This is a genomic window from Hydrogenophaga sp. LT287 (genome assembly GCF_055702805.1).
In genome coordinates this window covers 112,975-168,501 of sequence record NZ_JBVPZC010000006.1, presented here as the reverse complement: position 1 = coordinate 168,501, position 55,527 = coordinate 112,975, and the positions used below count along the sequence as shown (strand labels likewise).

Here is a 55,527-nt window from a genome sequence, read left to right as displayed (position 1 = left end):
CCCAACATCCTGGCGCGCTGCGCCGAGCTGGGCATCGACATCACGAAAGAACCGATTCCGGTGGTGCCCGCGGCCCATTACACCTGCGGCGGCGTGCTCACCGATCTGGCCGGGCACACCGACATCCAGGGCCTGTACGCGGTGGGCGAAACCACCTTCACCGGCCTGCACGGCGCCAACCGGCTGGCCAGCAATTCGCTGGTGGAGTGCATGGTGTTTGCCCAAGGCGCCGTAGCCGCCATCCGCAACACCGCCCCGGCGCAAAGCCCCGCCATGCCGCAATGGGACGAAAGCCGCGTGACCGACGCCGACGAGCGGGTGGTGATTTCCCACAACTGGGACGAACTGCGCCGCTTCATGTGGGATTACGTCGGCATTGTGCGCACCAACAAACGCCTGGAGCGCGCGGCGCACCGCATCACGCTGCTGCAACGCGAAATCCACGAGTTTTATTCCCAGTTCCACGTCACCCGCGACCTGCTGGAACTGCGCAACCTGGTGCAAGTGGCCGACCTGATCGTGATGAGCGCCATGCTGCGCCGGGAAAGCCGCGGCCTGCACTTCAGCCGCGACTACCCCGACCTGCTGCCAGAAGCCAAGCCCACGATCCTGACGCCACCGGCTAGATAGGGATCCCCCCGCGCCGCGCTGCGCGCGTCACCCCCCAGGGGGCCATGCGAGTGGCCCGGCGGCCGGATCCACCGCATCCTGTGGTGGGGCACGCGCTGCGGGAAGGGCTTTGGCTGCTTATGCTGCGCCGATGTGGGGCACCAGCGCGCCTGCGTCCTGACCACCCCGCAAGGCGGCGGTGAAAGCCAGCATGCGGTCAATGGGCTGACGGGCGCGGGGAATCAGCGCCGGGTCCACGTGGATCTGGTTCAGGCCTTTTTCCAGCACCTGGGCCACGCCGGCCAGGCCGTTCATGGCCATCCAGGGGCAATGCGCGCAGCTTTTGCAGGTGGCACTGTTGCCGGCGGTGGGCGCTTCAATGAACACCTTGCCGGGGTTTTGCATGCGCAGCATGTGCATCATGCCGTTGTCGGTGGCCACAATGAATTCCGGCGCATCCATCTCTCGTGCCGCCTGCAAAATGCCCGAAGTCGAACCCACCGCATCGGCCAGAGCAATCACGTCCGCCGGGCTTTCCGGGTGCACCAGCACCTTGGCCAGGGGGTGCTGCTTTTTAAGCGCTTCCAGCTCAAAGGCCTTGAACTCGTCGTGAACAATGCACGAGCCGGTCCACATCACCATGTCGGCCCCGGTTTCGCGCTGGATGTAGCCGCCCAGGTGTTTGTCGGGCGCCCACAAAATCTTGTGGCCCTTGTCTTTAAGCGCGCGCACGATGTCCAGCGCGCAGCTGCTGGTGACCAGCCAATCCGAGCGCGCCTTCACCGCCGCGCTGGTGTTGGCGTACACCACCACCGTGCGGTCGGGGTGCGCGTCACAAAACGCATTGAACGCATCAATCGGGCAGCCCAGGTCGAGCGAGCAGTTGGCGTCCAGGTCGGGCATGAGGACGGTTTTTTCCGGGCTCAAAATTTTGGCGGTCTCGCCCATGAAGCGCACACCCGACACCACCAGCGTCTGCGCCGCGTGGTCGCGGCCAAAGCGGGCCATCTCCAGCGAGTCGCTCACGATGCCACCGGTTTCAATCGCCAGATCTTGCAGGTCGGGGTGCACGTAATAGTGCGACACCATCACCGCGTTGCGCTCTTTGAGCAGGCGGCGAATGCGCTCTTTCAGCTCGGCGCGCTGCTTGGGGCCAGGCTCCACTGGCACGCGCGCCCAGGCGTGTTTGGTCGGGCAGGCGGGTTGTTCGTATTCAACGTCGATGAGGGTCGTGTCGGTCATGTCAGTGATTCCAGTCAGCGCCACAGGTGCAGCGCAAAAAATGCCAGAGCACAGCGGAACTGGCTTTGCCAGGCCGCCATTGCCGCCCCCTTGAGGGGGTCGCAAGCAGCGCGGCAGGGGCGGGTCAATCCATGCGCATGGAGAAGTCGACAGCCTTCACGTCTTTCGTCAAGGCGCCAATGGAAATGCGGTCAACACCGGTTTCTGCAAGGGCGCGCACGGTCTGCAAGTTCACGCCACCCGAAATCTCCAGCACGGCACGGCCCGCATTGCTGAGCACAGCGGCCTGCAAGGTCGGTATGTCCATGTTGTCCAGCAGCACCATGGTGGCGCCACAGGCCAGCGCCTCGTTGAGCTGGGGCAATGTTTCCACTTCAATTTCAACAAAACGCGCCTGGGGTGCGGTGTCCTTTACCCGCTGCAACACCGCCGCCACGCCACCGGCGGCGGCAATGTGGTTTTCCTTGATCAGCACGGCGTCGTACAAACCAATGCGGTGGTTCACACCGCCACCGGTGGTGACCGCGTATTTTTGCGCCAGCCGCAGGCCTGGCAGCGTTTTGCGGGTGTCCACAATCTGTGCCCGGGTGCCGGCCACCGCTGCCACGTAGGTGGCGGTTTTCGTGGCCACGGCCGACAGCAGCTGCAGAAAATTCAGCGCGGTGCGCTCGGCCGTCAGCAGCGGCTGCGCCAGGCCTTCAATCTCCAGCACCACCTGGTCGCCACGGCAGCGCTGGCCCTCGGTCACATGCCAGGTGAGCTGCGCTTGCGGGTCCAGTGCACGCACCGCAGCCTCCACCCAGGGGGAGCCACAGATCACGGCGTCTTCGCGCGCCAGGATGCGCGCCCGGGTGCGGCGGGAGGGATCGACCAGGGACGCGGTCAGGTCGCCGGAGCCCACATCTTCAGCCAGTGCGCGCGCCACATCGGCGCTGGCCAATGCAGCCAGATCGGTCGGGGTGAATTCAGACAGGTGTTTCATGGGACGCAAGCATAACGGGATCGAATATAGTGCCCCCATTCTCAACGCCATGCCACCAACCCGAGGGACATCGACATGAGCACACCCCAATCTGCAGCCCCCACAGCCACGCCCTATGGCACCTTGCCAGCCGCTTCGCCACTGCCGCAACGCAAGCCGGTGAGTCTGCCCAGGCTGATGGAAATGCGCGAACGTGGTGAAAAAATCACCATGCTCACGTCCTACGACGCCACCTTTGCCGCCGTGGCCGATGCCGCCGGCGTGGAGTGCATCCTGGTGGGCGACTCGCTCGGCATGGTGTGCCAGGGGTTGTCGAGCACCGTGGGCGTGACGCTGGAGACCATGCGCTACCACACCGAAAGCGTGGTGCGTGGCCTGCAGCGCGTGCAGGCCACCGCCTGGGTTATTGCCGACCTGCCCTTTGGCAGCTACCACGAGAGCAAAGAACAGGCGCTGCGCAGTGCCGCCGAGCTGATGCGCGCTGGTGCCCACATGGTCAAACTGGAAGGCGGCGGCTGGACCGCCCCGACCGTGCACTTTCTGGTGGAACGCGGCATTCCGGTGTGCGCCCACCTGGGCCTCACACCCCAAACAGTGCATGCGCTGGGCGGCTACCGGGTGCAAGGACGCGGCGACGCGGCCGCGCTCACGCTCAGGCGCCACGCGTTTGAGCTGCAAGACGCCGGCGCCACCATGCTGGTGCTGGAAATGGTGCCGGCCGTGGTGGCAGCTGAAATCACCACCGAGCTCACGACCTGCCACACCATCGGGATCGGCGCAGGCAAAGGCACAGCAGGCCAGGTGCTGGTGATGCACGACATGCTGGGCATCAACCTGGGCAAAAACCCCAAGTTCGTGCGCAACTTCATGGACGGCGCGAGCAGCGTGCGCGAAGCCATGGCCGCCTATGTGGCCGCTGTCAAAAACGGCAGCTTCCCGGACGACCAGCTCCACGCCTGGTGAACAGGACCACCCCTGCCGCGCTGCGCGCGACCCCCTCAAGTGGGCAACACCTGCCGTCTGGCGAAGCCAGCCCGGCGGTGTTTTTTGGCAATATCCCCTCCGTCTGACATGCAACTCGTCCACACCATCAAAGACCTGCGCGCGGCGCTGAAACCGTTCGACTCTCCCGTTTTTGTGCCCACCATGGGCAACTTGCACGATGGTCATCTGGCGCTGGTGCGCACCGGCAAGCCGCTGGGTGACGTGACCGTGTCGAGCATTTTCGTGAACCGCCTGCAGTTCGCACCACACGAGGATTTCGATACCTATCCGCGCACGCTGCAGGCCGATTGCGACCGGCTGGAACAAGCCGGTTGCGACGTGGTGTTTGCGCCTTCCGAAAAAGAGCTTTACCCGGAGCCACAGGGCTTCAAGATCCATCCACCCGCCGAGTTGGCCGACATCCTGGAGGGGCACTTCCGTCCTGGGTTTTTCATCGGTGTCAGCACGGTGGTGATGAAGCTGTTTCAGTGCGTGTTTTCAGAAGCCAAGGGACCGCGCCACGCGCTGTTTGGGAAGAAGGATTACCAACAGCAAATGGTGATCCGGCGCATGGTGCAGCAGTTCGCCCTGCCCGTCACCATCGTGGCCGGGGAGACCCAGCGCGCACCCGACGGGCTGGCACTGAGTTCGCGCAATGGGTACCTGAGCGACGCCGAACGCGCCGAGGCGGTGCAGCTGTCCATGGCCCTGCGCAGCCTGGCACGCGACGCGCTCGCCGCCGCCGAAGGCCTGCCGCGTCAACAAGAAGCACTGGAAGCGCGCGCCATGCAAGCGCTGGCCTCACGGGGCTGGCAGCCCGACTACATGACGGTGCGCCGCCGCACCGATTTGCAGCCTCCTGCGGCCGCTGATGCCACGGCCGCGCAGAGCCTCGTGGTTCTGGGTGCAGCCCGCCTGGGGCAAACGCGGTTGATCGACAACTTCGAGGTGTAGATATATTCCCCCCGCGCCGCCTGCGGCGTCACCCCCCCCAGGGGGGCGATGCTGGTGGCCCGGCTGAGCCGGTTCCGCGGCATCCTGGGTGGGGGGCACTGCGCGCCGGCGGCGGTTCTGCCGTGCGGGCTCCTGGGTCGTTTCAAAGACTGTGGGTGCCTGCGGCGTTGGCTACACCGTTTCGTCTTTGGGGTCGCGCCCCATCAGGGCGGCCACGGCCTGCGCGGGTTTCAATTGGCCGTCCAGCAGGGCCACCACAGCTTCGCTGATCGGCATGTCCACGCCGAGCATGCGGGCGCGCTGCACCACGGTGCGGGCGCTGTAAACGCCCTCGGCCACGTGACCCAGTGAGTCCACGGCCTGTTGCAGGCTCAAGTCCTGCGCCAGCAACTGGCCCACTTTGCGGTTGCGTGACAAGTCGCCGGTGGCGGTCAGCACCAGATCGCCCAGGCCCGACAGGCCCATGAACGTGTCCACCCGTGCGCCGAGCGCCAAGCCCAGGCGGGTCATTTCGGACAGTCCCCGGGTGATCAGCGCGGCCCGAGCATTCAGGCCCAGGTTCAACCCGTCGCACAGCCCGGTGGCAATGGCCAGCACGTTTTTCACCGCACCGCCCACTTCCACGCCCACGATGTCTTCGTTGGCGTAAACACGCAGCGCTGGGCTGTGAAACGCCGCCACCAGCGCAGCGCGCACGCTGGCGTGCTCGCTGGCCGCCACCAGGGCGGTGGGCTGGCCGCGGGCCACCTCTTGGGCAAAGCTGGGGCCACTGAGCACACCCGCTTGCAGCTGTGGCGCGACCTCGGCCCGAATTTCGTGCCCCATAAGCCCCATGGCAGGCTCGCCACGGGGTGCCTCGAAGCCCTTGCACAGCCAAGCCACCGGGGCCGGCTGCTCGCGCAAGCACTCCAGCATGCCGCGCAGCCCCGCCATGGGGGTGGCCACGATCACCAGATCAGCACCGTGGGTCGGCGCGTCTGGGCCACCCAGCGGTGCGTGTGAAACCTGTAAGCCTTCAGGCAACGCAAACCCGGGCAGGTAGCGCCGGTTTTCTCGCTGGGCCTGCATGTCTGCCGCCTGTGCAGCGTCGCGGGCCCACAGCGTGACGCGGTGCGCCTGCCCCGAAGGCCCCGCCGCGCTGATGGCCAGCGCCGTGCCCCAGGCACCAGCGCCGAGCACGGCGATGTTCAGGGGTGCTGTTGCGCCCACAGCCTGCACGCTTATTGCGTGACGATACGGGGGGCGTCTTCAGCGGCCTGCGCCTGCTGCTGCTCGTACATGGCCTGAAAGTTGATCTCGGCCAGGTGCACGGGCGGGAAGCCGCCACGCTGGATCAGGTCGGCCACGTTGCTGCGCAGGTAGGGGTAGACGATTTGCGGGCAAGCGATGCCCATGATCGGACCCATCTGCTCTTGGGGCAGGTTGCGAATTTCAAAAATGCCAGCCTGCTTGGCTTCGACCAGGAACACGGTTTTGTCCTTGATCTTGGTCTGCACGGTGGCGGTGACACAGACCTCGTACACGCCGTCGGCCACCGGGTTGGCTTCCACGCCCAGCTGAATGTCCACCGAAGGCTGCTCTTGCTCCAGCAAGATGGCGGGCGAATTGGGCTGCTCCAGGGAAGCCTCTTTCAAGTAGACGCGCTGGATCTGGAAAATGGGTTCTTGGGTGTCGGCCATGTGAAGTCTCTAATAGTCTGGAAAAACGAAACCCGCCGGGGAAATGCGTTCCCGCAGCGGGCACCGGTGGTGATTATGTCAGCCCCGTCGCACAGGACTCAACGGCCTCAGCCGCTCAGGCTTGCAGCATGGGCACCAGGCCGCCCTTTGCATCGAGCGCATGCAGATCGTCGCAGCCGCCCACATGGGTTTCACCAATGAAGATTTGCGGCACGCTGGTGCGCCCGGTCAGGCCTTTCATGTGCGCGCGCAGCTCGGGTTGCCCGTCAACAAAGACTTCTTCAAGCTGGGTCACGCCACGGGCTTGCAGCAAGGCCTTGGCGCGGCTGCAATAGGGGCAATACGCGCTGGTGTACATCTTGACGGTGGTCATGCGGAATCCTGAAAAAAGGTTGCGGGGAAATCGGCCGGAATGATCAGGCTTTTTCAACCGGCAAGCTGGCCGTGCGCCAGCCACCCATGCCACCCGCCAGGGAATGGCTGTTCTCGTAGCCCAGCTTCTTGGCAATGGCCACAGCGCGCTTGGAACGCATGCCCGACGCGCACACCAAAATAACCGGCGTGGCTTTGTTCTTCACCGCACCGGTCAGCTTGGCTTCCAGGTCGGCCAGAGGAATGTTCTTGGCACCCACCACATGCCCGGCCGCAAATTCATCGGCGCCACACACATCGATCACGGCGGCCTTCTCGCGGTTCATCAACTGCACCGCCTGAGCGGGGTTGAGCGAATCTGCTCCGCCCCCGGCGGTCAGTGCCGGGAACATCAACATGGCACCCGCGCTGAACGCTACGGCAATCAAAATCCAGTTTTCAATAAAAAAACTCACGGGGACACCTTTCAGTTAAGCCCGCGATTTTAGAATGTCTGGCTGGACTGTGTGGGCCACGTTGCGCCGCAGTTCAACTCGGACCCGCTCTGCGCAGTGCTGTCACCCTGGTTTTGCGCGCATCAACGCCCTCATCTACCCATGTACAAACTCGTCCTGATCCGCCACGGTGAATCCACCTGGAACCTTGAAAACCGCTTCACCGGCTGGACCGATGTGGACCTGACGCCGACCGGCGTGTCCCAAGCGATGTCGGCCGGCAAACTGCTCAAGGCCGAAGGCTACGACTTCGATATTGCCTACACCAGCGTCCTCAAGCGGGCCATTCACACCCTCTGGTACACCCTGGACGAGATGGACCGCACCTGGCTGCCCGTGGTGAAGAGCTGGCGCCTGAACGAGCGCCACTACGGCGCCCTGCAGGGCCTGAACAAGGCCGACATGGCCAAACAATATGGCGACGAGCAGGTGCTGATCTGGCGCCGCAGCTACGACACGCCACCGCCCGCACTGGAGCCGACCGACCCGCGCTGCGAGCGCAGCGACCGCCGCTACGCCCTGCTGCAACCCGACCAGGTGCCCCTGACCGAATGCCTGAAAGACACAGTGGCCCGCGTCATGCCGTTCTGGAACGAGGCGCTGGCACCCGCCATCAAGGCCGGCAAACGCGTGGTGGTGGCCGCCCACGGCAACAGCATCCGTGCCATGGTGAAGTACCTCGAAGGCATCAGCGACGCAGACATTGTGGGCATCAACATCCCCAACGGCATTCCGCTGGTGTACGAACTGGACGCCGATCTGAAGCTCATCAAGCGTTACTACCTGGGGGACGCCGAAGCCGCAGCGGCCGCGGCGGCTGCCGTCGCGGCACAAGGCAAGGGCTGAAGGCCACCCGCTGAGGCACCAAAGGCTTTACGGAACCGAAATACCCGGGCTTGCTCCAAGGTGTATATTGCTTTGCAGCAGGCGCCTCCGGCACCGCTCAGGTTTGTTTTGAGGTATTTCCATGGGTAAATTTGTGGGTCAAAAGCTGAAAATTGCGGGCTGGGTTGCCATTGGCGCGGTGGCTGGCGCGCTCACCACCGTACAACTGCAGGCGGTGGCTCGGGGCACGCTGGCGCCCTTGCCACTCGAAGAGCTGCAACAGCTCGCTGCGGTGTTTGGCATGGTCAAGACCGACTACGTGGAGCCGGTGGATGAGAAAAAACTCATCTCCGAAGCCATCTCTGGCATGGTGGCCAGCCTCGATCCGCACTCCCAGTATTTCGACAAAAAGTCGTTCAAGGAATTCCGCGAAGGCACCAGCGGCCGGTTCGTGGGCGTGGGCATTGAAATCACCATGGAAGACGGTCTGGTCAAGGTGGTTTCGCCCATCGAAGACTCACCTGCTTTCCGCGCCGGACTCAAAACCGGCGACCTGATCACCAAGATCGATGACACGGCCGTGAAGGGCCTGTCGATCAACGACGCGGTCAAGCTCATGCGGGGCGAGCCGCGCACCAAGGTGCTGCTCACCATTTTCCGCAAGGACGAAAACCGCAGTTTTCCGGTGACGATCACGCGCGAAGAAATCAAAACCCAGAGCGTCAAGTCCAAGGTGGTCGAGCCCGGCTACGCCTGGGTTCGGGTGTCGCAGTTCCAGGAACGGACCATTGAAGACTTTGCCCGCAAAGTGGAAGAGATCTACAAGGCCGACCCCAAGCTCAAGGGCTTGGTGCTGGACCTGCGCAACGACCCGGGCGGTTTGCTGGACGCAGCGGTTGCGCTGTCAGCAGCGTTTCTGCCTGAAAACGTCACGGTGGTGTCGACCAACGGCCAGCTCGAAGACAGCAAATTTGTCTACAAGGCGATTCCGCAGCACTACCTGCGCCGCGGTGGCCCGGACCCGATCAAGCGGCTGACCGACGCCACCCAGGGCGCACTGAAAAAAGTACCGCTGGTGGTGCTGGTGAACGAAGGCTCTGCATCGGCCAGCGAAATCGTGGCGGGCGCCTTGCAAGACCACAAACGCGCCACCATTCTGGGCAGCCAGACGTTCGGCAAGGGCTCGGTGCAAACCGTGCGTCCCCTCGGGCCAGAAACCGGCCTGAAGCTGACCACCGCGCGCTACTACACGCCCTCGGGCAACTCCATTCAGGCCAAGGGGATCGTGCCCGACGTGATGGTGGACGAAACCCTCGAAGGCAATGTGTTTGCCGCCCTGCGTACCCGCGAGGCCGACCTGCAAAAGCACCTGGGCAACGGCAAAGACGCCGAACCGCCCATGACCGATGCGCGCCGCGCTGAGGAACAGCAGCGCGAAGAAGCGCGTGAGCAAGCCCGCAAACGCCTGGAAGAAGAAGCCAAGAAGAACCCGGGCCAACGCCTGGTGCCGGAATTTGGCAGCGAAAAAGACTTCCAGCTGCAACAAGCGCTCAACCAGCTCAAAGGCCAGCCGGTGGTGGTGAGCAAGACGCTGACGGTGCGCAGCGCCGAAGAGAAAAAAGACAACTGACCCTGCGGCGGCCCTGCCGCAGCGACTGCCCTTGAACGACGCCCAGCTCCTGCGCTATTCGCGCCACATCTTGCTCAACGAACTCGGCGTTGAAGGGCAAGAGCAGTTGCTGGCGTCGCACGCGCTGGTGATCGGTGCCGGCGGCCTGGGCTCGCCGGTGGCCTTGTACCTGGGCAGCGCGGGTGTTGGCCGCATCACGGTGGTCGACCACGATGTGGTGGACGAAACCAACCTGCAGCGCCAGATTGCACACAACCTGGCCCGGGTGGGCATGGCCAAGGCGCTGTCGGTGCAGCAGGCCGTCGCCGCGATCAACCCCGACGTGGTTGTTGCGCCCGTGGTGCAACGGGCTGACGAGACCCTGCTGAACACACTGGTGGCGCAAGCCGACGTGGTGCTCGACTGCACCGACAATTTCACCACCCGCCACGCCATCAACCGCGCCTGCGTGGAGCACGGCAAACCGCTGGTGTCGGGCGCCGCCATCCGCATGGACGGCCAGCTCAGTGTGTTTGACCCGCGCGTGCCAGGCAACCCCTGCTATGCCTGCGTATTTCCCGAAGACAGCGGCGTGGAAGAAACCCGCTGCGCCACCATGGGCGTGTTTGCGCCACTGGTGGGCATTGTGGGCACCATGCAGGCCGCTGAAGCGCTGAAGCTGCTGACGGGGCAGGGCTCGCGCTTGACCGGGCGCCTGCTGATGCTGGACGGCCGCGACCTGGCCTTTAACGAAATCGCCCTGCCCCAAAACCCGCAGTGTGCGGTGTGCGGCCAGCCGCACGCCTGAAGCCGCAAGCCGCGTGCCTCAAGGCAGAGAACACGGCCCGTGCCGGCGCCGAAATTCACGCGGTGTTTCAGCACCGTCCACACCAAACACCCCTTTGCGTTCGGCACGCGCCTGCGCTTCTTCGGCCGCGTAAGGCCCGAGGCTGCGCCGCCAGCGGGAAGACCAGGCGTGGCCGCCACGCACCAGCACGGCGGCCATGTCATCGCCACCGGCAGTGACTTGCGCCAAGCCGCGGCCGTAGGTGTCAAACGCGCGTACGCGAACCGTCACCACCTGGTCGAGCACGCGCACGGCCAGTGCATCGCGGGCGGCTGGGCCACCGCTCTGGCAAATCTCTGGGGCATCCACGCCGTCCAGCCGCAACTTGCGGTAGCGGCCACCGGCCAGCGGCTTGACCCACAGCGTATCGCCATCAAACACCCGGGTGACGCGGCCGGTAAAGGTGAAAGGCAATGGCTGCCTGGCCTGACTGGGGGCGGCGCCGGCAGCTGCATCCGACCGGGCCCAACCAGTGGCTGGGCCAGCCAGCGCAGCGGCCACCAGCAGGGCAAGCGAACCACGTGGCGCACACCAAAGGCTCGTGTATTTGTAAAACGTCATGCAGGTAGTCTGCCAGCTTCAAGGCCAGACAAAAGGCAGCGGCGCACGGCACGGGCCGTTTGTCACACCGATCACACAGCCATGTAGCGCCCCGGACGGTGGTTGATGGCCAGTGTCATGTTGAGCACCAACGCACCCAGCACCGACCAGAGGATTTGCGACCAGTCGACCACCGCCATGGCGGCCAACACAATGGCGCAGTCAAAGGCCATTTGAACGTGGCCAGCGCGCCAGCCAAAACGCTCTTGCAGGTACAGCACCAGGACGTTGAAACCACCCAGACTGGCGCGGTGGCGAAACAGCATCAACATGCCAGCCCCCATGAGCAGGCCTCCCGTGACCGCGGCAAAACCGGTAGACAACGCAGCAAAGGTGATGCCCTGCGGCACCCATTGCACAAAGACTGCCAGCAGCGCCACGGCGGCAAAGGTTTTGAGCGTGAACACCCAACCCATGCGCTGAAAAGCCAGGCCGTAAAACGGCAGGTTGATGGCAAAAAACACGAGGCTGAAGTTCCAGCCGGTGGCGTAGTGCAGCAAAAATGCCAGGCCCGCCGTGCCGCCGGTGATCAGCCCAGTGTGGCGAAACATGACCACCCCCAACGCCACAAACAACGTGCCGGTGAGCAAGGCCTGAATGTCTTCATGCGGCTTGTGGCGGCTCGGTGGCAAGGTGGTTTGACTGGTGGGGGTTACGGGACGAAAACGAGACAACCAAGTGGACACGGGCAGGCACCAAAATTAAAAAAGCCCGCGCAACGCGGCCACAGCGCTGCAGTGTCTCCGATGGCTGCAGCCGCGGGTTTGATACAGGTCAGGCCCTGCGTGCGCCCACGCGCCACCCGATCAACCTTTTTTAGAACCGGCCAGCAACAAGGCCCCGCCCACCACGATGGCGCCCACGCCCACCCACATGGGCACGTTCACCGTTTCCTTTTCTTTCACGGACAGTTCCACCGGACCGAGCTTGATCACCTCGGTGTCTTTGGTGTAGCTGAAGCTGCCGTACAGCAACCCCGCTATGCCGGCTGCAATGCACAGGATGCCGGCCAATTTGATTGCGTTCATGAAGTTTTCCATTCCATCACTGGACGTGCAACCCGGGTCCGAAAAGACACAGGCGCCAGACCGTGGCCCATGATGCACCAAAGTGGCGACTCAGGCTGTAACGATCCAGCCTTCCAGGGGATCGAATGGCGGGAGTCCCCAGCACGGGTGCCCGGCACTGTGCTGGGTCTGGGCCCAGGCTGCCTGCAGCAGGCAAAGCACCGCGTCCAGGCTGTCGCCGCTGGCGTCGTCGGCCAGTGCGTCGCGCTGCGCATGGCTGAGCTTGAGGCGCAGCTGGGCGCCCTGCAACAGCGGCACCAAGCCGCTTTCCAGCGCGTTGATGAGTGTCTTGCGGGCAATCAGGCGGTCAGGCGTCTGCCGCGTCTTGTCGTCGCTCTTGTACGAGGTGTTGCCCAACACGCTGCGCGCGAGTAGGCCGGGGTAGGCTTCCAGGGCCATGCGGTTCGGATCGCCGGGGTGCAAACCCGGCAGGGTGACACCCGCATCGATCAAGCGCGGCACACCCGCATGCAGCATGAAAGCCACCGGCGGGTTGACCCATTTCATGCTCGGACTGGAGCCTGCGGGGACGTCGGTAGCGCGGTGGGCAAACTTGCCGCCTACCGGGCGCGCGTCGCAGAACGCGGCGAACGCATCGCGGATGGTGGAGCGGTCCAGGCTGGCGTAGTGCGCCATGCAGTCGCGCCAGCCGGTCGGCCAGCCCAGCGTGGTCACCAGTTCACGCGGCAAGCCAAAGGGTAGATCAAAACCACCCACCCATATCTGCGGGCGGCTGAGCCGTTCACCCCAGGCGTCCAGCGTCTCGAACCGCTCCATGTTGCCCAAGAGGACGCGGCCACGGTCCAGGGTGCCGACGGCCAGGGTGATGGGCTTGCGGCGGCTGGGTGCACTGGTGAAATCGCACCCCAGCAGGGCGGTGGTCACGCCGAACGGTAGGCCAGGAGCCCGGTGGAAAGCAGCAAACCCACGGCGCTCAAGCGCGACCGATGATGCTGGCCGTGGCCATCAACTCTTCGAGCAGCGCCAGTGAGACCTTGCCCGACACGGCGTAGGGATCGAACTCGGGACGCTCGGAGTACTTCAGCACGATCGAGGTGTTGAGCTTGGACAGGTTGACCTGGCCCATGGTCCAGCCACCAAAGCGGCGCTCGGAGATTTCTTCGTAGTGCAGCAGCACCGCGTCGGTGTGGCGCTTGTCGGCCACGATGTGGTTGTAAAGGGTGTTGACCGCCGTGCGCCCGCCTTCAATGGCTTGCAGAAACACGCCGCCGCCGTAGCACAGCACACCGGTGATGCCGTTGCCAATGTTGTGCGAACGGGAGGCTTCGAGGATGGACTCGATCAGACGGGCGCTGTCTTTATCGACGGCGCGGCTGACGTAAAGCAGGCGTACAAGCATGGGAACCTTCAGATAAAACGGGGTGGCAACGCTGGGCTGGGTTCAGCGTGGAATCAACGAGAGGAATTCGCGCCGGAGGTTGGGGTCTTTGAGAAACACGCCGCGCATGACCGAGTTGATCATCTTGCTGTCCATGTCTTTCACACCACGCCAGGCCATGCAGTAATGGCTGGCTTCCATCACCAGGGCCAGGCCGTCGGGCTGGGTTTTTTCCTGGATCAAATCGGCCAGTTGCACCACGGCCTCTTCCTGGATCTGCGGTCGGCCCATGATCCATTCGGCCAGACGCGCGTACTTGGACAGACCAATCACATTGGTGTGCTCGTTGGGCATGATGCCAATCCAGATCTTGCCGATGACCGGGCAGAAGTGGTGGCTGCAGGCACTGCGCACGGTGATCGGGCCAACGATCATGAGTTCGTTGAGGTGCTCGGCGTTGGGAAATTCGGTGACCGCAGGGCCCTTCACGTAGCGGCCGTTGAACACCTCTTTGATGTACATCTTGGCCACGCGGCGCGCGGTGTCACCGGTGTTGTGGTCGTTATCGAGGTCAATGACCAGGCTCTCCAACACGCCTTGCATCTTGCCGGCCACCTCGTCGAGCAGCTTGTCCAGCTCGCCCGGCTGAATGAACTCAGCGATGTTGTCGTTGGAGTGAAAGCGCTGCCGTGCGGCTTTGACGCGCTCTCGAATTTTGACCGACACAGGCACACCCTGGTCGTCATCGGCGGGGAGGGCTGGGGTCATGTCAGGTTCTGTTTTCACGAGCATGCGACATGCTAACACCGGCACCTTGAGCCCACTGCCCGCCCTGAATAACTGGGAATCTCTTGGGGTTTTGACCCGTCCCAGATCAACCCCACCCCGAGCGCTTGGCGCATCTGCCGAGGTCAGTAACGGTGGCCCGTGATGAACAACACGGCACGCATGATGCCGAAAGCGATGCGGTCGAGCACACGTTGATGGTAGGGACGCTGGCTCAGGCTCGTGGCATGCAATTGCTGTCCACTGCGGATGACGTGGTCGTCCAGGCAATCGTGCAGCAAAGCGGCAAAGCGCCTGTCGGTGGTCATCACGTTGGCCTCTCGCGCCAAGAGCATCGACAAAGGATCCAGGTTGGTCGAACCCACCGTCGCCCAGCGCTGGTCAAACACGGCCACTTTCGCATGCAAGGCACTGGGCGCGTACTCGTGGATTTCAATACCCGCATTCAACAAGGTCTGGTACACCGGGCGCGCCGCGCGGTACTGAAAAAAATGCTCGTACTTGCCCTGCAACAACAAGCGCACGCGCACACCGCGCCCCACAGCGAGCATGAGAGCCCGCCGCAGCTTGCGCCCGGGAATGAAGTAGGCGTTGGCAATGACAATGTCGCGTCGCGCCTCGCCAATGGCCTTCAGGTAGGCACGTTCTATATCGTGCCGGTGGGTCACGTTGTCGCGCAGCAGCAAAGCGGCGCGGGCACCATCGACGCCCAGCGAGGCGGGCGCTGTCTCGCTGGACTCAACAGCCGCAGCACCAGGAAAGTCCAAGCCAGTTCGGGACTCGATCTTCGCCAGCAGACGCGAAAAATCGCCCACCGGGCGGGTGGCACGCAACGCCTGCCAAGCCGCGCGAAATTCCCGCTGCCGGGCCTTGCGCACCGCCTGCAGGCGCCACCACAACTGCTCCATGGTTTCCACCATGTCGTCCACCAGCGGGCCAGCCACCTGCAACGAAAAATCGAGTCTGGGTGCCAGCAAACGGCCCAGCGCCACATCGTCTTGATCGTCAATGATGTTGATGCCGCCACAAAACCCAACCGTGCCGTCCACCACACACAGCTTGCGGTGCAACCGCCGCCAGCGGCTGGGCAACAGCAAGCCCAGGCGCCCCAGCGGCGCGTAAACCCGCCAGCGCACGCCGGCTTTGGCAAAGCGCTGCACCCATTCGGTGGGCATGCGGGGCGTGCCCACACCGTCGATCACCAGCCGCACCGCCACGCCACGCAATGCGGCCCGCTCCAAGGCCTCGGCCACGCTCAGCGCCGAGCCCGCAAATTCAAAAATATAGGTTTCCAGGTGCACCACCGAGCGCGCGGCATCCATGGCCTCCACCAAGGCAGGGAACAGCGCCGAGCCGTTTTGCAGCAAAACCAGCTGGTGACCCCCTTTCATGCCCCCAGCACCCCGGCGCCCAGGCGCATCGGCGTCCAGCGGCAGGCCCGTGCTCACAGCTCCAGCTCGGCAATGAGCGGCAAGTGATCGGACATGCGTGTCCAGGCCCGCCCGTGAGGCACATGGGCCGACACCGGCTTGAGCCCCCGCACAAAAATACGGTCCAGATGCAGCAGCGGCAAGCGCGACGGGTAGGTCGGCAAGCGAATGCCGTCAAACGTGCGCAGGTCCAGGTCGGCCATGGGTTTGAGCAGCTGGGCGCCCCAGTCGTTGAAATCTCCCGCCACGATCAGCGGGGCATCAGACGGCAACTCGGCAGCAATGTAATGCCCCAGGCGCTGCACCTGGCGCTCACGGCTGGCATGAATCAACCCCAGGTGCACCACCACCACATGCACAGCGACCCCGTCCACCAGCAACTGCACATGCAACAGCCCGCGTTGCTCAAAACGGTGGTCGGACACATCCGAATGTTTGCTCTCCAGCACCGGCCAGCGCGAGAGCAGCGCGTTGCCGTGTTCGCCGTGGCGCGTCACGGCATTGGTTCGGTACACAGCCTCGTAACCGTCCGGCGTCAGGTAGTTTGCCTGGTCCAGATCGGGCCAGCGGGTGAAGTGCTTTTCCAGCTTGCGGTTGTGGCTGCGCACCTCTTGCAGACACACGATGTCGGCATCAAACTGCTCCACCGCGTGCGCCAGGTTGTGAATTTCCAGCCGGCGCCCCGGACCCAGGCCCTGCACGCCTTTGTGGATGTTGTAAGTTGCGACTCGAACGATGCTCATGCCCAAATCATGCCACCAATGGACTCGGGTTTGCTGCCCAGGGTGACTGATGCCAGCAGGTGCGAATTCAGCGGCTACGCCGGTGCGGGAGCTGCAAAATAGCCTCGGCATTGGACGGTGAAAAACAGCGCTCGGCCGCCTCGGCCCAAGGCAACCAGACTTGTGCCTGGTGCTCGCGGGGACTCAAGACCACAGACAGCGGCTGCGGGATGCACAGACCAAAAAGTCGCTCGGTGTTGCGGGTCACGCCGGGTGCGTAGCGGTGCCGCCACTGCGGGTAAATTTCGTACACATTTTCCAGGCCCCAGTCGGTCAGTACGTGGCCGGGTGCCTGGGCGTCCAGCCCGGTTTCCTCGGCCACCTCGCGAGAGGCCGCCACTGCAAACGGTTCGTCTTCCTGGTCGAGAGATCCGGTCACCGACTGCCAGAAACCCGGTGCATCGGCACGCTCGATCAGCAGCACCTCCAGCGCCGGGGTGTGGATCACCACCAGCACCGACTGCGGAATTTTGTACGGGCGCGCCGAAGTCAAGAAAGCCTCACAGCCAGCGCCGTCCTGCTCGCTGCCACAGTCGCCAAGCCGACCAAGCGCCCCAGCTCAGGCGAAACAGCCGCGTCGGCTTTCGGACCACCCAGACCACGCCCACCGTCAGCACCGGCAAGAGCACGGCCGTCGGACGGGATCGCACCCAGACCCACGCATCCTGTGCATGGTCGGCCAAGGTGAACGCTGGCGCGAGCGCGCGCAGGTTGGTGTCCAGCTGGCCGCGCAGCTGCTGGGAACGCAACACCAGGGCTTGCCGTCGCTGCGCGAGCGCTTGTTGGGATTGCGCCATGGACTCAGGAGCGCAGCTGCTCGCGGTCCTGCCGCAGCTCGGCCAGGCTGCTGGCGAACAGGGCCGAGCCGCGGCGCGCGCGCTGCCATGCCATCCAGGTGGCGATGCCACCCAGAGTGAGAAAGAGCGTAGCAAACACCGCCAGCGCCAACAGGCGCTGCGTGTCCCACAACGCTACCGTGATGAAGATGGCCAAAAAGCCCAGGCCCATGGCCAGCAGAAGCACCGCCGCCAAGCCCCACAGCAACAGCCCGACCACGCGCACCACCTCTTCCTGCGCTTCGACACTGAGCAACTCCAGGCGCACCTGCAACAGTGTCAACACCGTGCCGGCGAACCCCTTGAGCGAGGCGCTCAGGCGGGTGGGCGGTGGCCTGTCCATACCGATCAGCGTCGACCGATCAGCAACCCGATCACCAAGCCCACGCCCACCGCGGCGCCGATGGCAGGCCAGGGGTGCTCGTGTACGTAGTCGTCGGTGGCGCGAGCCACTTCTTTGGTTTTGACCTTGACCTTGTCTTCCAGGTCGCCCAGCTTGTGCCGCGCGTCCATGAGATTGCCGCGAATGCGTTCGCGCATCTCCACCAACTTGCCTTCGGTCTGACCCGCAGTGGCCGTCAGCAGCTCCTCGGCATCCGCAATCACGCGTTGCAAGTCGCGCACCAGTTTTTCCTTGTTGACCTGGGTATCGCTGGCGAAATCGTTCATGGCATTCCTCCTGGTAATGGGTTGTCAAAGCGTCTCAAACAAGACCGTCAACAGACTGTGATTGTGCTGCGATAGTTCCCAGCGAACCAGCGCTGGGCCCGCGCGCTCATGAATGACCGTACAAACTCAGGCTGTCTTGGCCAAGTCCGTGTTGCGCAGGCGGATGTGCAGCTCGCGCAGCTGTTTTTCATCAACCAGGCTTGGCGCTTGCGTCAGCAGACACTGGGCGCGCTGGGTCTTGGGGAAGGCGATCACGTCGCGGATCGAGTCGGCGCCGGTCATCAGCGTGACGATACGGTCCAGGCCGAAGGCCAGACCACCGTGGGGCGGCGCGCCGTATTGCAACGCGTCGAGCAGGAAGCCAAACTTGACTTGCGCTTCTTCGGGTGTGATCTTGAGCGCGTCAAACACCTTCTGCTGCACCGCCGCGGTGTGGATACGCACCGAGCCGCCACCGATTTCCCAGCCGTTCAGCACCATGTCGTAGCCTTTGGCAATGCACTTCTCGGGTGCGGTGACCATCCAGTCTTCGTGGCCGTCTTTGGGCGCGGTAAAGGGGTGGTGCACGGCGGTCCAGCGGTCGGCTTCTTCGTCGTGTTCAAACATGGGGAAGTCCACCACCCACATCGGTGCCCAGCGGGCTTCGAACAGGCCGTTTTTCTTGCCCAGCTCGCTGTGGCCGATCTTGATGCGCAGCGCGCCGATGGCGTCGTTCACCACCTTGGCCTTGTCGGCGCCGAAGAAGATGATGTCGCCGTCTTGCGCGCCGGTGCGCTTCAAAATCTCGGTCACGGCCGCGTCGTGCAGGTTTTTCACAATCGGGCTCTGCAGGCCGTCGCGGCCTTTGGCCACTTCGTTGACCTTGATCCAAGCCAGGCCCTTGGCGCCGTAGATTTTGACGAAGTCGGTGTAGGCGTCGATTTCGCTGCGGCTGATTTCCGCGCCGCCGCGCACGCACAAGGCCACCACTCGGCCGTTCTTCATCGTGGCCGGCGCGCTGAACACTTTGAAATCCACGTCGGCCATCACGTCGGTCAGCTCGGTGAATTCGAGTTTGACGCGCAAGTCGGGCTTGTCGGAGCCGAAGCGGTGCATGGCTTCGCTGTAGGCCATCACCGGGAACTCGCCCAGGTCCACACCCAGGGTGTTCTGGAACACGGTTTTGATCATGCCCTGGAACATGTCACGGATGTCTTCCTCGGTCAGGAACGAGGTTTCAATATCGATCTGCGTGAACTCTGGCTGGCGATCGGCGCGCAGGTCTTCGTCGCGGAAGCACTTGGTGATCTGGTAGTAGCGGTCAAAGCCGGCCACCATGAGCAGCTGCTTGAACAGCTGGGGCGACTGCGGCAGCGCGAAGAAGTGGCCGTCGTGCACGCGGCTGGGCACGAGGTAGTCGCGAGCGCCTTCCGGTGTGCTCTTGGTCAGCATCGGGGTTTCGATGTCGATGAAGCCGTTGGCATCGAGAAACTTGCGCACTTCCATGGCCACGCGGTAGCGCAGCATCAGGTTGTTTTGCATGTACGAGCGGCGCAGGTCCAGCACGCGGTGCGTGAGGCGGGTGGTTTCGCTCAGGTTGTCGTCGTCGAGCTGAAACGGCGGCGTCACCGACGGGTTGAGCACCTTGAGTTCGTGGCACAGCAGCTCGATCTTGCCGCTCTTGAGGTTGTCGTTGGTGGTGCCGTCAGGGCGCGCGCGCACCAGGCCGGTGATCTGCACGCAGTATTCGTTGCGCACGTCTTCGGCCACCTTGAACATGTCGGCGCGGTCGGGGTCGCACACCACTTGTACGTAGCCTTCGCGGTCGCGCAGGTCGACAAAAATGACGCCGCCGTGGTCGCGTCGGCGGTTGACCCACCCGCACAGGGTCACGGTCTGGCCCAGCAGGGCTTCGGTCACAAGACCGCAATAGTGGGTACGCATAGCCATGGCAATTTTTCTTTCAACAGTGTCGCCACCGAGGTGGCGGGGAAACATTCAGGACGGGGTGTTGGTGGCGCTGGCCGCAGCCATTTGCGCCACTTGAAGTTGGGCATTGTTCGGCCCGCCAGGCACGATCACACCCATGGAAACGATGTAGGTCAGCGCGGCATCGACGCTCATCTGCAGTTCGACACAGGCGCTTTTGCGCACCATCACAAAATAGCCGCCGGTGGGGTTGGGCGTGGTGGGCACAAAAACGCTGTAAAAATCATCTTGCGGGCTGGCGCCACCAGGCTGCGCCTGCAATTGGCGCAACACATCACCCGCAGGAGCGCCGGTCAAAAAGGCGATGGTCCACATGCCTTCGTGAGGCCACTGCACCAGCAGCGCCTTGCGAAAAGCGTTGCCTTTTTCAGAAAACAGGGTGTCCGATATCTGTTTGACGCCGGAATAAATGGAGCGCACCACCGGAATGCGGTGCAGCAAGGCGTGCCACCAGTGCACCAGCTTGTTGCCAATGATGTTGGACGCCAACGCGCCAATGGACAGCACCACCGCCAGGGCAAACACCACCCCCAGCCCGGGCACATGCACGCCCAGCAACTGGTCGGGATGCCAGTTGACGGGCAAGATATGCAGCGTCTGGTCCAGCGTGGTGACGACCCAGTCCAGCACCCACAGGGTGATGATCAGGGGCACCAGAACCAGCAGGCCAGCGAGCAGCCATTTGCGCAAGGAGGGCATCAGGGCGGTCTCAGGTGGACGTCGTCGAGCCTGATGATGGCGCCGGCGAGGCAGCGGGAGCCGCGGCCGGCGCCGCAGCAGGAGCCGGCGCCGCGGTGGAGGCACCGGCAGGCTTGGCTGCGTCAGCCGCAGCCGGGGCAGCACCCTCTGCGGACACGGCCGGCGGGGTGGCGGTGTTGCCACCGCGAAAATCGGTGACGTACCAGCCTGAGCCCTTGAGCTGGAAGCCGGCAGCGGTTACCTGCTTGCGAAAACTGGGCTGACCGCAGGCTGGGCAAACGCTCAGCGGGTCATCGGACATTTTTTGCAACACGTCCTTGGCATGGCCGCAGGACTCGCACTTGTAGGCATAGATGGGCATGACGTGAACCAGTAGGGGACTCGGGTCGCTTCGGCAAATGCAGTGGCCAGGGGCCGGGCCGTCATTCGCCGAAGGGAAGTTGAACAAAACCCGACATTATAAATTGGGGGTCCGGCGCTGTGCCGTCCACCGGTCAGGCACTTGGCCGCTCGGCAGTCCGTGCAGGGGGTGCGGTTCAGCCACTCACCACAGGCGCACGCGCACCAGCAGCTGCATGACGAGCAAACCCAGCAAGAAGCCCAGTCCGCCGTACAGAATGGCCTGCAGCAAACGGTTGGTGCGGCGCTGCTCGGTCAGCAAGCTATCGAGTTCGCGGCGCAACTCGTGGGGTTTGTGCTGCAGGTAGTCGTGCAGCAGCCGCGGCAGCGCAGGCAGCAGCTTGGCGTATTGCGGGGCTTCGGCCTTGAGTTGCTCCAGCAACTTCTTGGGGCCCAGCTGGTCCACCATCCACGTTTCCAGGAAAGGCTTCGCGGTGTTCCACAGGTCCAGCTCGGGGTCCAGGTCGCGGCCCAGGCCCTCGATGTTGAGCAGGGTTTTCTGCAACAGCACCAGCTGCGGCTGGATCTCCACCTGGAAACGGCGCGAGGTCTGAAACAGGCGCATCAGCACCATGCCCAGCGAAATTTCTTTCAGGGGGCGGTCGAAATACGGCTCACACACGGCACGAATGGCCGACTCCAACTCGTCCACCCGCGTGTCACCGGGCACCCAGCCCGACTCGATGTGCAGCTCGGCGACCCGCTTGTAGTCGCGGCGGAAGAAGGCGGTGAAGTTTTGCGCCAGGTATTCTTTGTCGAACTCGGTGAGCGTGCCGACGATGCCGAAATCGAGCGAGATGTAGCGCCCAAACGTGGCCGGTTCCACACTGACCTGGATGTTGCCCGGATGCATGTCGGCGTGAAAGAAGCCGTCTCGAAAAACCTGGGTGAAAAACAGGGTCACGCCATCGCGCGCCAGCTTGGGAATGTCCACCCCCAAGCGGCGCAACTCGTCCACCTTGTTGATGGGCAGGCCGTGCATGCGCTCCATCACCATCACCTCGGTGTGGCAGTAGTCCCAGAGCATTTCGGGAATGAGCACCAGGTCCAGACCCTGCATGTTGCGGCGCAGCTGGGCCGCGTTGGCGGCCTCCCGCACCAGGTCCAACTCGTCGTGCAGGTATTTGTCGAACTCCGCCACCACCTCTTTGGGTTTCAGGCGCTTGCCGTCGGCCGACAAAGCGTCCACCCAGCCGGCCATCATGCGCATCAGGCTCAGGTCTTTGTCGATGACCGGCAGCATGTTGGGCCGCAGCACCTTGACTGCGACCTCGCGCCCGCCATGGCGGCCATCGCGCAGGGTGGCAAAGTGAACCTGTGCGATGGACGCACTGGCCACCGGCACCTGCTCAAAGTGCGAAAACACCGCGTCCAGCGGTTTGCCAAACGCGCGCTCGATGGTGGCCACCGCCACCGCGCTGGGAAACGGTGGCACACGGTCTTGCAGGCGGGCGAGCTCGTCGGCAATATCGGGTGGCAGCAGGTCGCGGCGGGTGGACAGCACCTGCCCGAACTTCACGAAGATCGGCCCCAGCCGCTCAAGTGCCTCACGCAGGCGCTGGCCGCGCGGTGCGTCCAGATTGCGGCCAATGGAAACAATGCGCGTCAGCAGCCGGATGCCGCGGCCCCGAAAGCTGGAGAGCACCAACTCGTCCAACCCATAGCGCAACACCACCCAAACAATGAACGCGCCTCGAAACAAGCGATTCATGCGGCAGTTCCGTCAGCACCTGGGGCGGTTGCAGCCGGTGGGGCTTCGGCGGGTGCCGGTGGAGCGCCTGGTGACGCAAAAGGCGGCCGGGGGAAACCTTCGGGCTTGCGTGCCACGAACGACTTGACGGCCTGCGCCGCCGAACGGGCAAAACGCGTCAGCGTGTGGGCGGGGGCGTCGCCCACGAACCGAGACAGGTCTTCTTCTGGGTCCCAGCGCACGTTGTCCACCAGCCAGGCCACCTCGGCCGCCAGTTGCACATCGCCCTGAATGTCCACACCGGGCTTGTCACCGGCCAGCACCGTCTGCGCCAGGGCCAGGGGTGAAGTCTGGGTCAGGGTCACCCGCAGTTCGGGCTGGGCGTCGGGCGCTGCGCGTTCGAGCAGGCCCGCAGCGGTGGGGGTGAGCGTGAGGTGAAATTCGCCCCACTGCATCTTCACCGGTTTGCCTTTTTGGCGCCGCAGACGGTCTTGTGCTGCTTTTTCCTGCATGAGCACATGGTTGAGAAACAGAACGATGCGGTTCTGCAACTCATCCACCACCCAGTCAGGCGGCCTCACGGCACCCAGCAGGGATTGCAGGAAATTGGGAAGGGAGCCGCCAGTGGACGGTCCAGACGAAAAAACGGGGGGTTCATTTTTCATGACCCCCCGATTTTGACGGATAAAGCCAGGCGCAACGGGTGCGCGGGGCTCTTGTTTGCGACGGCGGCTACTGCAACGCCTGAACGCCCGCCACCAACCAGCCACCCGACCCGTTCTTGGGGCGGGTGATGTTCCAGACCTCACGGAAAGGATTGGGCCCGGCTGACACGTCTTCCCGGATCAAGCCCGAAAATTCGACGCTGGCCATGTAGCCTGCATCCATTTCTTCGATACCCAGCAAATGGGCTTCCAGCATCACCACCTCGGTCTTGTTGACCGTGCCACCACCCGAGCGCTCCCGCTCAGACAGCTGGCTCTGGATCTGCTCCAGCATGCCATCGGTCATCATGGCGCGCAGACTGGGAATGTCTGAACGGTCCCAGGCGTCTTGCAGGCTGAGAAAGTTGGCCTTGGAAGCCTTGAGAAAGCCTTCGGCATCAAAACCGGCGGGAACGCCCCACCCCTGCGATCCCGACAAGGACGAGCCGATCATGGAACCACCGGCTGCGGCATCAGAAGCGCCAGCATGGCTCTCCCACGGGCGGGCAGAGGCGTCATTGCCCACGTTCTTCGGGCTGTAACCCCGCGGCGTGGCGGGGTCAAACTGAGAATTGCCGCCACCGGCAGCCGCCTGGTAGGCCAGCCCCGAGGACCCTGCGCTGGCGCGGCGGCGCATCAGCATGCCGACCACGGCGATCACCACGGCGGCGAGCAACGCAAACAGGAGGAACTGGGCAAAACCTTCACCCAGGCCGAGGCTGGAGGCCAGCCAGGCCAAACCGAGGCCTGCCGCCAAGCCGCCCAGCATGCCGCCCCAAGCGCGCTTGGGTGCAGGCGCTGCAGCCGTGCTGGCGGCGGCGGGGCGCACAGCGGCATTTTGTGTGGGTGCCGGCGCAGCCTGCTGCGCAGGCGGCGTGCTGCTGCGCTGCGTCACATTGCCCGACTGCTTGCCAAACGACAAACCGCCGCCGATGCGCTTGGCCCAGACGTCCTGAGCGCCAACGACCATGGCACACACCAGCACCACCGACCACAATGTTTTGTTACCCATCTTTGTCCCCCCAGACGAAAAAACCAACCGACCCATATCAGATCAACATTTGATCCCCATGTGTAGAGCCACCACACCCGCCGACAGGTTGTGCACGTCCACATGCCCAAACCCGGCACCCTTCATCAACTGCCGCAGCTCTTCTTGCCCGGGGTGCATGCGAATGGATTCGGCCAGGTAACGGTAGCTGTCCTCGTCGTTGGCCACCAGCCGCCCCAGCTTGGGCAGGATGTTGAACGAATACCAGTCGTAAGCTTTTTCAAGTGGCTTGGCCACCCGGGAAAACTCCAGCACCAGCAACTTGCCGCCCGGCTTCAGCACCCGCTGCATCTCGGCCAGCGCACGGTCTTTGTGTGTCATGTTGCGCAAACCAAACGCCACCGACACAAAGTCGAACGCGTTGCTTTCAAACGGCAACTGTTCCGCGTCGCACACCAGCGTGGGCAACACCACACCCAGATCGAGCAGGCGGTTGCGCCCTTCGCGCAACATCGCCTCATTGATATCGGTATGAACCACGCGACCTGTAGGGCCCACCTTCTTGGCGAATGCCAGCGACAGGTCGCCGGTACCGCCAGCAATGTCCAGCACCTGGTCACCTGGCTGAGGGTTGGCAACCGTCAAGGTGTAGCGCTTCCAGACGCGGTGCAGGCCAGCCGACATGAGATCGTTCATCACGTCGTAGCTGGGTGCCACCGAATCGAACACGCTGCGCACGTGCTGCGCTTTTTCGCGCTCGTCAACCGACTTGAAACCGAAGTGTGTAGAGGCCATACAACAATCCTAAGCGGTTAATGGCTACCGCAGGCGCTCCCGCCCTTCGCCGCCATGGGCGCATCGCGTTCCATGCCGGCCGCTTGCAGGCGAGCGTTGTAATCGGCCCACAACTCGGTTTGTTTGGAGCCTAAAAAATACAGGTAGTCCCAGGAAAAAATGCCGCTGTCGTGCCCGTCCGAGAACGTGGGTTGCACGGCGTAGTTGCCCACCGGCTCCAGCGCGATGATGCCAACCTCGCGCTTGCCGGTCTGCAGCACTTCCTGCCCCGGGCCGTGGCCCTGCACTTCAGCCGACGGCGAGTACACGCGCATCAGCTCAAACGGCACATGAAACTCGCTGCCGTCTGAAAAGCCGATTTCCAACACCCGCGATTGCTGGTGCAGGGTGATGGATTGCGGCGTGGGGGTGTTTTTGTCAAGTCCGGCCATGGTGTCTCCTGTTGTCGCTGGGTGGAATCAAACGAGAACGCGTTCGATGCCGCCTTCATTGGCCTTGGCCACGTATTCGGGCAACCAATCTTTGCCCAAAATCTGGTTGGCCATTTCGACCACGATGTAGTCGGCTTCAAGCAAGCCGTTGTTGAGGTCGTCGCCGTAGCGTGTCAGGCCCTGCAGGCAGCTAGGGCACGAGGTCAGCATCTTGATGTTGGCGGTTTCGCCCACCGTGCCGGCCGCGCGCAAAGCCGCTTCGCCTTTTTTGATCTCTTCTTCCTTGCGAAAACGGATCTGGGTCGAAATGTCGGGCCGGGTCACGCCCAGCGTGCCGCTTTCGCCACAGCAGCGCTTGCTCTCCAGCACGTTGTCGCCCACCAGCGCCTTCACCGTCTTCATCGGGTCCTGCAGCTTCATGGGGCTGTGGCAGGGGTCATGGTAGAGGTAACCGCCCTGCCCGGCTGGCAAGGTGATGCCTTTTTCCAGCAGGTATTCGTGGATGTCGATGATGCGGCAGCCCGGGAAGATCTTGTCAAATTCGTAGCCCTGCAACTGGTCATAGCACGTGCCGCAGCTCACCACCACGGTCTTGATGTCGAGGTAGTTCAGCGTGTTGGCCACGCGGTGGAACAGCACCCGGTTGTCGGTGATGATCTTCTCGGCCTTGTCGAACTGCCCCGAGCCGCGCTGCGGGTAACCGCAGCACAGGTAGCCGGGTGGTAGCACGGTTTGCACACCGGCGTGCCAGAGCATGGCCTGGGTGGCCAGGCCCACCTGGCTGAACAGCCGCTCGGAACCGCAGCCGGGGAAGTAAAACACCGCCTCGGTCTCGCTCGTGGTGCCCACCGGGTTGCGGATGATCGGCACGTAATCCTTGTCCTCAATATCCAGCAGCGCGCGGGCGGTTTTCTTGGGCAAACCGCCAGGCATCTTCTTGTTGATGAAGTGGATCACCTGCTCTTTGATGGGCGCCGGGCCCAGCGTGGCTCGGGGCGCCGCCGTCTGCTTGCGCGCGACCCGCTTGAGCAACTGGTTCGCCAGGCGCTGGGCCTTGAAGCCCACGTCCACCATGGCCGAGCGCATGAACTTGATGGTTTCGGGGTTGGTGGCGTTCAGGAAGAACATGGCCGCGGCGTTGCCCGGACGGAAGCTCTTCTTGCCCATCTTGCGCAACAGGTTGCGCATGTTCATGGTCACGTCGCCAAAGTCGATCTTGACCGGGCACGGACTCAAGCACTTGTGGCAGACCGTGCAGTGGTCGGCCACATCTTCAAACTCCTCCCAGTGCTTGATGCTGATGCCGCGGCGGGTTTGCTCTTCGTACAGAAAGGCCTCCACCAGCAGCGAAGTGGCCAGAATCTTGTTGCGCGGGCTGTAAAGCAGGTTGGCGCGCGGCACATGGGTGGCGCAGACCGGCTTGCATTTGCCGCAGCGCAAACAATCTTTGACCGAATCGGCGATGGCGCCAATGTCGCTCTGCTGCATGATCAAAGACTCGTGGCCCATCAAACCGAAGCTCGGCGTGTAGGCATGGCTCAGGTCGGCGCTGCGCAGGTTGCCATCAGCGGCCAAGCCTTTCACGCCAGAAATGTCGCGCAGCAGCTTGCCTTTGTTGAAGCGGCCTTCCGGGTCCACCTTGGCCTTGTATTCGGCAAAGGGACGCAGCTCTTCGTCGGTCAAAAACTCGAGCTTGGTGATGCCAATGCCGTGCTCGCCCGAGATCACGCCATCCAGGCTGCGCGCCAGCACCATGATGCGGGCCACCGCTTCGTGTGCGGTTTGCAGCATCTCGTAGTCGTCGCTGTTGACCGGGATGTTGGTGTGCACGTTGCCGTCGCCGGCGTGCATGTGCAGCGCCACCCACACGCGGCCTTTGAGCACGCGTTTGTGAATCGCGGTGCACTCGGCCAGGATGGCGCCAAACGCCGCCCCGGTGAATATCTGCTGCAGTGGCGCACGGATCTGCGTCTTCCAGCTGGCGCGCAGGGTGTGGTCCTGCAGCTGCGGGAACAGCGTGTCCACATCGCGCAGCCAGGTGGCCCAGAGCGAACGCACTTCGCGCACCAGCGCCAGCGCCTGCTGCACGCGGTCTTCCAGCAGCTCGGCACTCGGAATATCGTTCGCGTCGTCGGTCTTGCCCAACGGCAGGTTGCCTTTGACAAAGAAGGTTTCCAGCGCTTCACACAGCTTGAGCTTGTTGCGCAGCGACAACTCGATGTTGATGCGCTCGATGCCCTCGGTGTACTCGCCCATGCGCGGCAGCGGGATCACCACGTCTTCGTTCACCTTGAAGGCGTTGGTGTGCTTGCTGATGGCCGCGGTGCGCTTGCGGTCGAGCCAGAATTTCTTGCGCGCTTCGGCGCTGATGGCCACGAAGCCTTCGCCGCTGCGGCCGTTGGCCAAGCGGATCACCTCGCTGGTGGCGCGGGCCACGGCGTCGGAGTCGTCGCCCACGATGTCCCCAACCAGCACCATTTTGGGCAGCGTGCCGCGTTTGCTCTTGGTGGCGTAACCAACCGCCTTGAGATAGCGGTCGTCCAGGTGCTCCAGGCCCGCCAGGATGGCGCCGCCCGGGCGCTTCATCTCGGCGAACATGAAGTCCTTGATGTCGACGATGGACGGAACACAGTCCTTGGGGTTACCGAAGAACTCCAGGCACACGGTGCGCACGTGCTCGGGCATGCGGTGCACCAGCCAGCGCGCGCTGGTGATCAGGCCGTCACAGCCTTCTTTCTGGATGCCCGGCAAGCCGGCCAGGAACTTGTCGGTCACGTCCTTGCCCAGGCCTTCCTTGCGGAAAGTCGAGCCGGGTATCACCAGCTGTTCGGTGCGAACGGGCGTCTTGCCGTTGGCTTCGAAATACCTCAACTCAAAGGTGGCCACCTCGGCGTCGTGAATCTTGCCGCGGTTGTGGTCCATGCGCGTGACTTCGAGCCACTGCGCCTGCGGCGTCACCATGCGCCAGCTCACCAGGTTGTCCAGCGCCGTGCCCCAGAGCACGGCCTTTTTGCCGCCGGCGTTCATGGCGATGTTGCCGCCCACGCACGAAGCTTCGGCCGAGGTCGGGTCCACCGCAAACACATGGCCCGCGCGCTCGGCCGCGTCGGCCACGCGCTGCGTCACCACGCCGGCTTCGGACCAGATCGTGGGCAGCGGCTCGGCGTGGCCGGGCACCTGCACGAACTCCACCTCGGTCATGGCTTCGAGCTTTTCGGTGTTGATCACCGCGCTCTTCCAGGTCAGCGGGATCGCGCCGCCGGTGTAGCCGGTGCCGCCGCCGCGCGGCACGATGGTCAGACCCAGCTCGAAACAGCCGCGCACCAACTCGGCCATCTCGGCCTCGGTGTCGGGGGTGAGCACCACGAACGGGTATTCCACGCGCCAGTCGGTCGCGTCGGTCACGTGCGACACGCGCGAGAGGCCGTCAAACTTGATGTTGTCGTGGGCGGTGAGCTTGCGCAGCGCCTTGGTGGCGCGCTGGCGCAGCGCGGCCATGTCTTCAAACGAACGGGCAAACGCATCGACCGCGCTGCGTGCAGCGGCGAGCAGCTCGCCCACCAAGGCGTCGCGGGCCTGGTCGTCTTGCGGCGTGCGGCGCTTGGCCACTTCGCCCAGGCGGTGGTGCAATGCATCCACCAGCTGCTTTCGGCGCTTGGGCGTGTCCAGCAAATCGTCTTGCAAATACGGGTTGCGCTGCACCACCCAAATATCGCCCAGCACCTCGTACAACATGCGGGCCGAGCGCCCGGTACGGCGCTCGCCGCGCAGCTCATCGAGCAAGGCCCAGGCGCGCTCGCCGAGCAGCCGCATCACAATTTCACGATCCGAAAAAGACGTGTAGTTGTAGGGGATTTCGCGCAGACGCGGCGCGTCGTCGGTGGCGTTTTCGAGGAGCGAAAGCGGGGTGGGAGCGTTCATGGGAAGTAGGCTGCCAGCAGAAAGAGCTGAACGGGCGATGGTACCGCAGGGCCACATACACATACCCGGGCGCTGGGTACTGGCACACTCTGAAAACACACGCTTCAAACCGTCCATGCAACCCGACGACTCACCCCTGGTCACACCAAACCGGCCCTGGCCCTACCCGCGCTGGATCGCCCACCGCGGCGCAGGCCTGCTGGCGCCAGAAAACACCTTGGCCGCATTGCGGCTCGGTGCTGCTCACGGCTACCGCATGTTTGAGTGCGACGCCAAACTGAGCGCCGACGGCGTGGCCTTTTTGCTGCACGACAGCACGCTGGAGCGGACCACCAACGGCCAAGGCGTGGCGGGTGATGTGGACTGGGCGGTGCTCAGCCAGCTCGATGCCGGCGCCTGGCATTCAGCCGCCCACGCCGGCGAACGCCTGCCCACGCTGGCTGACGTGGCGCGTTGGTGCATCGCCAACGGCCACTGCCTCAATATTGAGATCAAGCCCACACCGGGCACCGACCAGCACACCGGCCGCACCGTGGCCCTGGCGGCCGCGCAGCTCTGGGCGGGCCATGCCCAACCGCCTCTGCTCACCTCGTTTCGTCCCGAGGCCTTGGCCGGCGCCCAGGAAACCGCCCCGGCCCTGCCCCGCGGCCTGCTGCTGGAAACCCTGTGGCCAGGCTGGCAAAACGCCGCACAAATCCTGGGCTGCCAGGCGGTGGTGTGCGAACAAGGGCTGTGGAGCGAAGCACTCATGCACCAAGTGCGTAGCGCCGGTTGGCGCGGCCTGGCCTACACCGTGAACGACGCCACCGCCGTGCAGCGGCTGCTGGCGCTGGGCCTGGACGGCATCATCACCGACCGGGTAGACCGCTTTGCACCCGACCGCTGAGCCGGCTCAGCGCCGCCGCATCCACCAGCCCAGCGTGCCTTGCACCAGCACCAGCGCCGCGTAGGTGGCCATTTTTCCGTCGCGACCAAAAAACACCAGCCCAGCCAGCAGCACAGCCACACCGGCTGCCAGCAACACCGTCAGATCGATCGCACGGCTCCAGCGCGCCACGCGTCCTTTGCTCGACCACTGGGGCGCCAGCCACAGGACAAAGCCGACCACCAGTGCGGGTGCGATGAAGCCCGCAACATGCGCCAGGAAGGCAAAGAAATTCATTGTGTGTGGGCCGGGACGTGCATAAGCGATCAATTTTATAATCTGCACATGTCTGTCTGGGCGCTCGGCATCAACCACCACACGGCTCCGCTTGATCTGCGGGGCCGGTTTGCGTTCGCGCTCGACCAAATTCAGCCCACGCTGCACGGTTACCGCCAGAGCCTGGCGCGCCAGCCCGAAGCCACCCTGCTGTCCACCTGCAACCGCACCGAGCTGTATGGCGCGGGCGACCAGGCCGCCGTCGAGCCCACCCTGGAATGGCTGGCCCAGACCGGCGGCGTCAGCACCCACGTGTTGCGCGACCATGCCTATGTGCTGCGCGAAGACGACGCCGCGCGCCACGCGTTTCGCGTGGCCAGCGGCCTCGACAGCATGGTGCTGGGTGAACCACAAATTTTGGGTCAGATGAAAGACGCGGTGCGAGCCGCCAGCGACGCCGGCGCCCTGGGCTCCACGCTGCACCAGCTGTTTCAGCGCTCGTTTGCGGTGGCCAAGCAGGTGCGCACGTCCACCGAAATCGGGGCGCATTCCATCAGCATGACCGCCGCTGCCGTGCGCCTGGCCGGGCAATTGTTTGAAGACCTGCAGGACATCCGGGTGCTGTTCGTAGGCGCGGGCGAGATGATTGAGCTCGCCGCAACCCATTTCGCTGCCAAATCGCCCAAAAGCATGGCGATCGCCAACCGCACCCTGGAGCGCGGTGAAAAGCTGGCCGGCCGCTTTGGCGCCGAGGTGATGCGCCTGGCCGACGTGCCCGACCGCCTGCACGAATTCGACGCCGTGATCAGCTGCACCGCCAGCACGCTGCCCATCATCGGCCTGGGCGCGGTGGAGCGGGCTTTGAAAAAGCGCCGCCACCGCCCGATGTTCATGGTGGACCTGGCCGTGCCGCGCGACATTGAAGTGGACGTGAAAGAGCTGGACGACGTCTACCTCTACACCGTGGACGACCTTGCCGCCGTGGTGCAGACCGGCAAGGACAGCCGGCAGGCCGCCGTGGCGCAGGCCGAAGTCATCATCGACGCAGGCGTGCTCAGTTTCATGCACTGGCTGGAGCAACGCGACCCAGCCAACGGCGTGGTGCCCCTGATCCAGCAGATCAACGCCCAGGCCGACGAATGGCGTGCCGCCGAAATGGCCCGCGCCCGCAAGCTGCTGGCCAAGGGTGAGCCGGTGGAAGCCGTGCTTGAAGCCCTGTCACGCGGCCTGACGCAAAAAATGCTGCATGGCACCTTGGCCGAGCTGCACACCGGCGACAGCGCCGCGCGCGCCGCCACCGCGCAAACGGTGTCGCGCCTGTTTCTTCGCGAAAAATCCTAGCGCAGCGCGGGCTTGCCCAGCGGGTGCGTTGCCTGGCGATGCACCGTTGCGGTGCGCCAACCGCTGATGGTCCAACCCACACACCTTCATGAAGCCCTTCGTCCACGACACCCTGATGCGCCAGCGCGTGCGCCTGCACGAACTGGACGCACTGCTCTCAGCCCCCGACGTGGTCGACAACATGGACCGCTTTCGCACCCTGAGCCGCGAACACGCCGACGCCTCGTTGATCGTGGACGTGTTCAACCGCTACCTGCAACGCGAAGCCGACCTCGCCTCGGCCGAAGGCATGCTGCAAGACCCCGACATGGCCGAGATGGCGGAAGAAGAAATACAGAGCGCCAAGGCCGAGCTCGGCCAACTCGACGCCGAACTGCAACAGCTGCTGCTGCCCAAAGACCCGGACGACGAACGCAACGCGTTCATGGAAATCCGCGCCGGCACTGGCGGTGACGAGTCGGCATTGTTTGCTGGTGACCTGGCCCGGCTTTACACCCGCTACGCCGAACGCCAGGGCTGGCAGGTGGAGGTGGTGAGCGAATCGCCCAGCGAACTCGGCGGCTACAAAGAGGTGGTACTGCGCATGGCCGGGCACGGCGCCTACGGCAAGCTGCGCTTCGAGTCCGGTGGCCACCGGGTGCAGCGCGTGCCCGCGACCGAAACGCAAGGCCGTATCCACACCAGCGCGGCGACGGTGGCGGTGATGCCCGAGCCCGACGAAACCGAGGCCGTCAAGCTCAATCCGGCCGAGCTGCGCATCGACACCTACCGCGCCAGTGGTGCCGGCGGCCAGCACATCAACAAAACCGACTCTGCCGTGCGGGTCACTCACCTGCCCACCGGTATCACCGCCGAATGCCAGGACGGCCGCAGCCAGCACAGCAACAAAGCCAAAGCGCTACAAGTGCTCACCGCGCGCCTGCAAGAAAAAGACCGCAGCGAGCGCGCCGCCAAGGAAGCCGCCACCCGCAAGGGCCTCATCGGCAGCGGCGACCGCAGCGACCGTATCCGCACCTACAACTTTCCGCAGGGCCGCCTCACCGACCACCGCATCAACCTGACGCTGTACAAGCTGCTGATGGTGATGGAAGGCGACCTGGACGAAGTCGTTCACGCGTTGCAGGTGGCACGCGGCACCGAACTGCTGGCCGAACTCGAACAGCGCAACAGCCTGTGAGAGGCAGAGTCTTTCGCCCATGAACGCCACACCCACCCTGCGCGAGACGCTGCAGCAAGCCCAACAGCAGGGTCTGGAACGCCTGGACGCCCAGATGCTGCTGCTGCACGCCCTGGGCCGCTCGCCACACGACCGCGCCTGGCTGATGGCCCACGACAGCGACATGCTGCATAAAGAGGTCGCAAACCGCTGGCAGGCGCTGCAACAGCGCCGCCAAGCCGGCGAGCCCGTGGCCTACCTGCTCGGCGAAAAAGCCTTCTTTGGCCTGAACCTGGCGGTGGACGCCCGGGTGCTGGTGCCGCGCCCGGACACCGAGGTGTTGGTGGAATGGACGCTGGACGTGCTGCCTGCCGCTGGCGGTGACATGCCACCCTGCGTGCTCGATCTCGGCACGGGCAGCGGTGCGATCGCGCTGGCGCTGGCCCGGCAACGGCCCGACGCCCAGATCCACGCCACCGACGCCAGCGCGGACGCCCTGGCCGTGGCACAGGCCAATGCCACCCAACTCGGGCTGTCGGTTCTGTTCCACCGTGGCCACTGGCTGGGCGCTGTGCCTGGCCTGCGTTTCAATGTGATCGCCAGCAACCCGCCCTACATTGCCGAGGGCGACCCGCACCTGGCCGCCCTGCGGTTTGAACCCAGCTCTGCCTTGGCGGCTGGCCCCGACGGCCTGGACGACATCCGAACCATCATCAACCAGGCGGACCAAGCCTTGCTACCCGGCGGGTGGCTGCTGCTGGAACACGGCCACGACCAGGCAGAAGCGGTACGCGCGCTGCTGTTGCACGCCGGATATGAGCACGTCAGCAGCCGCAACGACATTGCGGGCATTGAACGCTGCAGTGGCGGGCGCTGGCCTCAGCAGCGATAATTGACCATTTTTACGGGTTATTGAACACCCAACCGCAAAAGGACCCATCTGCCATGAGCGACGCCCAAATCCGAATCGACCAACTGGTCAAGTCCAACGACATCGTGCTGTTCATGAAGGGCAACGCGAGCTTCCCCATGTGCGGCTTTTCAGGGCGCGCCATTCAAATCTTGAAAGCCTGCGGCGTAGACCCCAAAGCGGTGAAAACCGTGAACGTGCTGGAAGACGACGGCGTGCGCCAGGGCATCAAGGAATACAGCAACTGGCCCACCATTCCCCAGCTGTACGTCAAGGGCGAGTTCATTGGAGGCTCGGACATCATGATGGAGATGTACGAATCGGGTGAGCTGCAGCAGGTGATCACCGGCGAAGCCTGAAGACACGCTGCAGCCAGCGAGACCTAGAAAAGCCACCCTCGGGTGGCTTTGTGCTTTCTGGCGGGTGCCTGTTGCGCGCGTCTGGTGCATTTTCGGGCGACGAACCAGGCAATTGCCCTTGAAGCCCGGTTTTTGTGAGGCTTTTCCTGCATTGAGATCGGGCACATCTTGTGCTTGAATGAAAGCGTCGCCGAAACCCACAAGGAGAACCGCATGAGCTCACGCAGCCTGGTCGCTTCACCCTCCCTCGGTCTGCCCATCGCCCAGATGCGCAGCGTGTTCAGCGCCGACGATGTCGAGCGCAAACTGCACAAGCTGCAAAACAGCGGCAGCGAACGCGAGTACGAAAGCCTGCGCAGCACCTACCAACGCATGCTGGAGCGCGGCCCGCAGCGCTTCGCCGTCAAACCGTCGGGTGTGCCCGACATGGCACCGTTGTACGATCTGCTGCCCAATTTTGGTGAGGTACTGGACGACGTGAAGCGCCACGTGGCCCTGAGCCAAGACAGCCGCGACAGCCTGGAGGTCACGCCCATCTTGCTGCTTGGGCCGCCCGGCGTGGGCAAGACCCATTTCGCCCGCCAGATCGCCGACCTGCTCGGCACCAGCATGAGCCTGGTGCCCATGAGCTCCATGACCGCTGGCTGGCTGCTGTCGGGCTCGTCGTCGCAATGGAAAGGTGCCAAGCCGGGCAAGGTGTTTGAAGCCCTGGTGGACGGCCAGTACGCCAACCCGGTGATCGTGGTGGACGAGATCGACAAAGCCAGCGCAGACGCGCAATACGACCCGCTGGGCGCGCTCTACAGCCTGCTGGAGCACGACACGGCGCAAAGCTTTGTGGACGAATTCGCCGAGGTGCCCATTGACGCGAGCCAGGTGATCTGGATCACCACCGCCAACGACGAGCGGGCCATTCCCGAGCCCATTCGCAACCGCATGAATGTGTTTGAAATCGCGCCGCCCTCGCCTGATGCAGCCCGCAAAATTGCTGCCCACCTGTACCGCGGTATCCGCAGCGAACACGATTGGGGCCAGCGCTTCGACCCGGAACCCGCAGACGACGTGTTGGACCAACTCACCGGCTTGGCGCCGCGCGAAATGCGCCGGGCGCTGGTCACGGCTTTTGGCAATGCACGTCTGGACAACCGCTACAACATGGAGGCGGACGATCTGCCGCGGCATGGCGCCGGCAAAAGCCGCATTGGCTTCCTGCAATAACGCTTGCGGCTGGTGCTTGGGGCAAACCGACGCTCAGGCGTCCGGATGCACCCAGTTTTTGGCGGCGGCGTACACCGCATTCGGGTATTTGTCACGGCCACGGCTGCCGTTGTAACGGCCCAAGGCCATGAACGAGTCGCCTCGCTCGCGGTCCAGGTAGTGCCTCAAAATCACACAGCCGAAACGCAGGTTGGTCTGCATGTTGAACAACTTGCCGGCGTCGCCGTCACCAATCAGGCGCGACCAGAACGGCATGATCTGCATGTAACCCCGCGCACCCACGCTGGAGATGGCGAACTTGCGAAATGCACTTTCCACTTGAATCAGTCCCAGCACCATCGTGGTGTCCAAGCCCGCCCGGCGCGACTCGTACCAGACGGTCTGCAAAAACTCGATCCGCGTTTGAAAGTCGGTTTTCCTGCGGTGCAAACGGTCGCTCATGGCCCCCAGCCAACGCAGGTGCGCCAGGCGCGCTTCCAAACTTGAAAACTCGGGCACTGGCGGTGCATGGTTGGAAATGGCGGCAATCAGAGCGCCCCGCACCGAGTCGGCCAAAGGCTCTTCCAGCTGACCTCCCGCGGCTGCCAACGGTATCCCTTGCAGCCCCAGCCCTGCACCCCACGTAGCCACAGACACCAGGCATTGGCGGCGGTTCACCCGCGGTCCATCTGCCGTGGTCCCTGGCAGGCCCGCTTGCCCAACCAGCGCAATCATTGCCCCAGTTTGCCCTTCAGCATCTCAAGAATGTCGGCAGCCGCCACCTGGGTGGCTGCTGCGTCACGGCGGTGCTGGTATTCCACCTGGCCTGCCTTCAGCCCACGGTCGCCAATGGTCACGCGGTGTGGCACGCCAATCAGTTCCCAGTCGGCAAACATGGCGCCCGGGCGTTCGCCACGGTCGTCCAGAATCACATCCACGCCGGCCGCCAGCAACTGTTCGTGCAGTTGCTCTGCCGCGGCCTTTACCTCGGGGCTGCGGTCCATGCCAATCGGGCAAATTACCACGGTAAACGGCGCCAGCGCATCGGGCCAGATGATGCCGCGCTCATCGTGGTTTTGCTCAATGGCCGCTGCGGGCAAGCGGGTGATACCGATGCCGTAACAGCCCATTTCAAAATGCGCCGGCTTGCCGTCTTCGCCCAGAAACGTGGCACCCATGGCGCGCGAGTATTTGGTGCCGAGGTAAAACACATGGCCCACTTCAATGCCGCGTTCAATCGCCAGCACACCCTGACCGTCCGGCGAAGCATCGCCCTCGACCACGTTGCGGATGTCGGCCACCAGATCGGGCTCGGGCAAGTCGCGCGCCCAATTGACGCCGGTCATGTGGAAATCAGCCTCATTGGCTCCGCAAATCCAGTCGGCCATCACCGCCACCTCGCGGTCAGCGATCACCTGCACGGGCTGCTTCAGGTTCACCGGGCCCAGGTAACCGGGCTTGCTGCCAAAGTGGGCCTCAATTTCGGGCACGGTAGCAAAGCGGAAGCCCAAATCGAGCCCAGGCAACTTGCCGACCTTCACCTCGTTCATGTCGTGGTCACCACGCAGCAGCAGCAGCCAGATGCGCGACTTCACAATTTCGTCGCGCTCGTTGATCTCGTCGGTGGCCAACACCAGCGACTTCACCGTGCGGGCCAGCGGCACGCCCAGCAACTCGGCCACGTCGGCGCAGGTGCTCTTGCCCGGCGTTGGCGTCTTCACCATCGGGTTGGCCGCTGCCGGACGCGCATTGGCAGGTGCCAGCGCTTCGGCTTTCTCCATGTTGGCGGCGTAATCGCTGGTGGGGCAATACACGATGGCGTCTTCGCCGGTAGCGGCGATCACCTGAAATTCTTCACTCAGGTCGCCACCAATGGCACCGCTGTCTGCGGCCACAGCGCGGTAGCGCAAACCGAAGCGGTCAAAGATGCGCCGGTAGGCGGCTGCCATCGTCTGGTAACTGGCCTGCGCGGCATCACCGTCCCGGTCAAAGCTGTAGGCGTCTTTCATGATGAACTCGCGCCCGCGCATCAAGCCAAATCGCGGACGGCGTTCGTCACGGAATTTGGTCTGGATCTGGTACAGATTTTTCGGCAGCTGTTTGTAGCTGCGCAGTTCCTGGCGCGCGATGTCCGTGATCACCTCTTCGCTGGTGGGCTGCACCACAAAGTCGCGCCCATGGCGGTCCTTGATGCGCAGCAACTCCGGCCCCATTTTCTCGAAACGACCCGTTTCCTGCCACAGCTCTGCCGGCTGGATCACCGGCATGGTGAGCTCAACCGCACCGGCGCGGTTCATCTCCTCGCGCACGATGGCCTCCACCTTGTGAATCACCCGCAAACCCATCGGCATGTAGCTGTAGATGCCAGCGCCGAGCTTCTTCACCATGCCCGCACGGGTCATGAGTTGGTGGCTGACAACCTCGGCGTCCGCCGGGGCTTCCTTGAGGGTGGTGATCAGAAACTGGGAGGCTTTCATGGGATCGGCTGCCACGTTGGCAGAGGTGAGGTTGGCAGATGGGGAGGGATCGCACCACAGCGTTGGCGGTATGCCCGGCAGACTAGGGCATACCCGCATGCGTTCGGGCGCAATACAGGTGGGTGATCACTTCGCAAGCCCCGGTTGGCGATGCATAATGAACACAGTTTAAAAATTTGGGGTTGATTATGCTTGACAGAGAAGGCTTCAGGCCCAATGTCGGCATCATTCTGCTCAACCAGAGAAACCAGGTGTTTTGGGGCAAGCGCATCCGCTCCCATTCCTGGCAGTTCCCGCAGGGTGGTATCGACCGGGGCGAGACACCCGAACAGGCGATGTACCGCGAGCTGCACGAGGAAGTGGGTTTGATGCCCGAACACGTGAGTATTGTGGCCCGCACGCGGGACTGGTTGCGCTACGAGGTGCCTGACCGTTTCATCCGGCGCGACGCGCGCGGACACTACAAAGGACAAAAGCAGATCTGGTACCTGTTGCGCCTGGTTGCGCAAGATTGGAACCTGAACCTGCGCGCGACCAGCCACCCGGAATTTGATGCTTGGCGCTGGCACGACTACTGGGTGCCTCTCGACGTGGTAGTCGAGTTCAAGCGCGGTGTCTACGAAATGGCACTGACCGAACTCGCGCGCTATCTGCCGCGCAACGACACCCGTAACCGCTTTCTTCGCGGTGGCATGCGCCAGCGGATGACCGATGACGGCCCACCCAACATGCCTTTTTCGAGCATGCCCCAAGGGCTGGAACTGCCACCGGGCGCCAGCTTTGACCCCGATCCGCAGAGCGACAACCGGGCGCAAGAGGCCTGGGCTCAACACGGCGAAATCAAATAGGCTGGGACCCGTGCCGAGGGGGTGGCTTTAGCCAACCTCGGGAAATAGGTGTTGTGTTGGGCTGCGGCAGTTCAGCATGCCCCCGCACAGCTTAAAGCTGCTGGGCAACGGATTTTTGAAACGCAAGCGGTCAACCGGAGCGGGGAACCTGCGAGGAAACGGACTGCGCCAATGGCGCTTGTCAAAGAGACGACCTTCGGCCGGCCCCGAAATAACGTCAACCGCGGGCCAGCACCAGGTTGTCGCGATGAATCATTTCGGGCTCGGCCGAATATCCCAGCAGACGCTCGAAGTCGCTGGAAGCCTTGCGGCAGATCAGTCGCGCTTCCGAACTGGCGTAGTTGGCCAGGCCGCGGGCAATTTCCTGACCGTTGGCGTCGCGCACAGCAATCACGTCGCCGCGCGAAAAGTCACCCTCCACGGCGGTCATACCAATGGGCAACAGGCTCTTGCCTTCGCTCACGATCTTGCCCACTGCGCCAGCGTCCACACACACCGAACCACGCAATTGAAGATGGTCAGCCATCCAACGCTTGCGTGCCTGGTTCTTGGGCGTCTGCGCCAGCAAGCAGGTGCCAATCGCTTCCCCGTCGCACAGACGCATCAGCACCTGGGGCTCACGCCCCCAGGCGATGACGGTCGAGGCACCCGAGCCAGCAGCCCGCTTGGCAGCCAGAATCTTGGTGATCATGCCGCCCTTGCCAATGCCCGAGCCAGCGCCCCCAGCCATCGCTTCCAGCAAGGGATCGCCCGCACGGGCAACGTGAACAAACTGCGCCGCCGGATCGCGCCGCGGATCTGCCGTGTAAAGACCCTTTTGGTCGGTCAAAATGACCAAGGCATCGGCTTCGACCAGATTGGCCACCAGCGCACCCAGGGTGTCGTTGTCGCCAAACTTGATTTCATCGTTGACCACGGTGTCGTTTTCGTTGATCACGGGCACCACACCCAGCTGCAACAGCGTGAGCAGTGTGGATCGGGCGTTGAGGTAACGCTCGCGATCAGCCAGGTCAGCGTGCGTCAACAGCACTTGCGCACTGCCCACACCGCATTCACGCAGCTTGGTCTCGTACATCTGCACCAAACCCATTTGCCCCACGGCGGCCGCTGCCTGCAGCTCGTTGATTTCCTTAGGCCGCACGGTCCAGCCCAGGCGCTTCATGCCCTCGGCCACAGCACCACTGCTGACCATGATCAGCTCTCGACCATCTTTGACTAAGGCCGCCAGCTGCTGGCTCCACTGGCCAATGGCCTCTTCGTCGAGACCTCGGCCTTCGTTCGTCACCAGGCTGGAGCCCACCTTGACCACGATTCGGCGGGCGTTCTTCAGCAGCGCGGACTGGGCGACCTGCTGGGCATTCGGGGAAGCATCAAGCTGCATGTGCGTTCAGGTACCGTCAACAACAGGAAATCTACTCGAAGGGCATCAGTTCGCGTCGGGCGCTACGGCAAAGCGTGGGTCAACCTCAACCGGCTGCTGTGCATGGTGCACCTGCGCGATGTGCTGGTACACCTTCTGAACCAGCAACTCGCACCCCTCACGCGTCAACGCGGAGATTTCAAACACCGGCCCCTTGTATTTCAAGCGTTTCACAATGTCTTTGACCCGGGCTTCGCGCTCGTCGGTCGGCACCATGTCGAGCTTGTTCAGCACCAGCCAGCGCGGCTTGTCATACAGCGACTGATCGAACTTTTTGAGTTCAGCCACAATCGCTTTGGCCTGCTGGACCGGGTCAACGCCTTCATCGAAAGGTGCGACATCCACAAGATGCAGCAGCAAGCGCGTGCGCTGCAGGTGGCGCAGAAACTGATGACCCAGACCTGCCCCTTCCGAGGCGCCTTCGATCAAGCCAGGCACATCTGCCACCACAAAACTCTTTTCAGGCGCCACGCGAACCACGCCCAGATTGGGGTGCAGTGTGGTGAAAGGATAGTCAGCAATCTTGGGGCGAGCGTTGGAAATGGCGGAGATCAGGGTGGACTTGCCGGCATTGGGCATGCCCAGCAGCCCCACATCGGCCAGCACCTTCAGCTCCAGCTTGAGCGTGCGCCGCTCACCCGCCCAGCCCATTGTTTTCTGGCGCGGCGCACGGTTCGTCGAACTCTTGTAGTGCATGTTGCCAAAGCCGCCGTCACCGCCCTTGGCGATCGTGACCTGCTCTCCGGGCTGCAGCAATTCGTGCAACACCTCGCCCGTTTCGGCATCCGCAATGATGGTTCCCACTGGCATCTTGAGCACGATGTCGTCACCCTTGACACCAAACATGTCCGAGCCTTTGCCGTGTTCACCCCGGTGCGCTTCAAACCGACGGGTGTATCGAAAGTCGACCAGGGTGTTCAGACTGGCATCAGCTACCGCATAAATGTTGCCACCACGCCCGCCATCGCCTCCGTCGGGACCGCCAAATTCCTTGTACTTCTCATGCCGGAACGATGCGCAGCCGTTGCCACCATCGCCAGCAGCGACATCAATCGTAGCTTCGTCCACAAATTTCATGACATCTCTTCCCAGGAACAACTGACACAACAATGACCAATACAAAAAGCCCGCACAGGCGGGCCTTTTGTATTCAGGACATCACCAACGCCGGTGAACTGCGAGGTTTTCACAAACCCGGCAGCCACACCGGCAAGCCACATCACAAAGGTGTGATGTTGACCGTCTGGCGATTCAGCGCGCCTTTGATGGCGAAGCTGACACGGCCATCGACCGTCGCAAAAATGGTGTGGTCCTTGCCCAGACCGACGTTCATGCCGGGGTGGAACTTGGTACCGCGCTGGCGCACGATGATCGAACCTGCGCTGACCACTTCACCGCCAAACGCTTTCACGCCGAGCATCTTGGGCTTGGAATCGCGCCCGTTTCGCGTTGAGCCGCCGCCTTTTTTCTGTGCCATGTTGACTTACTCCTCAGGCTGCGATCGACGAAATCTGCAGTTCGGTGAAATTTTGACGGTGACCTTGGCGCTTTTGGTAGTGCTTGCGACGACGCATCTTGAAGATGTGTACCTTGTCGTGCCTGCCATGCGACAAAACCGTGACTGTGACCGTTGCGCCGGAAACCAAGGGAGTGCCTACCTTGATCTCGCTGCCGTTGCCGACAGCCAGAACCTGGTCAAACACGATCTCTTGGCCCACATCCGCAGCAATCTGTTCTACTTTAATTTTTTCGCCAGCAGCAACACGATACTGTTTGCCGCCGGTTTTTATGACCGCGTACATATGAACCTCTTGTAAAAAATCCACGAATGGATATTCGGCAGACCAAATTCCACCGAACTCAAAATTTTAGCACGGGTTAACGAGCAGAGCAAGAACCGCCCACCAAAGCCGCCGCTGGCTCACCGAGCCGCAGCGGTCCTGCACCCGGCTCAGCCAGAAACGCGTTGTTCCCGTTTCTATAATCCGGGACTGCTTTTAGAAAAGCCCACCACCCGCAGAGCCACCTTGACCACTCTTTCAAGCCACCCAGCCAACCCGCTGGACCTCATCCAGCCCGACATGCAGCGGGTTGACCAAGTCATCAGCGAAAGGCTCACCACAGAAGTTCCGTTGGTGCGCGAGGTGGCGCAATACATCATTTCAGCCGGCGGCAAACGGCTTCGCCCCGCGCTACTGCTGCTCATGAGCGGTGCTCTGGGCAACCAAAATACCCACCGCCACACGCTGGCCGCGGTGGTGGAGTTCATTCACACGGCGACGCTGCTGCACGACGATGTGGTGGATGAATCGACACTGCGCCGCGGGCGCGAAACGGCCAATGAACGCTTCGGCAACGCGGCCAGCGTGCTGGTGGGTGATTTTTTGTACTCGCGCGCGTTTCAAATGATGGTGGACGTGAACAACATGCGCGTGATGCAAGTGTTGTCGGACGCGACCAACGTGATCGCCGAAGGTGAGGTGCTGCAACTCATGAACATGCGGGACGCCTCGCTCAGCGAGGCCGACTACCTGCGTGTGATCCGCTCCAAAACGGCAAAATTGTTTGAAGCCAGCGCACGCCTGGCCCCGATTCTTGCCAACGCCGATGCCCGCACAGAAGAACTATGCGCTACGTACGGTCAAGCACTGGGTACAGCCTTCCAAGTGATTGATGACGTGCTGGATTACGAAGGCAAAGCCGAAGAACTGGGCAAAAACTTGGGAGATGACCTTCGAGAAGGCAAGGTTACGCTGCCGATCATCTGCGCGCTGAAAACAGCCTCAGAACCCCAGAAACAACTGATCCGCCATGCGATCGAACAGGGCGATGCAGCCCACCTCGACGACATCTTCGCCATCATTCTGGAAACGGGTGCACTGGAGACCGCACGGGCCAGCGCAATGACTGAAGCACAACGCGCCGTTGACGCGGCGAAGCAGCTTCCAACCAATGAATACAGCGCTGCTTTGCTAGAATTGGCCACTGGTTTGATGGGTCGCCGCTCGTAAAAAGGGGGGCTGAATCAAGACCCCTCCAAGCGGTTTTGGAGATGCGATCGGGGTGTAGCTTAGCCAGGTAGAGCGCTACGTTCGGGACGTAGAGGCCGGAAGTTCGAATCTTCTCACCCCGACCACCATCTTCATGCAAACAGGCAGGACAGCAAGCATCCCGCCCGTCACCGGGTTTGTGCGCAGCGTTTTCCGGTCCTTCACACAACGCCGAAAACGTCAGTTTCTGCGAATCCGACACAATTCGCCTGAATAAACGGATGCAAGTCGTTGATTTACGTTAGATTACGGTTTTATGGCGTCTGTCGATACGGTTATTCAAGATAGCTCCACCATGGCACTGCCTGGCTTGGGGCGAGCACTCGTGGCTGCAGGCAAGCTGGGGCAAAGAGCGGCCGAAGACCTGTACAAAAAAGCGCAGAGCAGCCGAACCAGCTTCATCGCAGAGCTCACAGGCTCTGGGGCTGTGTCGGCCTCAGACATGGCGCACACCATGTCCACAGCCTACGCGGCGCCGCTGCTGGACCTGGATGCGATCGACATCACCCGCCTGCCCAAAGGCTTGCTCGACAGCAAAATTTGCGCGGACTACCGCATTGTGGTGCTCAGCAAGCGCAACAACCGCCTGATGGTCGCCACGGCGGACCCTGCTGACCAGCAGGCTGCCGAGAAGATTAAATTTGCCACGCAGATGGGCGTGGACTGGGTCATTGCCGAATACGACAAGCTGAGCAAGTTGGTCGACAGCCAGACCACGAGTGCCAACGAAGCGATGGACAACATCGTTGGTGGTGACTTCGAGTTCGATGACATTGCCACCGAAGCGGTGGTCACCGACACCGCCGAAAAAGCCACCGAGGTGGACGACGCGCCGGTGGTCAAGTTCCTGCACAAGATGCTGATCGATGCCTTCAACATGCGCGCATCGGATTTGCACTTCGAGCCTTACGAACACAACTACCGCGTTCGCTTCCGTATCGACGGTGAGCTTCGCGAAATCGCGTCCCCGCCGATTGCGATCAAGGACAAGCTGGCTTCCCGCATCAAGGTGATTTCCCGAATGGACATCTCCGAGAAGCGCGTGCCGCAAGACGGCCGGATGAAGCTCAAGATCGGTCCGGACCGCGTGATCGACTTCCGGGTGAGCACGCTGCCTACGCTGTTTGGTGAAAAGATCGTGATCCGTATTCTGGACCCGAGCAGCGCCAAGGTAGGTATTGATGCCCTGGGCTACGAGCCGGAGGAAAAAGAGCGCCTGATGAACGCGATCGTGCGCCCTTACGGCATGGTGCTCGTGACAGGCCCTACGGGCTCGGGAAAAACCGTATCGCTGTATACCTGCCTAAACATTCTGAACCAGCCAGGTATCAACATCTCCACCGCCGAAGATCCGTCCGAGATCAACTTGCCCGGTGTGAACCAGGTGAACGTCAACGAAAAGGCAGGCCTGACATTCGCCGCCGCGCTCAAAGCGTTCCTGCGTCAAGACCCCGACGTGATCATGGTGGGTGAGATTCGCGACCTGGAAACTGCTGACATTTCAATCAAGGCGGCCCAGACCGGTCACATGGTGCTGTCCACCCTGCACACCAACGATGCACCCACCACGCTCACCCGCATGATGAACATGGGGATTCCCACGTTCAACATCGCGTCCAGCGTAATCCTGATCACGGCCCAGCGCCTGGCTCGGCGCTTGTGTCCGAATTGCAAGGCGCCGCTGGATGTGCCTCGCAAGGCCCTGATTGATGCAGGTTACAAAAGCGAAGACCTGGACGGCACTTGGACACCCTACAAACCAGTAGGCTGTTCAGCTTGCAACAATGGCTACAAAGGCCGCGTTGGCATTTACCAGGTGATGCCCATTTCAGAAGAAATACAGCGCATCATTTTGCGCGGTGGCGGCGCCTTGGACATTGCCCAGCAAGCCAGCAAAGAAGGTGTTCGCACACTGCGCGAGTCCGGTCTGCTGAAGGTCAGACAAGGGATGACCTCGCTGGAAGAAGTGCTCAGCGTCACCAACGAGTGATGCAGCGCTAGACACACGACTCCGAGGACACCATGGCAACCGCTGCATCTAAAAGCATCAAAGACTTTGTTTTCGAATGGGAAGGCAAAGACCGCAATGGCAAGACCGTTCGCGGTGAGACACGCGCGGTAGGTGAGAACCAGGTGCTGGCCGCCTTGCGCCGCCAGGGCATCGTGCCGGGTAAAGTCAAAAAGCGGCGCATGACATCGGGCAAGCGCATCAAGCCCAAAGACATCGCCATCTTCACACGCCAGCTGGCGACGATGATGAAGGCTGGTGTACCGCTGTTGCAGGCCTTTGACATTGTCGGGCGAGGCAATCCCAACCCCAGCGTGACCAAGCTCTTGAACGACATTCGGACCGATGTCGAAACGGGTACCTCGCTGAGCGCCGCCTTTCGCAAGAATCCGCTTTATTTCGACAGCTTGTACTGCAATCTGGTAGAGGCTGGTGAGGCTGCCGGTATTCTGGAAGAGTTGCTCGACCGTCTGGCGGTTTACATGGAGAAAACCGAGGCCATCAAGTCCAAGATCAAGTCGGCTTTGATGTACCCCATTTCGGTGGTGATCGTTGCCTTTGTGGTCGTTGCAGTGATCATGATTTTCGTGATCCCGTCGTTCAAAGAGGTGTTCAGCTCCTTCGGCGCAGACCTGCCCGGACCCACGCTTTTCGTCATTGCCATCAGTGAAATTTTCACCGAATTTTGGTGGTTGATTTTTGGCGGCCTGGGTGGCGGGATCTACTTTTTCATGCAAGCCTGGAAGCGCAATGAAAAAGTGCAAAAGGTCATGGACAGGTTCATGCTCAGGATGCCAATTTTCGGCACCCTGGTCGAAAAATCGGTCATTGCCCGCTGGACGCGTACGCTTTCAACCATGTTCGCCGCAGGTGTGCCCTTGGTTGAGGCTTTGGATTCGGTGGGAGGCGCATCGGGCAACTCGGTCTATGCATCGGCCACAGAGAAAATTCAGCAGGAAGTATCGACCGGTACCAGCCTGACCAACGCGATGACCAACGCCAACATTTTTCCGTCCATGGTGCTGCAGATGTGCGCCATTGGTGAAGAGTCGGGCTCCATTGACCATATGCTGGGCAAAGCTGCCGACTTCTACGAAGCGGAGGTGGACGACATGGTGGCCGGCCTGTCGAGCCTGATGGAGCCCATCATCATCGTGCTGCTGGGCACCATCATTGGCGGCATTGTGGTGTCGATGTACCTCCCCATCTTCAAGCTGGGCCAGGTGGTCTGATGCTGGGCATCAGCACGGCCGACGCAGCTCTGCTGGGTCTTTTGGGCTTGTTGGTCGGCAGTTTTTTGAATGTGGTGATACACCGCCTGCCCAAGATGATGGAGCTGCAATGGGCAGCCGAGTGCGCTGAACTCCAGCAGGGGTCTGCCGGTTTGGCCAGCGATCCAACGGCTGAACCCACCCGATTCAATCTGATGGTGCCCCGCTCCAGGTGTCCTCATTGCGGCCACCAGATCCGCTGGTTTGAAAACATTCCCGTTGTCAGTTACCTAGCCTTGCGAGGCAAGTGCGGCAACTGCGCTGCGCCCATCAGCGCACGCTACCCTGCTGTGGAACTGGTCTGTGGAGCGCTGTTCGCTTGGTGTGGCTGGAACTGGGGACTGACATGGGAAGCGCTGGTGTGGTGCGGTTTTTCTGCTTCAGTGCTGGCACTTGCCTGTATTGACTGGGACACCACGCTGCTTCCCGATGACATCACGTTGCCGCTGCTCTGGGCCGGGCTCTGTGCGGCTGGGCTGGGGTTGATCAACACCGCCCTCACAGACGCCCTGTGGGGCGCAGTCGCCGGCTACCTGTCGCTGTGGCTGGTTTACTGGGCGTTCAAACTGATCACGGGCAAAGAAGGCATGGGCTACGGCGACTTCAAGCTGTTTGCAGCGTTTGGCGCCTGGTTTGGCTGGCAAGCACTGATCCCGGTGATCTTGATGGCATCGGTCATCGGTGCCGTGGTCGGTATCGCCATCAAAGTGTGGGGGCAGTTGCGCGAAGGCGGCTATGTGCCGTTCGGCCCCTTTCTCGCCATGGCGGGGCTGACTTCGATGATTTTTGGTCCGTCTGCCATTCTGGCATTCATCGGTCTGTGAGCCCGGCGATGCACGCTCGTCCTGCGCTGAGGCTTGGACTGACGGGTGGCATCGGGAGTGGCAAAAGCACCGTTGCGGCGCTGCTTGAGCAACGGGGTGCGTTCGTCATCGACGCAGACGCCATCTCACGTGCTTGCACCCTCAGTGGCGGTAGCGCCATGCCCACCATTGCAAGCACTTTTGGCCAAGACTTTGTGAATGCCGATGGCGCGCTGGACCGACAGCGCATGCGAGACCATGTGTTTGCCCGTCCTGACGCACGGCGCACATTGGAAGCCATCATCCATCCGCTGGTTGGCGCAGAAGTTCGGCGCCTGGCTGCCTCGTCAAACGCCCGCTGCCTGGTCTTCGATGTACCGTTGCTGGTCGAATCGCCACATTGGCGCCACCAATTGGACCGAGTGGTGGTGGTGGACTGCTCGCACACGACGCAAATACGCCGGGTCAGCCAGCGCAATGCGTGGGACGTCCACACCATTGAAGCTGTGATTCGCAGTCAGAGCCCACGCGTCCAACGCCTGGCGGCGGCTGACGTGGTGCTCTTCAACGACACGGACAAGATCGAACACTTGCAGCGGCTGGTGAGCGGGTTGGCCCAACGGTTCGGGCTATGATGAAAGCCTTGTTCGCCCTGGCCTCTTGGCCCCTTCTCCACGAAGCTCCGCCGCTGTGATCCTGTACGAATACCCTTTCAACGAACGTATCCGCACCTACTTGCGGCTGGAACAGCTCTTTCGCCGCCTGTCTGAACTGGTTCCTCGCAGCCACTCGCTGGACCACCACTACGCGATCCAGACCATTTTCGAAATCATGGACGTGGCCTCGCGTGCCGACATGAAGTCAGACGTGCTCAAGGACATTGACCGGCAAAAGCTTCAACTCAACAGCTACCGCGGCAACCCGGCCATTTCTGAGCAGGTGCTTGACGGCGTGATCGCACAACTGGACGACTGCTTTGCCCAGCTGAACCAGTTGAGCGGGAAAACCGGGCAATCGTTAACGGAAAACGACTGGCTCATGAGCATTCGCAGCCGCATCGGTATCCCAGGTGGCACGTGTGAGTTCGATCTGCCCGCCTACTTCCACTGGCAGCACCACAGCGTCGAACAGCGCCATGCGGATTTGCAGCGCTGGGTGGCGCCACTGGCGCCGCTGGCGGCCTCCATCGGGCTGCTGATGAAAATGTTGCGTGACTCAGGTTCCGCGCAAAAAGTGGTTGCACCCAACGGCCAGTTCCAACAAAACCTGCCACAGGGGCGCACCTTTCAGTTGCTGCGCTTGCGCATGGACCCCTCCGCAGGTCTCATACCTGAGATCAGCGGTAACCGTTTGATGCTTTCCGTGCGCTTGATGCGCCAGGGTGAAGACGATCGCCTTCATCCCGCGCAAGAAGACGCTGCGTTTGAACTCACCCTCTGCGCTTGAGGTCTTGCATGTCGAACGAAGGAACGGAAATTCCCGTCAAGATGGTTCGCTGCCCGGCCTGCGCTGGCCCCAGCGTTTATGCAGCCAGCAACCCTTACCGGCCGTTTTGCAGCCAGCGCTGCAAAAGCATGGACTTCGGTGCCTGGGCCAGTGAAACCTTCAAACTGCCTGAAACGCTGACCGACAACGACCCGGAATTCCAGCAGAGCTGAGATGCCACAAAAACGGCATGCAGCTCAAGCTGTTGGCTCATCCGCCAGCCACTCCAGCACCGGTACCGTGCCAGGCAACACGGGAGAACATCGAACGGGCAAGCGCTCCCAACTAAAGTCTTGGCCCTCGTGCATCTGCAACGCTCCAGTCCATTCGAATACCTTGCAGAAGTGCAGACGCACGAGCGCGTGGGGATAGTCAACGAGCTTCTCTTTCCAGGCGATTACCGGGCCAATGTGCACGCCAATCTCTTCTTGTAACTCGCGCCGCAAAGCCTGTTCAACCGACTCACCCGCCTCCAGCTTGCCGCCGGGAAACTCCCAGTAACCGGCATACACCTTGCCCTCAGGCCGGGATGTCAGCAAAAACTCGCCGCTGGGCGCGATCAGCAAGCCCACGGCCACATCCACCACCGGGCGCGCTGGCCCATCCGCCCGGCGAAGTTCACCGTCCACCAACAAGATCGAATCGCTCACCGCAAGCCTTTGTGCCGAATCAGCTTAGCCACGCGCCGCATGGGTACCCGCGTAATCACGGGCGAACTGGTAGGCCACCCGGCCGCTGCGTGAACCTCTTTCAAGAGCCCACACCAGCGCTGCAGGCCGAGCCGACTCAATGGCCTCGACGGACACGCCGAAGGACGCCAGCCACTGCGCCACGATGGTGAGGTACTCATCTTGGCTGAAGGGGTAGAAACTCACCCAAAGACCAAAGCGCTCAGAGAGGGAGATTTTTTCTTCCACCACCTCACCCGGGTGCACCTCGCCATCAGCGGTGTGGGTGTAGCTGAGGTTTTCTTTCATGTATTCCGGCAGCAGGTGGCGCCGGTTACTGGTGGCGTAAATCAGCACGTTTTGACCCGCCGCCGACACCGAGCCGTCCAGGATCGACTTCAAAGCCTTGTAGCCAGGCTCGCCGTCTTCAAAACTCAGATCGTCACAAAACACCACAAAACGCTCGGGCCGGTCAGCCACCACATCCACAATATCGGGCAAGTCCACCAAGTCGGCCTTGTCCACCTCAATCAGGCGCAGTCCTTCAGAGGCGTACTCGTTCAGGCAAGCCTTGACCAAGGACGACTTGCCCGTACCGCGGGCGCCTGTGAGCAGCACGTTGTTGGCCGGCAGCCCCTGCACAAACTGCAAGGTGTTGCGCTGGATCTTTTCCTTCTGCCCACCGATTTCCTGCAGGTCGACCAAACGCATGTGCGCGACCTGGCGCACAGGTTCCAGCACACCATGGCCACTGCTGCGCTTGCGGTAGCGAAAGGCCACCGATGCCGACCAGTCGGGAGCGCCCAAGGGTTGCGGCAGCACCGACTCGATGCGCGCCATCAATCGCTCGGCACGCTCCAGCAGGCGTTCGAAGTTGGCATTCATGACCGGTAATCGGCGTTGATGGTGACGTAGTCGTGGCTGAAATCGCAGGTCCAGACTGTGTCGGTTGCATCGCCACGGCCAAGGCCTATGCGCACCAGGATCTCGGCGTCCTTCATGACGCGCTGACCGTCTTCCTCGCGGTAGTCGGGGTGCCGGCCCCCAGCCGCCACCACATGCACATCGCCCAGGTGCAATTCAATTTTCGTGGCATCCAGATCGGCAATGCCCGCGTAGCCCACCGCCGCCAAGATGCGGCCCAGGTTCGGGTCGCTGGCAAAAAATGCGGTTTTGACCAACGGCGAATGCGCCACCGCGTAGGCCGCCTGCAGGCATTCAGGCGACGTCTGACCGCCCTCAACCCGGATGGTGATGAATTTGGTCGCGCCCTCTCCATCGCGCACGATGGCGTGCGCCAGGTGTTGCGCCAGGGGCACCAGCGCGGCCAGCAGGGCTTGACCGTCGGGGCTGCTGAGATCGGTGATGGGTGCGTGCCCGGCCTTGCCTGTGGCGACCACCACAAACGAGTCGTTGGTGGACGTATCGCCATCCACGGTGACACGGTTGAACGACACATCGGCGAGCCGGCGGGCCAGTGTGCCCATCAGCTCTGGGGCCACACAGGCATCGGTGGCCAGAAAACCGAGCATGGTTGCCATGTTGGGGCGGATCATGCCCGCCCCTTTCGCAATACCGGTGGCACTCACCGTGGTGCCGCCCAGCACGAACTGACCGCTTGCCGCCTTGGGCAGCGTGTCGGTGGTCATCACGCCTTCAGCGGCAGACAGCCACTGGGCACCCGATGCCACAGGCGACTGCGCTGCGAGTTCAAGCGCCTGGGGCAAACCCGCCAGGAGCCGGTCCAGGGGCAAAGGCTCCATGATCACCCCGGTGGAAAACGGCAGCACCTGTTCATGACCCAACCCGAGCGCACGCGCCATGGCCGTGCAGGTCTGGCGCGCCGCAGCCAATCCTGGCTCGCCCGTGCCGGCGTTCGCGTTGCCGGTGTTGATGACCATGGCACGAATGGCAGCACCCGAGGCCAGGTGCTCACGGCACACCTGCACCGGTGCAGCCGCATAGCGGTTTTGGGTGAAAACCGCACCCACCGCACTGCCTTCGTCCAAAAGGAAAACGGTCAGATCTTTGCGGTTGGCCTTTCGGATACCCGCCTGAGCCACACCAATGCGTACACCGGGGATGGCCAGCAAATCAACAGCCAGCGGGATATCAAGTTGAACAGGCATGGAAACTCCGTGAAAAAGACGTGGCTTGCCGTGGGGCACCCGAACGGGTCAGCCGCGGGATATCAGTCCAGCTTGCCGTGGCAATGCTTGTATTTTTTGCCACTGCCGCAAGGGCACGCATCGTTGCGCCCCACACGGGGTACGGCGTCTGCCAAGGCACCCGAGGCGGTAGCCACGGCTCCGGCGCTGGTGATGACTTCCACCTCACCCGTTTCGGTCGGCGCGGTGTAGGTCATGTTGGCAATCTGTTCGGCTCGCTCTTCCAGTTGCTCTGCAGCCTGGGCAATTTGCTCCGCGGACTGCACCCGCACGTTCATCAAAATACGCGAGACATCGTTCTTCACGCTGTCCAGCAGCTGCCCGAACAACACGAAAGCTTCGCGCTTGTATTCCTGTTTGGGCTGCTTCTGGGCGTAACCCCGCAGGTGAATGCCCTGGCGCAGGTAGTCCAAGGCCGACAGATGTTCGCGCCACTGGCTGTCGATGGTTTGCAGCAACACCACCCGCTCGAACTGGGTGAAGTTCTCTTCACCCACCACCTGGACCTTGCCGTTGAAGACCTCTTTGGCAGCGGCCAACACACGTTCCACAATATCATCAACGTCGATGGCCTCGGCGTCTGACACCCAACTGGACACCGGCACATCCACTGCCCACTCTTCGCGCAAATTGCGCTCCAAGCCAGCGAGATCCCACTGCTCTTCCACGCTGCCCGCAGGCACAAACTGGTGCACGAGGTCGATGAAGCAGCCGTCGCGCAGCGAGTCGATCTGGCCGCGCAGGCTGTCAGCGTCCAAGATATCGTTGCGCTGCTGGTAGATCACCTTGCGCTGGTCGTTGGACACATCGTCGTATTCCAGCAGCTGCTTGCGAATATCGAAGTTGCGCGCCTCAACCTTGCGCTGAGCGCTCTCAATGCTGCGGGTCACGATGCCCGCTTCAATGGCCTCGCCCTCGGGCATCTTCAGGCGATCCATGATGGCGCGCACGCGATCGCCCGCAAAGATGCGCATGAGCGAATCGTCCAAACTCAGGTAGAAGCGCGACGAACCGGGGTCGCCTTGGCGCCCCGATCGCCCACGCAACTGGTTGTCAATGCGGCGCGACTCGTGGCGCTCGGTCGCGATGATGCGCAAGCCGCCCAGTGCCCGCACCTTCTCGTGATCCAGCTTCCATTGCTCGCGTACCGCTTCGATGCGCGTGGCCTTCGTGGCATCGTCGAGCGAAGCATCGGTCTGCACCGCCTCAACCATTTTTTCCAGGTTGCCACCCAACACAATGTCGGTACCGCGGCCCGCCATGTTGGTGGCGATGGTGATGGCACCGGGGCGCCCCGCCTGGATGATGATGTCCGCTTCGCGGGCATGCTGCTTGGCGTTCAGCACCTCGTGGGGCAGGTTTTCAGCCTGCAACAGCGTGGCAATGATTTCGGAATTTTCAATCGACGAGGTACCCACCAGCACCGGCTGACCACGCTCGTGGCATTCGCGAATGTCTTCGATCGCTGCGACGTATTTTTCTTTCGTCGTCTTGTACACCCGGTCGAGCTGATCGGTGCGCGAACTGGGGCGGTTGGGTGGGATCACCACCGTTTCCAGACCATAAATTTCCTGGAATTCGTAGGCTTCGGTGTCGGCCGTGCCCGTCATGCCGGAAAGCTTGCCGTAGAGGCGGAAATAGTTCTGGAAGGTGATGGAGGCCAGCGTCTGGTTTTCAGGCTGGATCGTCACGCCCTCTTTGGCCTCCACGGCCTGGTGCAAGCCATCGCTCCAGCGACGACCCGACATGAGGCGGCCCGTGAATTCATCGACGATGACAATTTCACCGTTCTGGCTGACGTAGTGCTGGTCGCGGTGGTAGAGGTGGTGCGCCTTCAGCGAAGTCACCAAATGGTGCAACAAGGCAATGTTGGACGGGTCGTAGAGCGAAGCGCCTTCGGGCAACAACCCGGCCTGGCTGAGCAAACGTTCGGCATTCTCGTGCCCTTGCTCGGTCATGTGGATCGAGTGCGCCTTCTCGTCCATGGTGAAGTCGCCTGGCTTGATCACGCCCTCGCCCGTGCGCGGATCGGCTTCGCCTTCTTGGCGCACCAGCTGGGGAATCAGCTGGTTGATGGCAAGGTACAAAGGGGTCTGGTCTTCGGCCTGGCCGCTGATGATCAGCGGCGTGCGTGCCTCGTCGATCAGGATCGAGTCCACCTCGTCAACGATGGCGTAGTTCAGCGCACGCTGAACCCGGTCACCAGCCTCGTACACCATGTTGTCACGCAGGTAGTCGAAACCGTACTCGTTGTTGGTGCCGTAGGTGATGTCGGCACGGTAAGCGGCCTGCTTCTCTTCCCGAGGTGCTTGCGGCAGGTTGATGCCCACCGTCAAACCCAGAAAGTTGTACAGCCGTCCCATCCACTGAGCGTCGCGGCTGGCCAGGTAGTCGTTCACCGTCACCACGTGCACGCCTTTGCCGGTGAGTGCGTTCAGGTAAACGGGCAAGGTGGCGGTGAGCGTCTTGCCCTCACCCGTGCGCATTTCGGCCACTTTGCCATGGTGCAAGGCCAAACCACCCACCATTTGCACGTCAAAATGACGCATCTTCATGACGCGCTTGCTGGCCTCTCGAACCACCGCAAAAGCCTCGGGCAACACCGACTCCAGCGCCTCACCGTCGGCCACTCGGCGTTTGAAAATCTCGGTCTGCGCCTTCAACTCCTCGTCGCTGAGTTTTTCAAACTGCGCCTCCAGACCATTGATGCGCTCCACGGTCTTGCGGTAGGTCTTGAGCAAACGGTCGTTGCGGCTACCGAAAATTTTGGTGAGGAAGTTTGTGGCCATACGTACAGGCCTGAACGGACACCCGAGGGTCTCCGTTCAGGCAAAAGGGGATTCGGAAGGTTCTTTCGAACGTGGGTGGCATAGGACACCAACGGCTTGCCGTCAGGTTCCGCCGAACGCTCATATTTCAAGAGCAAGGCGGCATTTTACCTGCCGCATCAAGGCGCTTTCAGGGTTTACGGGCTCGACCCTGTTGCAGCTGCGCCGTTGCCATCGACTCACCCGCAGCCAGAAAGCGCTGGGGGTCCTGCGGGACGCCCGACACCCACACCTCAAAATGCAGATGAGGGCCAGTTGAACGCCCCGTCGAACCTACATCGGCGATCTTCTGACCACGCTTCACAATGTCACCTTTTTTCACGAACACCTGAGATGCATGGGCGTAGCGGGTGATCAGCTCATTGCCGTGATCCACTTCAACCATATTGCCGTATGCCGGATGGTATTCCTGCACCACGACCATACCGCCGGCCGCAGCCAGAATGGGCGTACCGGTGTCCGCCGGGAAGTCCAGGCCGGTGTGCAAGGCAGATCGGCCGGTGATGGGATCGATGCGAAAGCCGAAGGGGGAGCCCACGCGAACGCCCGCCACGGGTTGCTCGGTAGGCACCATGGTTCGCTGAATCTTCTGGTCAAAAAGGCGAGATTCCACCACCGTCAACCAATCCACGCGCGAGTCACTGGACATATCGAGCTGCTCCATGGCGGCCATCAACTCGGGTACGGAAAGCT

At 62.5% G+C, this 55,527-nt stretch carries 59 protein-coding genes and 1 tRNA gene (2 of these 60 cut by a window edge); 21 read left to right on the top strand and 39 right to left on the bottom strand.

The genetic code is table 11. The features are described 5' to 3' along the window. A protein-coding gene (nadB, locus tag AC0GNR_RS07665; RefSeq protein WP_472900367.1) for an L-aspartate oxidase crosses the window boundary here: on the top strand, positions 1 to 630 show its 3' portion. Its footprint begins 975 nt before the window's first position; the window shows 630 of its 1,605 coding nt (coding positions 976-1,605); the start codon falls outside the window, past its left edge; its stop codon occupies positions 628 to 630. A gap of 117 nt (positions 631 to 747) precedes the next feature. Here nadB and nadA read toward each other — a convergent pair whose 3' ends face one another. Beyond that, positions 748 to 1,851, bottom strand: a complete 1,104-nt coding sequence (nadA, locus tag AC0GNR_RS07660) for a quinolinate synthase NadA (RefSeq protein ID WP_472900366.1) — start codon at positions 1,849 to 1,851, stop codon at positions 748 to 750. Between the two features lie 124 nt (positions 1,852 to 1,975). After that, positions 1,976 to 2,833, bottom strand: coding sequence for a carboxylating nicotinate-nucleotide diphosphorylase (nadC, locus tag AC0GNR_RS07655; RefSeq protein WP_472900365.1), 858 nt, complete (start codon positions 2,831 to 2,833; stop codon positions 1,976 to 1,978). A 75-nt stretch (positions 2,834 to 2,908) separates the two neighbouring features. Here nadC and panB point away from each other — a divergent pair, with 75 nt between their 5' ends. After that, entirely contained in the window at positions 2,909 to 3,796 is an 888-nt protein-coding gene (panB, locus tag AC0GNR_RS07650) for a 3-methyl-2-oxobutanoate hydroxymethyltransferase (RefSeq protein ID WP_472900364.1), read from the top strand. A gap of 108 nt (positions 3,797 to 3,904) precedes the next feature. After that, on the top strand, positions 3,905 to 4,771 hold the full coding sequence (panC, locus tag AC0GNR_RS07645) for a pantoate--beta-alanine ligase (RefSeq protein ID WP_472900363.1): 867 nt from the start codon (positions 3,905 to 3,907) through the stop codon (positions 4,769 to 4,771). A gap of 171 nt (positions 4,772 to 4,942) precedes the next feature. Here the strand turns inward: panC and AC0GNR_RS07640 are convergent, their stop codons facing one another. The 4 genes from AC0GNR_RS07640 to AC0GNR_RS07625 form a co-directional block, all read right to left on the bottom strand. Further along, positions 4,943 to 5,962: an NAD(P)H-dependent glycerol-3-phosphate dehydrogenase gene (locus tag AC0GNR_RS07640; RefSeq protein ID WP_472900379.1), complete on the bottom strand. Its 1,020-nt coding sequence runs from the start codon at positions 5,960 to 5,962 to the stop codon at positions 4,943 to 4,945. A 29-nt stretch (positions 5,963 to 5,991) separates the two neighbouring features. Further along, a complete protein-coding gene (gene secB / locus AC0GNR_RS07635; protein ID WP_472900362.1) occupies positions 5,992 to 6,450 on the bottom strand; it encodes a protein-export chaperone SecB in 459 nt (152 codons plus the stop codon). 115 nt (positions 6,451 to 6,565) lie between these two features. Then, positions 6,566 to 6,823: a glutaredoxin 3 gene (gene grxC / locus AC0GNR_RS07630; protein WP_472900361.1), complete on the bottom strand. Its 258-nt coding sequence runs from the start codon at positions 6,821 to 6,823 to the stop codon at positions 6,566 to 6,568. Positions 6,824 to 6,866: 43 nt separating this feature from the next. Continuing rightward, a complete protein-coding gene (locus AC0GNR_RS07625; RefSeq protein ID WP_472900360.1) occupies positions 6,867 to 7,277 on the bottom strand; it encodes a rhodanese-like domain-containing protein in 411 nt (136 codons plus the stop codon). 141 nt (positions 7,278 to 7,418) lie between these two features. Here AC0GNR_RS07625 and gpmA point away from each other — a divergent pair, with 141 nt between their 5' ends. From gpmA to AC0GNR_RS07610, 3 genes are all read left to right on the top strand, one after another. Further along, positions 7,419 to 8,162, top strand: a complete 744-nt coding sequence (gene gpmA / locus AC0GNR_RS07620) for a 2,3-diphosphoglycerate-dependent phosphoglycerate mutase (protein WP_472900359.1) — start codon at positions 7,419 to 7,421, stop codon at positions 8,160 to 8,162. Between the two features lie 133 nt (positions 8,163 to 8,295). Continuing rightward, complete coding sequence (locus AC0GNR_RS07615) at positions 8,296 to 9,771, top strand: S41 family peptidase (protein ID WP_472900378.1); 1,476 nt, start codon at positions 8,296 to 8,298, stop codon at positions 9,769 to 9,771. A gap of 31 nt (positions 9,772 to 9,802) precedes the next feature. Next, the gene (locus tag AC0GNR_RS07610) at positions 9,803 to 10,558 is read left to right on the top strand and encodes a HesA/MoeB/ThiF family protein (protein ID WP_472900358.1); all 756 of its coding nucleotides are present in this window, start codon (positions 9,803 to 9,805) and stop codon (positions 10,556 to 10,558) included. Positions 10,559 to 10,576: 18 nt separating this feature from the next. Here the strand turns inward: AC0GNR_RS07610 and AC0GNR_RS07605 are convergent, their stop codons facing one another. The 21 genes from AC0GNR_RS07605 to AC0GNR_RS07505 form a co-directional block, all read right to left on the bottom strand. Continuing rightward, positions 10,577 to 11,158: a thermonuclease family protein gene (locus AC0GNR_RS07605; RefSeq protein ID WP_472900357.1), complete on the bottom strand. Its 582-nt coding sequence runs from the start codon at positions 11,156 to 11,158 to the stop codon at positions 10,577 to 10,579. A gap of 71 nt (positions 11,159 to 11,229) precedes the next feature. Beyond that, entirely contained in the window at positions 11,230 to 11,829 is a 600-nt protein-coding gene (locus tag AC0GNR_RS07600) for a YitT family protein (protein WP_472900356.1), read from the bottom strand. 174 nt (positions 11,830 to 12,003) lie between these two features. Further along, complete coding sequence (locus tag AC0GNR_RS07595) at positions 12,004 to 12,225, bottom strand: hypothetical protein (RefSeq protein ID WP_472900355.1); 222 nt, start codon at positions 12,223 to 12,225, stop codon at positions 12,004 to 12,006. Between the two features lie 90 nt (positions 12,226 to 12,315). After that, positions 12,316 to 13,149 carry a DUF429 domain-containing protein gene (locus tag AC0GNR_RS07590; protein WP_472900354.1) on the bottom strand — a complete coding sequence of 278 codons (834 nt, stop codon included), beginning with the start codon at positions 13,147 to 13,149 and terminating at the stop codon, positions 12,316 to 12,318. 49 nt (positions 13,150 to 13,198) lie between these two features. Beyond that, positions 13,199 to 13,624 (bottom strand): BLUF domain-containing protein, encoded by a 426-nt coding sequence (locus AC0GNR_RS07585; RefSeq protein WP_472900353.1) that lies wholly within the window; start codon positions 13,622 to 13,624, stop codon positions 13,199 to 13,201. Positions 13,625 to 13,666: 42 nt separating this feature from the next. Next, positions 13,667 to 14,395, bottom strand: coding sequence for a GTP cyclohydrolase I (folE, locus tag AC0GNR_RS07580; RefSeq protein WP_472900352.1), 729 nt, complete (start codon positions 14,393 to 14,395; stop codon positions 13,667 to 13,669). Between the two features lie 119 nt (positions 14,396 to 14,514). Continuing rightward, positions 14,515 to 15,780, bottom strand: a complete 1,266-nt coding sequence (gene clsB / locus AC0GNR_RS07575) for a cardiolipin synthase ClsB (protein ID WP_472900377.1) — start codon at positions 15,778 to 15,780, stop codon at positions 14,515 to 14,517. 53 nt (positions 15,781 to 15,833) lie between these two features. Further along, complete coding sequence (locus tag AC0GNR_RS07570) at positions 15,834 to 16,562, bottom strand: endonuclease/exonuclease/phosphatase family protein (RefSeq protein WP_472900351.1); 729 nt, start codon at positions 16,560 to 16,562, stop codon at positions 15,834 to 15,836. A 67-nt stretch (positions 16,563 to 16,629) separates the two neighbouring features. Beyond that, positions 16,630 to 17,094, bottom strand: a complete 465-nt coding sequence (gene nudB, locus AC0GNR_RS07565) for a dihydroneopterin triphosphate diphosphatase (protein ID WP_472900350.1) — start codon at positions 17,092 to 17,094, stop codon at positions 16,630 to 16,632. Positions 17,095 to 17,101: 7 nt separating this feature from the next. Next, entirely contained in the window at positions 17,102 to 17,398 is a 297-nt protein-coding gene (locus AC0GNR_RS07560) for a YqjK family protein (RefSeq protein WP_472900349.1), read from the bottom strand. Between the two features lie 4 nt (positions 17,399 to 17,402). Continuing rightward, positions 17,403 to 17,780 (bottom strand): phage holin family protein, encoded by a 378-nt coding sequence (locus AC0GNR_RS07555; protein WP_472900348.1) that lies wholly within the window; start codon positions 17,778 to 17,780, stop codon positions 17,403 to 17,405. A 5-nt stretch (positions 17,781 to 17,785) separates the two neighbouring features. Next, a complete protein-coding gene (locus AC0GNR_RS07550) occupies positions 17,786 to 18,106 on the bottom strand; it encodes an ElaB/YgaM/YqjD family protein (RefSeq protein ID WP_472900347.1) in 321 nt (106 codons plus the stop codon). Positions 18,107 to 18,232: 126 nt separating this feature from the next. After that, entirely contained in the window at positions 18,233 to 20,035 is a 1,803-nt protein-coding gene (gene aspS, locus AC0GNR_RS07545; protein WP_472900346.1) for an aspartate--tRNA ligase, read from the bottom strand. Positions 20,036 to 20,083: 48 nt separating this feature from the next. Further along, entirely contained in the window at positions 20,084 to 20,773 is a 690-nt protein-coding gene (locus tag AC0GNR_RS07540) for a DUF502 domain-containing protein (protein ID WP_472900345.1), read from the bottom strand. A gap of 10 nt (positions 20,774 to 20,783) precedes the next feature. Next, entirely contained in the window at positions 20,784 to 21,134 is a 351-nt protein-coding gene (locus AC0GNR_RS07535; RefSeq protein ID WP_472900344.1) for an FmdB family zinc ribbon protein, read from the bottom strand. Positions 21,135 to 21,317: 183 nt separating this feature from the next. Beyond that, positions 21,318 to 22,883, bottom strand: coding sequence for a ubiquinone biosynthesis regulatory protein kinase UbiB (gene ubiB, locus AC0GNR_RS07530; protein WP_472900343.1), 1,566 nt, complete (start codon positions 22,881 to 22,883; stop codon positions 21,318 to 21,320). After that, positions 22,880 to 23,527, bottom strand: a complete 648-nt coding sequence (locus AC0GNR_RS07525; protein ID WP_472900342.1) for a ubiquinone biosynthesis accessory factor UbiJ — start codon at positions 23,525 to 23,527, stop codon at positions 22,880 to 22,882. Before AC0GNR_RS07525 ends, ubiB begins: the two co-directional genes overlap by 4 nt. A gap of 67 nt (positions 23,528 to 23,594) precedes the next feature. Beyond that, entirely contained in the window at positions 23,595 to 24,578 is a 984-nt protein-coding gene (locus tag AC0GNR_RS07520; RefSeq protein WP_472900341.1) for a Tim44 domain-containing protein, read from the bottom strand. A gap of 42 nt (positions 24,579 to 24,620) precedes the next feature. Then, on the bottom strand, positions 24,621 to 25,352 hold the full coding sequence (gene ubiE, locus AC0GNR_RS07515) for a bifunctional demethylmenaquinone methyltransferase/2-methoxy-6-polyprenyl-1,4-benzoquinol methylase UbiE (protein WP_472900340.1): 732 nt from the start codon (positions 25,350 to 25,352) through the stop codon (positions 24,621 to 24,623). 17 nt (positions 25,353 to 25,369) lie between these two features. Continuing rightward, on the bottom strand, positions 25,370 to 25,783 hold the full coding sequence (locus tag AC0GNR_RS07510) for a gamma-butyrobetaine hydroxylase family protein (protein WP_472900339.1): 414 nt from the start codon (positions 25,781 to 25,783) through the stop codon (positions 25,370 to 25,372). Between the two features lie 27 nt (positions 25,784 to 25,810). After that, the gene (locus AC0GNR_RS07505; RefSeq protein ID WP_472900338.1) at positions 25,811 to 29,704 is read right to left on the bottom strand and encodes a DUF3683 domain-containing protein; all 3,894 of its coding nucleotides are present in this window, start codon (positions 29,702 to 29,704) and stop codon (positions 25,811 to 25,813) included. A 115-nt stretch (positions 29,705 to 29,819) separates the two neighbouring features. Here AC0GNR_RS07505 and ugpQ point away from each other — a divergent pair, with 115 nt between their 5' ends. Next, entirely contained in the window at positions 29,820 to 30,590 is a 771-nt protein-coding gene (gene ugpQ, locus AC0GNR_RS07500) for a glycerophosphodiester phosphodiesterase (protein WP_472900337.1), read from the top strand. Positions 30,591 to 30,596: 6 nt separating this feature from the next. Here the strand turns inward: ugpQ and AC0GNR_RS07495 are convergent, their stop codons facing one another. Further along, positions 30,597 to 30,866 carry a hypothetical protein gene (locus AC0GNR_RS07495; protein ID WP_472900336.1) on the bottom strand — a complete coding sequence of 90 codons (270 nt, stop codon included), beginning with the start codon at positions 30,864 to 30,866 and terminating at the stop codon, positions 30,597 to 30,599. 48 nt (positions 30,867 to 30,914) lie between these two features. Here AC0GNR_RS07495 and hemA point away from each other — a divergent pair, with 48 nt between their 5' ends. From hemA to AC0GNR_RS07470, 5 genes are all read left to right on the top strand, one after another. Beyond that, on the top strand, positions 30,915 to 32,186 hold the full coding sequence (hemA, locus tag AC0GNR_RS07490) for a glutamyl-tRNA reductase (RefSeq protein WP_472900335.1): 1,272 nt from the start codon (positions 30,915 to 30,917) through the stop codon (positions 32,184 to 32,186). A gap of 88 nt (positions 32,187 to 32,274) precedes the next feature. Beyond that, the gene (prfA, locus tag AC0GNR_RS07485; RefSeq protein WP_472900334.1) at positions 32,275 to 33,363 is read left to right on the top strand and encodes a peptide chain release factor 1; all 1,089 of its coding nucleotides are present in this window, start codon (positions 32,275 to 32,277) and stop codon (positions 33,361 to 33,363) included. Between the two features lie 19 nt (positions 33,364 to 33,382). Continuing rightward, a complete protein-coding gene (prmC, locus tag AC0GNR_RS07480) occupies positions 33,383 to 34,234 on the top strand; it encodes a peptide chain release factor N(5)-glutamine methyltransferase (RefSeq protein ID WP_472900333.1) in 852 nt (283 codons plus the stop codon). A 53-nt stretch (positions 34,235 to 34,287) separates the two neighbouring features. Beyond that, complete coding sequence (gene grxD, locus AC0GNR_RS07475) at positions 34,288 to 34,611, top strand: Grx4 family monothiol glutaredoxin (RefSeq protein ID WP_439112809.1); 324 nt, start codon at positions 34,288 to 34,290, stop codon at positions 34,609 to 34,611. A 213-nt stretch (positions 34,612 to 34,824) separates the two neighbouring features. Next, the gene (locus AC0GNR_RS07470) at positions 34,825 to 35,829 is read left to right on the top strand and encodes an AAA family ATPase (protein ID WP_472900332.1); all 1,005 of its coding nucleotides are present in this window, start codon (positions 34,825 to 34,827) and stop codon (positions 35,827 to 35,829) included. 33 nt (positions 35,830 to 35,862) lie between these two features. On the opposite strand, the gene AC0GNR_RS07465 is transcribed toward AC0GNR_RS07470, so the two are convergent. Continuing rightward, a complete protein-coding gene (locus AC0GNR_RS07465; RefSeq protein ID WP_472900331.1) occupies positions 35,863 to 36,543 on the bottom strand; it encodes a lytic transglycosylase domain-containing protein in 681 nt (226 codons plus the stop codon). Beyond that, positions 36,540 to 38,285 carry a proline--tRNA ligase gene (locus tag AC0GNR_RS07460; RefSeq protein WP_472900330.1) on the bottom strand — a complete coding sequence of 582 codons (1,746 nt, stop codon included), beginning with the start codon at positions 38,283 to 38,285 and terminating at the stop codon, positions 36,540 to 36,542. The genes AC0GNR_RS07465 and AC0GNR_RS07460 overlap by 4 nt, the downstream gene beginning before the upstream one ends. Before the next feature lie 188 nt (positions 38,286 to 38,473). Between AC0GNR_RS07460 and AC0GNR_RS07455 the strand changes: the two genes are divergently transcribed. Continuing rightward, the gene (locus AC0GNR_RS07455) at positions 38,474 to 39,133 is read left to right on the top strand and encodes an RNA pyrophosphohydrolase (RefSeq protein WP_472900329.1); all 660 of its coding nucleotides are present in this window, start codon (positions 38,474 to 38,476) and stop codon (positions 39,131 to 39,133) included. 217 nt (positions 39,134 to 39,350) lie between these two features. Here AC0GNR_RS07455 and proB read toward each other — a convergent pair whose 3' ends face one another. The 4 genes from proB to rplU all read right to left on the bottom strand — a co-directional run bounded on the left by proB (position 39,351) and on the right by rplU (position 42,355). Beyond that, positions 39,351 to 40,514: a glutamate 5-kinase gene (proB, locus tag AC0GNR_RS07450; protein ID WP_472900328.1), complete on the bottom strand. Its 1,164-nt coding sequence runs from the start codon at positions 40,512 to 40,514 to the stop codon at positions 39,351 to 39,353. 45 nt (positions 40,515 to 40,559) lie between these two features. Further along, the gene (cgtA, locus tag AC0GNR_RS07445; protein ID WP_472900327.1) at positions 40,560 to 41,630 is read right to left on the bottom strand and encodes an Obg family GTPase CgtA; all 1,071 of its coding nucleotides are present in this window, start codon (positions 41,628 to 41,630) and stop codon (positions 40,560 to 40,562) included. A 142-nt stretch (positions 41,631 to 41,772) separates the two neighbouring features. Next, positions 41,773 to 42,030 carry a 50S ribosomal protein L27 gene (gene rpmA / locus AC0GNR_RS07440; RefSeq protein WP_439112816.1) on the bottom strand — a complete coding sequence of 86 codons (258 nt, stop codon included), beginning with the start codon at positions 42,028 to 42,030 and terminating at the stop codon, positions 41,773 to 41,775. A 13-nt stretch (positions 42,031 to 42,043) separates the two neighbouring features. Continuing rightward, a complete protein-coding gene (gene rplU, locus AC0GNR_RS07435; RefSeq protein ID WP_304831029.1) occupies positions 42,044 to 42,355 on the bottom strand; it encodes a 50S ribosomal protein L21 in 312 nt (103 codons plus the stop codon). Between the two features lie 279 nt (positions 42,356 to 42,634). Between rplU and AC0GNR_RS07430 the strand changes: the two genes are divergently transcribed. From AC0GNR_RS07430 to AC0GNR_RS07395, 8 genes are all read left to right on the top strand, one after another. Next, positions 42,635 to 43,564, top strand: coding sequence for a polyprenyl synthetase family protein (locus AC0GNR_RS07430; protein WP_472900326.1), 930 nt, complete (start codon positions 42,635 to 42,637; stop codon positions 43,562 to 43,564). A 48-nt stretch (positions 43,565 to 43,612) separates the two neighbouring features. Then, positions 43,613 to 43,689 (top strand) — tRNA-Pro (locus tag AC0GNR_RS07425). Between the two features lie 170 nt (positions 43,690 to 43,859). Continuing rightward, a complete protein-coding gene (gene pilB / locus AC0GNR_RS07420; RefSeq protein ID WP_472900325.1) occupies positions 43,860 to 45,593 on the top strand; it encodes a type IV-A pilus assembly ATPase PilB in 1,734 nt (577 codons plus the stop codon). A 32-nt stretch (positions 45,594 to 45,625) separates the two neighbouring features. After that, a complete protein-coding gene (locus AC0GNR_RS07415) occupies positions 45,626 to 46,843 on the top strand; it encodes a type II secretion system F family protein (RefSeq protein ID WP_472900324.1) in 1,218 nt (405 codons plus the stop codon). Next, positions 46,843 to 47,706, top strand: a complete 864-nt coding sequence (locus tag AC0GNR_RS07410; RefSeq protein WP_472900323.1) for a prepilin peptidase — start codon at positions 46,843 to 46,845, stop codon at positions 47,704 to 47,706. The genes AC0GNR_RS07415 and AC0GNR_RS07410 overlap by 1 nt, the downstream gene beginning before the upstream one ends. An 8-nt stretch (positions 47,707 to 47,714) precedes the next feature. Then, entirely contained in the window at positions 47,715 to 48,320 is a 606-nt protein-coding gene (gene coaE, locus AC0GNR_RS07405) for a dephospho-CoA kinase (protein ID WP_472900322.1), read from the top strand. Positions 48,321 to 48,375: 55 nt separating this feature from the next. After that, on the top strand, positions 48,376 to 49,131 hold the full coding sequence (zapD, locus tag AC0GNR_RS07400; RefSeq protein ID WP_472900321.1) for a cell division protein ZapD: 756 nt from the start codon (positions 48,376 to 48,378) through the stop codon (positions 49,129 to 49,131). An 8-nt stretch (positions 49,132 to 49,139) separates the two neighbouring features. Then, entirely contained in the window at positions 49,140 to 49,343 is a 204-nt protein-coding gene (locus tag AC0GNR_RS07395; protein WP_472900320.1) for a DNA gyrase inhibitor YacG, read from the top strand. Between the two features lie 24 nt (positions 49,344 to 49,367). Here the strand turns inward: AC0GNR_RS07395 and AC0GNR_RS07390 are convergent, their stop codons facing one another. The 5 genes from AC0GNR_RS07390 to AC0GNR_RS07370 all read right to left on the bottom strand — a co-directional run. Continuing rightward, positions 49,368 to 49,820, bottom strand: coding sequence for an NUDIX domain-containing protein (locus tag AC0GNR_RS07390; RefSeq protein WP_472900319.1), 453 nt, complete (start codon positions 49,818 to 49,820; stop codon positions 49,368 to 49,370). Between the two features lie 24 nt (positions 49,821 to 49,844). Beyond that, positions 49,845 to 50,723: an ATP-binding protein gene (locus tag AC0GNR_RS07385; protein WP_472900318.1), complete on the bottom strand. Its 879-nt coding sequence runs from the start codon at positions 50,721 to 50,723 to the stop codon at positions 49,845 to 49,847. Continuing rightward, complete coding sequence (argJ, locus tag AC0GNR_RS07380) at positions 50,720 to 51,967, bottom strand: bifunctional glutamate N-acetyltransferase/amino-acid acetyltransferase ArgJ (protein ID WP_472900317.1); 1,248 nt, start codon at positions 51,965 to 51,967, stop codon at positions 50,720 to 50,722. The genes AC0GNR_RS07385 and argJ overlap by 4 nt, the downstream gene beginning before the upstream one ends. A 62-nt stretch (positions 51,968 to 52,029) precedes the next feature. Further along, positions 52,030 to 54,795 (bottom strand): preprotein translocase subunit SecA, encoded by a 2,766-nt coding sequence (secA, locus tag AC0GNR_RS07375; protein WP_472900316.1) that lies wholly within the window; start codon positions 54,793 to 54,795, stop codon positions 52,030 to 52,032. Positions 54,796 to 54,964: 169 nt separating this feature from the next. Further along, on the bottom strand, positions 54,965 to 55,527 hold the 3' portion of the coding sequence (locus AC0GNR_RS07370; protein WP_472900315.1) for a M23 family metallopeptidase. The gene runs 388 nt beyond the window's last position; 563 of the gene's 951 nt are visible here — the last part of the coding sequence; its start codon lies off the right edge, out of view; it ends in the stop codon at positions 54,965 to 54,967.

Bases quoted from the DNA above. Each gene is read 5' to 3' on its own strand.
- grxC (WP_472900361.1), bottom strand. From the start codon at position 6,823: ATGACCACCGTCAAGATGTACACCAGCGCGTATTGCCCCTATTGCAGC.
- coaE (WP_472900322.1), top strand. From the start codon at position 47,715: ATGCACGCTCGTCCTGCGCTGAGGCTTGGACTGACGGGTGGCATCGGG.
- AC0GNR_RS07465 (WP_472900331.1), bottom strand. From the start codon at position 36,543: ATGATTGCGCTGGTTGGGCAAGCGGGCCTGCCAGGGACCACGGCAGAT.
- AC0GNR_RS07410 (WP_472900323.1), top strand. From the start codon at position 46,843: ATGCTGGGCATCAGCACGGCCGACGCAGCTCTGCTGGGTCTTTTGGGC.
- folE (WP_472900352.1), bottom strand. From the start codon at position 14,395: ATGCTCGTGAAAACAGAACCTGACATGACCCCAGCCCTCCCCGCCGAT.
- AC0GNR_RS07550 (WP_472900347.1), bottom strand. From the start codon at position 18,106: ATGAACGATTTCGCCAGCGATACCCAGGTCAACAAGGAAAAACTGGTG.
- hemA (WP_472900335.1), top strand. From the start codon at position 30,915: ATGTCTGTCTGGGCGCTCGGCATCAACCACCACACGGCTCCGCTTGAT.
- AC0GNR_RS07585 (WP_472900353.1), bottom strand. From the start codon at position 13,624: ATGCTTGTACGCCTGCTTTACGTCAGCCGCGCCGTCGATAAAGACAGC.
- ugpQ (WP_472900337.1), top strand. From the start codon at position 29,820: ATGCAACCCGACGACTCACCCCTGGTCACACCAAACCGGCCCTGGCCC.
- AC0GNR_RS07470 (WP_472900332.1), top strand. From the start codon at position 34,825: ATGAGCTCACGCAGCCTGGTCGCTTCACCCTCCCTCGGTCTGCCCATC.
- AC0GNR_RS07605 (WP_472900357.1), bottom strand. From the start codon at position 11,158: ATGACGTTTTACAAATACACGAGCCTTTGGTGTGCGCCACGTGGTTCG.
- prmC (WP_472900333.1), top strand. From the start codon at position 33,383: ATGAACGCCACACCCACCCTGCGCGAGACGCTGCAGCAAGCCCAACAG.
- rpmA (WP_439112816.1), bottom strand. From the start codon at position 42,030: ATGGCACAGAAAAAAGGCGGCGGCTCAACGCGAAACGGGCGCGATTCC.
- secB (WP_472900362.1), bottom strand. From the start codon at position 6,450: ATGGCCGACACCCAAGAACCCATTTTCCAGATCCAGCGCGTCTACTTG.
- AC0GNR_RS07430 (WP_472900326.1), top strand. From the start codon at position 42,635: ATGCAGCGGGTTGACCAAGTCATCAGCGAAAGGCTCACCACAGAAGTT.
- AC0GNR_RS07495 (WP_472900336.1), bottom strand. From the start codon at position 30,866: ATGAATTTCTTTGCCTTCCTGGCGCATGTTGCGGGCTTCATCGCACCC.
- AC0GNR_RS07385 (WP_472900318.1), bottom strand. From the start codon at position 50,723: ATGAATGCCAACTTCGAACGCCTGCTGGAGCGTGCCGAGCGATTGATG.
- clsB (WP_472900377.1), bottom strand. From the start codon at position 15,780: ATGAAAGGGGGTCACCAGCTGGTTTTGCTGCAAAACGGCTCGGCGCTG.
- AC0GNR_RS07555 (WP_472900348.1), bottom strand. From the start codon at position 17,780: ATGGACAGGCCACCGCCCACCCGCCTGAGCGCCTCGCTCAAGGGGTTC.
- prfA (WP_472900334.1), top strand. From the start codon at position 32,275: ATGAAGCCCTTCGTCCACGACACCCTGATGCGCCAGCGCGTGCGCCTG.
- grxD (WP_439112809.1), top strand. From the start codon at position 34,288: ATGAGCGACGCCCAAATCCGAATCGACCAACTGGTCAAGTCCAACGAC.
- AC0GNR_RS07535 (WP_472900344.1), bottom strand. From the start codon at position 21,134: ATGCCCATCTATGCCTACAAGTGCGAGTCCTGCGGCCATGCCAAGGAC.
- AC0GNR_RS07395 (WP_472900320.1), top strand. From the start codon at position 49,140: ATGTCGAACGAAGGAACGGAAATTCCCGTCAAGATGGTTCGCTGCCCG.
- proB (WP_472900328.1), bottom strand. From the start codon at position 40,514: ATGCAGCTTGATGCTTCCCCGAATGCCCAGCAGGTCGCCCAGTCCGCG.
- panC (WP_472900363.1), top strand. From the start codon at position 3,905: ATGCAACTCGTCCACACCATCAAAGACCTGCGCGCGGCGCTGAAACCG.
- AC0GNR_RS07455 (WP_472900329.1), top strand. From the start codon at position 38,474: ATGCTTGACAGAGAAGGCTTCAGGCCCAATGTCGGCATCATTCTGCTC.
- AC0GNR_RS07570 (WP_472900351.1), bottom strand. From the start codon at position 16,562: ATGAGCATCGTTCGAGTCGCAACTTACAACATCCACAAAGGCGTGCAG.
- gpmA (WP_472900359.1), top strand. From the start codon at position 7,419: ATGTACAAACTCGTCCTGATCCGCCACGGTGAATCCACCTGGAACCTT.
- nadA (WP_472900366.1), bottom strand. From the start codon at position 1,851: ATGACCGACACGACCCTCATCGACGTTGAATACGAACAACCCGCCTGC.
- AC0GNR_RS07520 (WP_472900341.1), bottom strand. From the start codon at position 24,578: ATGGGTAACAAAACATTGTGGTCGGTGGTGCTGGTGTGTGCCATGGTC.
- pilB (WP_472900325.1), top strand. From the start codon at position 43,860: ATGGCGTCTGTCGATACGGTTATTCAAGATAGCTCCACCATGGCACTG.
- AC0GNR_RS07525 (WP_472900342.1), bottom strand. From the start codon at position 23,527: ATGAAAAATGAACCCCCCGTTTTTTCGTCTGGACCGTCCACTGGCGGC.
- AC0GNR_RS07560 (WP_472900349.1), bottom strand. From the start codon at position 17,398: ATGGCGCAATCCCAACAAGCGCTCGCGCAGCGACGGCAAGCCCTGGTG.
- AC0GNR_RS07460 (WP_472900330.1), bottom strand. From the start codon at position 38,285: ATGAAAGCCTCCCAGTTTCTGATCACCACCCTCAAGGAAGCCCCGGCG.
- secA (WP_472900316.1), bottom strand. From the start codon at position 54,795: ATGGCCACAAACTTCCTCACCAAAATTTTCGGTAGCCGCAACGACCGT.
- AC0GNR_RS07510 (WP_472900339.1), bottom strand. From the start codon at position 25,783: ATGGCCGGACTTGACAAAAACACCCCCACGCCGCAATCCATCACCCTG.
- nadC (WP_472900365.1), bottom strand. From the start codon at position 2,833: ATGAAACACCTGTCTGAATTCACCCCGACCGATCTGGCTGCATTGGCC.
- AC0GNR_RS07540 (WP_472900345.1), bottom strand. From the start codon at position 20,773: ATGCCCTCCTTGCGCAAATGGCTGCTCGCTGGCCTGCTGGTTCTGGTG.
- ubiE (WP_472900340.1), bottom strand. From the start codon at position 25,352: ATGGCCTCTACACACTTCGGTTTCAAGTCGGTTGACGAGCGCGAAAAA.
- AC0GNR_RS07415 (WP_472900324.1), top strand. From the start codon at position 45,626: ATGGCAACCGCTGCATCTAAAAGCATCAAAGACTTTGTTTTCGAATGG.
- ubiB (WP_472900343.1), bottom strand. From the start codon at position 22,883: ATGAATCGCTTGTTTCGAGGCGCGTTCATTGTTTGGGTGGTGTTGCGC.
- cgtA (WP_472900327.1), bottom strand. From the start codon at position 41,630: ATGAAATTTGTGGACGAAGCTACGATTGATGTCGCTGCTGGCGATGGT.
- rplU (WP_304831029.1), bottom strand. From the start codon at position 42,355: ATGTACGCGGTCATAAAAACCGGCGGCAAACAGTATCGTGTTGCTGCT.
- AC0GNR_RS07595 (WP_472900355.1), bottom strand. From the start codon at position 12,225: ATGAACGCAATCAAATTGGCCGGCATCCTGTGCATTGCAGCCGGCATA.
- argJ (WP_472900317.1), bottom strand. From the start codon at position 51,967: ATGCCTGTTCAACTTGATATCCCGCTGGCTGTTGATTTGCTGGCCATC.
- AC0GNR_RS07505 (WP_472900338.1), bottom strand. From the start codon at position 29,704: ATGAACGCTCCCACCCCGCTTTCGCTCCTCGAAAACGCCACCGACGAC.
- aspS (WP_472900346.1), bottom strand. From the start codon at position 20,035: ATGGCTATGCGTACCCACTATTGCGGTCTTGTGACCGAAGCCCTGCTG.
- panB (WP_472900364.1), top strand. From the start codon at position 2,909: ATGAGCACACCCCAATCTGCAGCCCCCACAGCCACGCCCTATGGCACC.